Origin of the sequence: Pseudomonas sp. NCHU5216 (assembly GCF_052156495.1) — a bacterium.
Classification (GTDB): domain Bacteria; phylum Pseudomonadota; class Gammaproteobacteria; order Pseudomonadales; family Pseudomonadaceae; genus Aquipseudomonas.
In genome coordinates, this window is the sequence record NZ_JBQLIX010000013.1 from 1 (window position 1) to 57671 (window position 57671).

The 57671-nt window shown below is 63.6% G+C and carries 46 protein-coding genes and 3 pseudogenes (1 of these 49 running past the window's edge); 31 read left to right on the forward strand and 18 right to left on the reverse strand.

Going from position 1 to position 57671, the window contains the following annotated elements; translation table 11 throughout:
- Positions 1 to 529: 529 nt before the first annotated feature.
- Positions 530 to 1822 (reverse strand): OprD family porin, encoded by a 1293-nt coding sequence (locus ACSVIK_RS11470; protein WP_442444452.1) that lies wholly within the window; start codon positions 1820 to 1822, stop codon positions 530 to 532.
- A gap of 304 nt (positions 1823 to 2126) precedes the next feature.
- Here ACSVIK_RS11470 and mhpT point away from each other — a divergent pair, with 304 nt between their 5' ends.
- From mhpT to ACSVIK_RS11495, 5 genes are all read left to right on the forward strand, one after another.
- A complete protein-coding gene (gene mhpT, locus ACSVIK_RS11475; RefSeq protein ID WP_442444453.1) occupies positions 2127 to 3329 on the forward strand; it encodes a 3-(3-hydroxy-phenyl)propionate transporter MhpT in 1203 nt (400 codons plus the stop codon).
- A gap of 185 nt (positions 3330 to 3514) precedes the next feature.
- Complete coding sequence (locus ACSVIK_RS11480) at positions 3515 to 4345, forward strand: p-hydroxycinnamoyl CoA hydratase/lyase (protein ID WP_442444454.1); 831 nt, start codon at positions 3515 to 3517, stop codon at positions 4343 to 4345.
- A 59-nt stretch (positions 4346 to 4404) separates the two neighbouring features.
- Complete coding sequence (locus ACSVIK_RS11485; protein WP_442444455.1) at positions 4405 to 5847, forward strand: aldehyde dehydrogenase; 1443 nt, start codon at positions 4405 to 4407, stop codon at positions 5845 to 5847.
- 133 nt (positions 5848 to 5980) lie between these two features.
- Positions 5981 to 7849 carry a feruloyl-CoA synthase gene (locus tag ACSVIK_RS11490; protein WP_442444456.1) on the forward strand — a complete coding sequence of 623 codons (1869 nt, stop codon included), beginning with the start codon at positions 5981 to 5983 and terminating at the stop codon, positions 7847 to 7849.
- The gene (locus tag ACSVIK_RS11495) at positions 7846 to 9078 is read left to right on the forward strand and encodes a thiolase family protein (RefSeq protein WP_442444457.1); all 1233 of its coding nucleotides are present in this window, start codon (positions 7846 to 7848) and stop codon (positions 9076 to 9078) included. The genes ACSVIK_RS11490 and ACSVIK_RS11495 overlap by 4 nt, the downstream gene beginning before the upstream one ends.
- Before the next feature lie 145 nt (positions 9079 to 9223).
- On the opposite strand, the gene pobA is transcribed toward ACSVIK_RS11495, so the two are convergent.
- A complete protein-coding gene (gene pobA / locus ACSVIK_RS11500) occupies positions 9224 to 10408 on the reverse strand; it encodes a 4-hydroxybenzoate 3-monooxygenase (protein WP_442444458.1) in 1185 nt (394 codons plus the stop codon).
- A 445-nt stretch (positions 10409 to 10853) separates the two neighbouring features.
- Here pobA and ACSVIK_RS11505 point away from each other — a divergent pair.
- The 13 genes and pseudogenes from ACSVIK_RS11505 to pcaC form a co-directional block, all read left to right on the forward strand.
- Positions 10854 to 11939: pseudogene (locus ACSVIK_RS11505) on the forward strand (HAMP domain-containing protein); the annotation flags it as partial.
- Positions 11940 to 12287: 348 nt separating this feature from the next.
- Positions 12288 to 12794 (forward strand): annotated as a pseudogene (locus tag ACSVIK_RS11510) (methyl-accepting chemotaxis protein); the annotation flags it as partial.
- A gap of 190 nt (positions 12795 to 12984) precedes the next feature.
- A complete protein-coding gene (locus ACSVIK_RS11515) occupies positions 12985 to 13842 on the forward strand; it encodes a helix-turn-helix domain-containing protein (protein WP_442444459.1) in 858 nt (285 codons plus the stop codon).
- Positions 13839 to 14768, forward strand: a complete 930-nt coding sequence (pcaQ, locus tag ACSVIK_RS11520; RefSeq protein ID WP_442444460.1) for a pca operon transcription factor PcaQ — start codon at positions 13839 to 13841, stop codon at positions 14766 to 14768. The genes ACSVIK_RS11515 and pcaQ overlap by 4 nt, the downstream gene beginning before the upstream one ends.
- 92 nt (positions 14769 to 14860) lie before the next feature.
- Positions 14861 to 15580, forward strand: a complete 720-nt coding sequence (gene pcaH, locus ACSVIK_RS11525; protein ID WP_442444461.1) for a protocatechuate 3,4-dioxygenase subunit beta — start codon at positions 14861 to 14863, stop codon at positions 15578 to 15580.
- A 12-nt stretch (positions 15581 to 15592) separates the two neighbouring features.
- On the forward strand, positions 15593 to 16201 hold the full coding sequence (gene pcaG / locus ACSVIK_RS11530) for a protocatechuate 3,4-dioxygenase subunit alpha (protein WP_442444462.1): 609 nt from the start codon (positions 15593 to 15595) through the stop codon (positions 16199 to 16201).
- A gap of 154 nt (positions 16202 to 16355) precedes the next feature.
- Positions 16356 to 17201, forward strand: coding sequence for an IclR family transcriptional regulator (locus tag ACSVIK_RS11535; protein WP_442444463.1), 846 nt, complete (start codon positions 16356 to 16358; stop codon positions 17199 to 17201).
- 131 nt (positions 17202 to 17332) lie between these two features.
- A complete protein-coding gene (locus ACSVIK_RS11540; protein ID WP_442444464.1) occupies positions 17333 to 18184 on the forward strand; it encodes a CoA transferase subunit A in 852 nt (283 codons plus the stop codon).
- Positions 18184 to 18966, forward strand: a complete 783-nt coding sequence (locus ACSVIK_RS11545; RefSeq protein WP_442444465.1) for a CoA-transferase subunit beta — start codon at positions 18184 to 18186, stop codon at positions 18964 to 18966. The genes ACSVIK_RS11540 and ACSVIK_RS11545 overlap by 1 nt, the downstream gene beginning before the upstream one ends.
- Positions 18963 to 20168, forward strand: a complete 1206-nt coding sequence (gene pcaF / locus ACSVIK_RS11550; protein ID WP_442444466.1) for a 3-oxoadipyl-CoA thiolase — start codon at positions 18963 to 18965, stop codon at positions 20166 to 20168. Before ACSVIK_RS11545 ends, pcaF begins: the two co-directional genes overlap by 4 nt.
- A gap of 132 nt (positions 20169 to 20300) precedes the next feature.
- Positions 20301 to 21653: a 3-carboxy-cis,cis-muconate cycloisomerase gene (locus tag ACSVIK_RS11555; protein WP_442444467.1), complete on the forward strand. Its 1353-nt coding sequence runs from the start codon at positions 20301 to 20303 to the stop codon at positions 21651 to 21653.
- A 9-nt stretch (positions 21654 to 21662) separates the two neighbouring features.
- Positions 21663 to 22451, forward strand: a complete 789-nt coding sequence (gene pcaD, locus ACSVIK_RS11560; RefSeq protein ID WP_442444468.1) for a 3-oxoadipate enol-lactonase — start codon at positions 21663 to 21665, stop codon at positions 22449 to 22451.
- Positions 22452 to 22562: 111 nt separating this feature from the next.
- The gene (gene pcaC, locus ACSVIK_RS11565) at positions 22563 to 22958 is read left to right on the forward strand and encodes a 4-carboxymuconolactone decarboxylase (RefSeq protein WP_268182728.1); all 396 of its coding nucleotides are present in this window, start codon (positions 22563 to 22565) and stop codon (positions 22956 to 22958) included.
- Between the two features lie 222 nt (positions 22959 to 23180).
- Here pcaC and metR read toward each other — a convergent pair whose 3' ends face one another.
- Complete coding sequence (gene metR / locus ACSVIK_RS11570) at positions 23181 to 24098, reverse strand: transcriptional regulator MetR (protein ID WP_442444469.1); 918 nt, start codon at positions 24096 to 24098, stop codon at positions 23181 to 23183.
- A 168-nt stretch (positions 24099 to 24266) separates the two neighbouring features.
- On the opposite strand from metR, the gene metE reads away from it, so the two are divergent.
- Positions 24267 to 26555: a 5-methyltetrahydropteroyltriglutamate--homocysteine S-methyltransferase gene (gene metE, locus ACSVIK_RS11575; RefSeq protein WP_442444470.1), complete on the forward strand. Its 2289-nt coding sequence runs from the start codon at positions 24267 to 24269 to the stop codon at positions 26553 to 26555.
- A 177-nt stretch (positions 26556 to 26732) separates the two neighbouring features.
- Here the strand turns inward: metE and ACSVIK_RS11580 are convergent, their stop codons facing one another.
- Both ACSVIK_RS11580 and ACSVIK_RS11585 read right to left on the reverse strand, forming a co-directional pair.
- Complete coding sequence (locus tag ACSVIK_RS11580; protein ID WP_442444471.1) at positions 26733 to 27332, reverse strand: Yip1 family protein; 600 nt, start codon at positions 27330 to 27332, stop codon at positions 26733 to 26735.
- A gap of 165 nt (positions 27333 to 27497) precedes the next feature.
- On the reverse strand, positions 27498 to 28091 hold the full coding sequence (locus ACSVIK_RS11585) for a DNA-J related domain-containing protein (RefSeq protein WP_442444472.1): 594 nt from the start codon (positions 28089 to 28091) through the stop codon (positions 27498 to 27500).
- 101 nt (positions 28092 to 28192) lie between these two features.
- Between ACSVIK_RS11585 and ttcA the strand changes: the two genes are divergently transcribed.
- From ttcA to ACSVIK_RS11605, 4 genes are all read left to right on the forward strand, one after another.
- Positions 28193 to 29017 carry a tRNA 2-thiocytidine(32) synthetase TtcA gene (gene ttcA / locus ACSVIK_RS11590; RefSeq protein WP_442444473.1) on the forward strand — a complete coding sequence of 275 codons (825 nt, stop codon included), beginning with the start codon at positions 28193 to 28195 and terminating at the stop codon, positions 29015 to 29017.
- Between the two features lie 182 nt (positions 29018 to 29199).
- Positions 29200 to 29331 (forward strand): hypothetical protein, encoded by a 132-nt coding sequence (locus tag ACSVIK_RS11595; protein ID WP_442444474.1) that lies wholly within the window; start codon positions 29200 to 29202, stop codon positions 29329 to 29331.
- Between the two features lie 261 nt (positions 29332 to 29592).
- Positions 29593 to 30657: a 3-deoxy-7-phosphoheptulonate synthase gene (locus ACSVIK_RS11600; RefSeq protein ID WP_442444475.1), complete on the forward strand. Its 1065-nt coding sequence runs from the start codon at positions 29593 to 29595 to the stop codon at positions 30655 to 30657.
- A 63-nt stretch (positions 30658 to 30720) separates the two neighbouring features.
- A complete protein-coding gene (locus ACSVIK_RS11605; protein ID WP_442444476.1) occupies positions 30721 to 31392 on the forward strand; it encodes a DNA-3-methyladenine glycosylase I in 672 nt (223 codons plus the stop codon).
- Between the two features lie 69 nt (positions 31393 to 31461).
- Here the strand turns inward: ACSVIK_RS11605 and gliR are convergent, their stop codons facing one another.
- A complete protein-coding gene (gene gliR, locus ACSVIK_RS11610) occupies positions 31462 to 32499 on the reverse strand; it encodes an AraC family transcriptional regulator GliR (RefSeq protein WP_442444477.1) in 1038 nt (345 codons plus the stop codon).
- Positions 32500 to 32608: 109 nt separating this feature from the next.
- The gene (locus ACSVIK_RS11615) at positions 32609 to 33307 is read right to left on the reverse strand and encodes a pirin family protein (protein ID WP_442444478.1); all 699 of its coding nucleotides are present in this window, start codon (positions 33305 to 33307) and stop codon (positions 32609 to 32611) included.
- A 157-nt stretch (positions 33308 to 33464) separates the two neighbouring features.
- On the opposite strand from ACSVIK_RS11615, the gene yegS reads away from it, so the two are divergent.
- From yegS to ACSVIK_RS11630, 3 genes are all read left to right on the forward strand, one after another.
- Positions 33465 to 34379, forward strand: a complete 915-nt coding sequence (yegS, locus tag ACSVIK_RS11620; RefSeq protein ID WP_442444479.1) for a lipid kinase YegS — start codon at positions 33465 to 33467, stop codon at positions 34377 to 34379.
- 242 nt (positions 34380 to 34621) lie between these two features.
- A complete protein-coding gene (locus ACSVIK_RS11625; RefSeq protein ID WP_442444480.1) occupies positions 34622 to 35554 on the forward strand; it encodes a chemotaxis protein CheV in 933 nt (310 codons plus the stop codon).
- Positions 35555 to 35623: 69 nt separating this feature from the next.
- Positions 35624 to 36430 (forward strand): MOSC domain-containing protein, encoded by an 807-nt coding sequence (locus tag ACSVIK_RS11630; protein ID WP_442444481.1) that lies wholly within the window; start codon positions 35624 to 35626, stop codon positions 36428 to 36430.
- 95 nt (positions 36431 to 36525) lie between these two features.
- Here the strand turns inward: ACSVIK_RS11630 and codA are convergent, their stop codons facing one another.
- The 10 genes and pseudogenes from codA to ACSVIK_RS11680 form a co-directional block, all read right to left on the reverse strand.
- Positions 36526 to 37761 carry a cytosine deaminase gene (gene codA / locus ACSVIK_RS11635; protein ID WP_442444482.1) on the reverse strand — a complete coding sequence of 412 codons (1236 nt, stop codon included), beginning with the start codon at positions 37759 to 37761 and terminating at the stop codon, positions 36526 to 36528.
- 11 nt (positions 37762 to 37772) lie between these two features.
- Positions 37773 to 38996 (reverse strand): PucR family transcriptional regulator, encoded by a 1224-nt coding sequence (locus tag ACSVIK_RS11640; RefSeq protein WP_442444483.1) that lies wholly within the window; start codon positions 38994 to 38996, stop codon positions 37773 to 37775.
- The gene (gene codB, locus ACSVIK_RS11645) at positions 38993 to 40264 is read right to left on the reverse strand and encodes a cytosine permease (RefSeq protein WP_442444484.1); all 1272 of its coding nucleotides are present in this window, start codon (positions 40262 to 40264) and stop codon (positions 38993 to 38995) included. The genes ACSVIK_RS11640 and codB overlap by 4 nt, the downstream gene beginning before the upstream one ends.
- 503 nt (positions 40265 to 40767) lie before the next feature.
- Positions 40768 to 40995, reverse strand: a complete 228-nt coding sequence (locus ACSVIK_RS11650; RefSeq protein ID WP_442444485.1) for a hypothetical protein — start codon at positions 40993 to 40995, stop codon at positions 40768 to 40770.
- Positions 40996 to 40997: 2 nt separating this feature from the next.
- Entirely contained in the window at positions 40998 to 43577 is a 2580-nt protein-coding gene (locus ACSVIK_RS11655; protein WP_442444486.1) for an RHS repeat-associated core domain-containing protein, read from the reverse strand.
- 21 nt (positions 43578 to 43598) lie between these two features.
- Positions 43599 to 44330 carry an RHS repeat protein gene (locus ACSVIK_RS11660; RefSeq protein ID WP_442444547.1) on the reverse strand — a complete coding sequence of 244 codons (732 nt, stop codon included), beginning with the start codon at positions 44328 to 44330 and terminating at the stop codon, positions 43599 to 43601.
- Positions 44331 to 44504: 174 nt separating this feature from the next.
- A pseudogene (locus ACSVIK_RS11665) lies at positions 44505 to 45203 on the reverse strand (DUF6531 domain-containing protein); the annotation flags it as partial.
- 117 nt (positions 45204 to 45320) lie between these two features.
- Positions 45321 to 46898 (reverse strand): DUF6531 domain-containing protein, encoded by a 1578-nt coding sequence (locus tag ACSVIK_RS11670; RefSeq protein WP_442444487.1) that lies wholly within the window; start codon positions 46896 to 46898, stop codon positions 45321 to 45323.
- 54 nt (positions 46899 to 46952) lie between these two features.
- A complete protein-coding gene (locus tag ACSVIK_RS11675; protein WP_442444488.1) occupies positions 46953 to 47432 on the reverse strand; it encodes a MaoC family dehydratase in 480 nt (159 codons plus the stop codon).
- Positions 47429 to 48388: an alpha/beta hydrolase gene (locus ACSVIK_RS11680; protein WP_442444489.1), complete on the reverse strand. Its 960-nt coding sequence runs from the start codon at positions 48386 to 48388 to the stop codon at positions 47429 to 47431. The genes ACSVIK_RS11675 and ACSVIK_RS11680 overlap by 4 nt, the downstream gene beginning before the upstream one ends.
- Positions 48389 to 48604: 216 nt before the next feature.
- On the opposite strand from ACSVIK_RS11680, the gene fadD2 reads away from it, so the two are divergent.
- Both fadD2 and fadD1 read left to right on the forward strand, forming a co-directional pair.
- Entirely contained in the window at positions 48605 to 50293 is a 1689-nt protein-coding gene (gene fadD2 / locus ACSVIK_RS11685; RefSeq protein ID WP_442444490.1) for a long-chain-fatty-acid--CoA ligase FadD2, read from the forward strand.
- A gap of 388 nt (positions 50294 to 50681) precedes the next feature.
- Positions 50682 to 52370: a long-chain-fatty-acid--CoA ligase FadD1 gene (fadD1, locus tag ACSVIK_RS11690; protein ID WP_442444491.1), complete on the forward strand. Its 1689-nt coding sequence runs from the start codon at positions 50682 to 50684 to the stop codon at positions 52368 to 52370.
- Positions 52371 to 52801: 431 nt separating this feature from the next.
- Here fadD1 and pdxR read toward each other — a convergent pair whose 3' ends face one another.
- Positions 52802 to 54307 (reverse strand): MocR-like pyridoxine biosynthesis transcription factor PdxR, encoded by a 1506-nt coding sequence (pdxR, locus tag ACSVIK_RS11695; protein ID WP_442444492.1) that lies wholly within the window; start codon positions 54305 to 54307, stop codon positions 52802 to 52804.
- A gap of 240 nt (positions 54308 to 54547) precedes the next feature.
- On the opposite strand from pdxR, the gene ACSVIK_RS11700 reads away from it, so the two are divergent.
- The 3 genes in view from ACSVIK_RS11700 to glyA are tightly spaced (at most 34 nt apart) and all read left to right on the forward strand, a layout consistent with a single transcriptional unit that may run on beyond the window.
- The gene (locus ACSVIK_RS11700) at positions 54548 to 55357 is read left to right on the forward strand and encodes a YggS family pyridoxal phosphate-dependent enzyme (RefSeq protein WP_442444493.1); all 810 of its coding nucleotides are present in this window, start codon (positions 54548 to 54550) and stop codon (positions 55355 to 55357) included.
- 34 nt (positions 55358 to 55391) lie between these two features.
- Positions 55392 to 56567, forward strand: coding sequence for an aspartate aminotransferase family protein (locus tag ACSVIK_RS11705; RefSeq protein ID WP_442444494.1), 1176 nt, complete (start codon positions 55392 to 55394; stop codon positions 56565 to 56567).
- A 19-nt stretch (positions 56568 to 56586) separates the two neighbouring features.
- Positions 56587 to 57671, forward strand: the 5' portion of a protein-coding gene (glyA, locus tag ACSVIK_RS11710; protein WP_442444495.1) for a serine hydroxymethyltransferase. 190 nt of this gene lie beyond the right edge of the window; 1085 of the gene's 1275 nt are visible here — the first part of the coding sequence; the start codon lies at positions 56587 to 56589; its stop codon lies beyond the right edge, outside the window.

Genomic DNA, 57671 nt, shown 5'->3' on the forward strand with positions numbered 1-57671 from the left:
TTACCGGCGTATTCGGCGTCGGCGAAAGTCATCTGCTTCATTGAGAAACTCGGGCAACGGGATTGGCCTATTTCACCTGAAACGGGAAGTCTTCTTCAGACTTTCCCTAAGCGCGGTTACTTTGATATCCCCGACACTCACGTTGTAGCTGCCTGACTCCTGCTGTACGGCATGGCTGGGTACGGGGGGCGGCGTCTGCTGGGCGTGCGCTAAAGGGAATTGCCACAAGGTGGCTGCCAATAAGGCAGCGGCGAAGCGGCTGTTCATGTGCATGATGATGTACTCCTGAGCATGGAGGCATCAGCGTAGGACTTCGTTAGGTATCCAACCAGATAGTTGAGAGCTATGTGACCTATCCATTACGTGGATGGTTGTGAAGTAAGAGGAATGTCGGCGGAGCTGATGCTGTTCACCCCGGTCGCGCTGTAGTGCGTGCGAATGCAGCCAACCTGATAAGCGCAGCCATGCGCCATAAACAATTGGCCCGCCATTCAGCGGGCCAATTGCTGATGAGGTACTTACCTGCGCCTCACAAGATCGGCAAGGTATAGGTGGCCATCAGGCGCGTCTGGTTTTCGTCGCGGAAGGCAGCGCCGGCGGGGAAGTCGTTGCGGTAGAAGGATTGCCGCACGCGCAGGCCGACGCCGCGCAGCGGGCCGCTCTGGATCACGTAGCCCATTTCCCACTGCGCCTCGCGCTCCTTGCGTTCATCGAGGTTGAAGGCGGCCAGCTCGATGTTGTCGCCGCGCACGTAGCGCAGGCGTGCGGTCAGGCCGGGGATGCCGGCGGCGGCGAAGTCGTAGTCCCAGATGGCCTGCCACATGCGCTCCTTGGGGTTGAGGTAGTCGGAGCTCATGGTCATTTCGCTGATGCCCATGAGTTCGGTGCCGGAGATGTAGGGCGTGGCGGTGTCGCCGCTCTGGTGGGCGTAGCCGAGCGTCCAGCGGTGGCCGTTCAGGGCATAGGCGAATTGCAGCGACAGGTGGCGGTTGTCCACCTTGCCGGCATCGGCGCTGCCGTTCTCGCCGCTGAAGAAGGCGCGCAGGTCGGTGCTCAGGGTGCCGGGGCCGACCGGCATCTTGTGCAGGGCGCCGAGGTAACCCTGGTCGTAGAGGTCGGCCACTTCCAGGTAATGGGCCTTGAGGGTCAGTTCCGGGCTCAGGGCGTAGTCGCCGCCGACGAAGGCCATGTGCGAGGTGGTGGCACGGCCATTGAAACGGCCGTTGGGCGAAGCGACTGTCATGGCCTCGTAGTCGGTGGAGTTGCGCTTGGCGATGCGATCCACGTAGCCGCCGTGCAGGGTCAGGCCGTCGATCTGCGCGGAGCTCAGGTAACCGCCGCGAAAGGTCTGTGGCAGCAGGCGTGACGGACTGGACAGGGCCGAGGGCAGGGCCAGGTTGAGGTCGCCGGCTTGCAGCAGGGTCTTGTCGAACTTCATCTTGCCGGTCAGGCCCAGGCGTGAATATTCATCGGCGGCGCGGCCACTGCTGGGCGATACCGGCAGCAGTTCGGTGCCGCTGCGCGACGGCGAGGAGTCCAGCTTGAGACCCAGCAGGCCGGTGGCGTCCAGGCCGAAACCGAGCGGGCCTTCGCTGAAACCGGACTGGAACTTGAGGATGAAGCCCTGCGCCCATTCGCGGGCCTCGGACTTGGCGCCGCCATCCTGGTAGTCGCGATCCATGTAGTAGTTGCGCAGGGTCAGGCTGGCGTGGCTGTCCTCGATGAAACCTTGTGCCTGTGCGCCCGTGGCCAAGGCAGCCGTGCTCAGGGCGATGAATCTTGAGAGCGGACGTGCGGTGGCATCGATGGAAGCTTTGGACATGCTCGAGATCCTTTCTTGTTGTTGTTTTGCGGGCGCTGGAGAGGTGGCCGCTGCTCGGGAGCATGGTTTTGATTAGAGGTCTTATCAAATTGTAGTGGTCGATTACCGCCCATAAAACGTCGCTATGTTTTCTCCTTTCATGCCTTGATATGAATTTATCTATTTGTTTTATAAGAATTATATGGATTTTTCGTAAGGTTTTCGCGGAGGTGTCTTTTTAGTTTTCTTTGTTAATCTCTTTCTTGTCGAGGCTGCCAATGCCTCATTGCGACTCCCTTACAAAAACAACAAGAGCGAGGCCCTCATGACTACGTCATCGAGCCGATCCCGGCTAACCATCGTCATCTGCTTCATCGTTGCCCTGATCGAAGGGCTCGATCTGCAATCGGCTGGCATCGCGGCTGCCGGCATCCGCGCTGCCTTCGATCTGGAGCCGGGGATGATGGGCTGGATGTTCAGTGCCAGCATCATCGGCCTGCTGCCTGGCGCCTTTATTGGCGGCTATGTTGCCGACCGCATCGGGCGCAAGAAGGTGCTGGTCGCCGCTGTGGTGCTGTTCGGCATCTTCTCCCTGTGGACGGCCTATACCAGCAGCCTGTCCGGCCTGCTGACGGCACGTTTTCTCACCGGCTTGGGCCTGGGCGCGGCGTTGCCCAACCTGATCGCGCTGTGCGCGGAAGCCGTGGAGGAACGTCAACGCAGCACGGCCATCAGCATCATGTATTGCGGCGTGCCGCTGGGCGGCGCAGGTGCGGCGGTGATCGGCATGCTGGCCGGAGAAGCCTGGCAATGGGTGTTCATCGTCGGTGGCGTGGCGCCCTTGGCCATCGCACCGCTGATGCTCTGGCTGCTGCCGGAGTCCTCGGCCTTCAACCGTGAGCAGGGCAATCTCTCGCAGGCACGGCCTTCGACCCTGGAGGCCCTCTGCGGCGAAGGGCGCACGCGCATCACCCTGTCGCTGTGGATCAGTTACTTCTTCACCCTGACGGTGATGTACATGCTGCTCAACTGGCTGCCGTCGCTGCTGCTGGAGTTGGGTTTCAGCAAGCCGCAGGCTGGCCTGGTACAGATGGCCTTCAACATCGGCGGCGCGCTGGGTTCGCTGCTCGGTGGGGTGTTGCTCGATCGCTTCCAACGTACCCCGGTGGTGCTGTCGATCTACCTGGGCCTGCTATTGGCGCTGGCCGGTATCGGTTTGTCCAGCAGCCTGGCCAGCATGGCCTCGGCAGGCTTTGCCGCTGGCGTGTTCGTCATGGCGGCGCAACTGCTGCTCTACGCCCTGGCGCCGGCCTACTACCCCACTCAGGTGCGTGCCACAGGCGTTGGTGCGGCCGTCGCCATCGGCCGCCTGGGTTCGGTGAGCGGGCCGTTGGCTGCCGGGCACATTCTGGCCGCAGGCGCTGGTACGGCAGGGGTGCTGATGGCGGCTGCACCTGGCCTGCTGGTGGCGGCGCTGGTGGTGGTGGCCATGGGCAGTCGCGAGCGCCGCACCTTGGCTGCGACCTGAGCGGACGGAAGCGCGCCCGGCTTCAGATGGCTGAGCCGTTGATTTTGTTAGCTCGATAACCTTTATCCTCGTTGGCTCACCATTTATTCGGGCGATGATCGAACATTTCGCGAAAATAGTTAATTGACATAACTATATGCTCAGCCTACCTTGAGCACATCTACCCACACATGCAGGACACCCAAATGAGCAAGTACGAATCGCGCTGGCAAACCGTGAAGGTCGAAGTCGAAGAGGGCATCGGCTGGGTCATCCTCAATCGCCCGGAAAAACGCAACGCCATGAGCCCGACCCTCAACCGCGAGATGGTCGATGTGCTGGAAACCCTGGAGCAGGATGCCGACGTCGGCGTGCTGGTGCTGACTGGCGCAGGCGAGTCCTGGACGGCGGGCATGGATCTCAAGGAATACTTCCGTGAAGTCGACGCCGGCCCGGAAATCCTCCAGGAGAAGATTCGCCGCGAGGCCTCGACCTGGCAGTGGAAGCTGCTGCGCATGTACGCCAAGCCCACCATCGCCATGGTCAATGGCTGGTGCTTCGGCGGTGGCTTCAGCCCGCTGGTGGCATGCGACCTGGCCATCTGCGCCGACGAGGCCACCTTCGGCCTGTCGGAAATCAACTGGGGCATCCCGCCGGGCAACCTGGTGAGCAAGGCCATGGCCGACACCGTGGGCCACCGCCAGTCGCTGTACTACATCATGACCGGCAAGACCTTCGGTGGGCAGAAGGCCGCCGAGATGGGCCTGGTCAACGAGAGCGTGCCGCTGGCGCAACTGCGCGAGACCACCATCGAACTGGCGCGTAATCTGCTGGAGAAGAACCCGGTGGTGATGCGCGCGGCGAAGATCGGCTTCAAGCGCTGCCGCGAGCTGACCTGGGAGCAGAACGAAGACTACCTGTACGCCAAGCTCGACCAGTCGCGCCTGCTGGACAAGGAAGGTGGCCGCGAGCAGGGCATGAAGCAGTTCCTCGACGACAAGAGCATCAAGCCGGGCCTGCAAGCCTACAAGCGCTGAGCTGTGCTGGGGCGGTCGTGCCCGCCCCCTGGATAACAATCACAAGATGGAGCCAGACCATGTTCGATGTGCCTTTGCTGATCGCCGGGCAGACGCGCCCGGCCACGGGCGGCGCGGTATTCGAGCGCCGTAGCCCCTTCACCGGCGAGGTCGTCAGCCGCGTCGCCGCCGCCACCCTGGAAGACGCCGATGCCGCCGTCGCTGCCGCGCAGGCGGCCTTTCCGGCCTGGGCCGCATTGGGGCCGGGCGAGCGCCGCGCGCGCCTGCTGGAAGCCGCGCGTTTGCTCGAGGCCAACCGCGAGCGCTTCATGGCCATGGCCGTGGAAACCGGCGCCACTGCCGACTGGTATGGCTTCAACGTCAAGCTGGCGGCCAACATGCTGCGTGATGCCGCCGGCATGACCACCCAGATCAAGGGCGAGGTGATTCCTTCCGACGTGCCGGGCAGCTTCGCCATGGCGCTGCGTCAGCCCTGTGGCGTGGTGCTGGGTATCGCCCCGTGGAACGCGCCGATCATCCTCGGCACTCGCGCCCTGGCCATGCCCCTGGCCTGCGGCAACACCGTGGTGCTCAAGGCGTCGGAAAACAGCCCGGCGGTGCATGCGCTGATCGGCGAAGTACTGCAGCAGGCCGGCCTCGGCGATGGCGTGGTCAACGTCATCAGCAATGCACCGGCCGATGCCGCCGCCATCGTCGAACGGCTGGTGGGCAACCCGGCGGTGCGCCGGGTCAATTTCACCGGCTCCACCCATGTCGGGCGCATCATCGGTCAGCTCGCCGCGAAGCATCTGAAACCGGCAGTGCTGGAGCTGGGTGGCAAGGCGCCGCTGCTGGTGCTGGACGATGCCGACCTGGAGCAGGCCGTGGCCGCCTCGGCCTTCGGCGCCTACTTCAACCAGGGGCAGATCTGCATGTCCACCGAGCGCCTGGTGGTCGACGAGCGCATCGCCGACGACTTCGCCGCGCGCCTGGCCGCCAAGGTCGCCACGCTCAAGGCCGGCCTGCCGGGTGAGGCGGTGCTCGGTTCGCTGATCGACGCCGCCGCTGGCGAGCGCATCATGAGCCTGGTGCAGGATGCCGTGGACAAGGGCGCCGTGCTGCTGGCCGGCGGGCAGATCGACGGCAGCGTGATGCAGCCGGTGCTGCTCGACCGCGTCACCCCGGCCATGCGCCTGTACCGCGAGGAATCCTTCGGCCCGGTGGCAGTGATCCTGCGCGGGCAGGGCGACGAAGAACTGCTGCGCCTGGCCAACGACTCGGAGTTCGGCCTGTCCTCGGCGATCTTCAGCCGTGACGTGTCCCGTGCGTTGAATCTGGCGCAGCGGGTCGAATCGGGCATCTGCCATATCAACGGGCCGACCGTGCACGACGAGGCGCCGATGCCCTTTGGTGGGGTGAAGTCCAGCGGTTATGGCAGCTTCGGTTCCAGCGCGAGCATCGACCACTTCACCCAGTTGCGTTGGGTGACGATGCAGAACGGCCCGCGCCATTACCCGATCTGAACAATCGGAAACAGCCTTGCATAGCTCTAGCCCGTGAGTCTTTGAACGGGCTGTGAGCGCCCCGAATCGAGTTTGCCGGGAAGCCCCCGGCGTCGCGTCGTGCCCGAACCTGCACGACCGGAGGTAATAACAAGTGAACAATGCATCCTCCCAACCGCTCGCTGCCCGCTATCGCCCGGTGGCCCTGGGCACGCCGGACGTGCATATCGAGGAGCGGGCCGGCAGCGTTTATCTCAAGGCCCGCGAGCCCCTGGCCGAACTGCCGCCGCGCCTGCTCGACCGCCTGCTGCACTGGGCCGAGGTGCGTGGCGAGCACACCTTCGTCGCCCGCCGTGGCGGCGATGGCCAGTGGCAGCACATCAGCTACCGCGACATGCTGGCGCGGGTGCGCTGCATTGCCGCGCATCTGCTCGAGCATGACCTGAGCGAGCAACGCCCGCTGGTGATTCTCTCCGGCAACGACCTCGAGCACCTGCAACTGGCCTTGGCCGCCATGTACATCGGCGTGCCGTACTGCCCGGTGTCGCCGGCCTATGCCACCGTGGCCCGCGACTACGCCAAGCTGCAGCACATCTTCGACCTGCTGAATCCGGGCCTGGTGATGGCAGCCGATGGCGCCGCCTTCAGCCGCGCTATCGAAGCGGTGGTGCCGGCTGACGTGCCCTTGCTGCTGGTGCAGGGCGAGGTGGCGGGGCGTCAGGCTCTGCGCTTCGACGAGCTGCTGGCGCCGCGCGACCTGGCCGCCGCCGATGCCGCCTTCGCCCGCACCGGCCCGGATAGCATCGCCAAGTTCCTCTTCACCAGTGGCTCGACCAAGCTGCCCAAGGCGGTGGTCACCACTCAACGCATGCTCTGCGCCAACCAGCAGATGCTGCTACAGACCTTCCCGGTATTCGGTGAGGAGCCGCCGGTGCTGGTGGACTGGCTGCCGTGGAACCACACCTTCGGTGGCAGCCACAACGTTGGCATCGTGCTGTACAACGGCGGCAGCCTGTACCTCGACGACGGCCGGCCGACGCCGCAGTTGTTCGGCGAAACCCTGCGCAACCTCAAGGACATCTCGCCCACCGCCTACCTCACCGTGCCCAAGGGCTGGGAGGAGCTGGTGGCGGCGCTGGAGCAGGATGGCGAGCTGCGCGAGCGCTTCTTCGCGCGCATGAAGCTGTTCTTCTTCGCCGGCGCCGGCCTCAGTCAGCCGGTCTGGGATCGCCTGGATCGTGTGGCCGAGCAGCATTGCGGCGAGCGTATCCGCATGATGGCCGGCCTGGGCATGACCGAAACGGCGCCGTCCTGCACCTTCACCACCGGGCCGCTGTCGCTGGCCGGCTACGTCGGCCTGCCGGCGCCGGGCTGTGAGGTCAAGCTGACGCCGGTGGACGGCAAGCTGGAAGCGCGCTTCCGTGGCCCGCATGTGATGCCCGGCTACTGGCGCCAGGCCGAACTCAACAGCGAGGCCTTCGACGAGGAGGGCTACTACCGCACTGGCGATGCCCTGCGCTTTGCCGATGCGCAAAACCCGCATTGGGGGCTGATGTTCGACGGGCGTATCGCCGAGGACTTCAAGCTCAGCACCGGCGTGTTCGTCAGCGTCGGGCCGCTGCGCACCCGCGTCATCCTGCAGGGCGCGCCCTATGTGCAGGACGCGGTGGTCACCGGGCCGGATCGTCAGCGTATCGGCCTGCTGGTATTTCCCAGCGTGCCGGCCTGCCGCGCACTGGCCGGGCTGCCGAGCGATGCCAGTGTCGAAGCGGTACTGGCCGCCGAACCCGTGCGCCAATGGCTGGCCGGGCTGCTGGAGGAACTCAACCGCGAAGCCACCGGGCTGGCCTCGCATATCGCCTGGGCCTGCCTGATGAGTGAGGCGCCGAGCCTGGACGCCGGCGAGATCACCGACAAGGGCTCGCTCAACCAGCGCGCGGTGCTCAGCCGCCGCGCCGAGCTGATCGAGCGCCTCTACGCCGACCCGGCTGCGCATTGCGTGCTAGCCCAGGCGCGGCCATGAAGGGCCAGTTCGAGGCCTTCGAGCAGGTCGCGCTGCTGGCTGCCGCGCGCACGCCCTGGATCGGCTACTGCGGGCCGCTGGCCCAGGTGTCGCCCATCGATCTGGGCATCCATGTCGCCCGCGCCGTGCTGGCACGGGCCGGCATCGGTGGCGAGCAGGTCGATAGCGTACTGGCCGGCAGCATGGCCCAGGCCAGTTTCGATGCTTACATGCTGCCGCGGCATATCGGCCTGTACGCCGGTGTGCCGATCGAAGTGCCGGCGCTGGCGGTACAGCGCATCTGCGGCACTGGCCTGGAGCTGCTGCGCCAGGCCGGCACCCAGCTCGAACGCGGCAGTGCCAGCCTGGCGCTGTGCGTGGCGGCCGAATCCATGTCGCGCAATCCCATCGCCAGCTATGAGCATCGGGGTGGTTTTCGCCTCGGTGCGCCAGTGGGCTTCAAGGACTTCCTCTGGGAGGCGCTGCTCGATCCGGCCATCGCCCAGACCATGATCGACACCGCACAGAACCTGGCCCAGCGCTATGGCGTGCGCCGTGAAGAGGTGGATGCCTTCGCCCTGGGCAGCTTCGACAAGGCATTGGCTGCGCAGGCCGAAGGCTGGTTCGACGACGAGATCGCACCAGTGAGCAGTAGCCGTTTCGAGCTGGCTGGCTATCAGCCTCGCCATCTGAGCCTGCCGCGCAAGGTCACCCAGCTGGATCGTGACAGCCATCCCCGGCAGACCAGTGCCGAAGCCTTGGCGGCGCTGTCGCCGGTCAGCCCAGGCTCGGTGCAGACCGCTGGCAACAGTTGCGCGCTGGTCGATGGCGCTGCCGCCGTGCTGGTGGGCGATGCCCGAACCGCTGAGTCGCCCTTGGCCTTGCTGCGCGCCAGCGCGGTGGTCGGTGTGCCGCCGGAAATCATGGGTATCGGCCCGGCACCGGCGATCCGCCTGCTGCTCAACGGCGCCGGGCTGAGCCTGGATGTCATCGACAGCCTGGAGATCAACGAGGCCCAGGGTGCTCAAGTGCTGGCCGTGCAGCGCGAGCTGGAGCTGGATCCATCCCGGCTCAACCGTCATGGCGGCGCCATCGCCCTCGGCCACCCACTGGCCGCCACCGGCTTGCGCCTGGCACATACTGTTGCCCGCCAATTGCAGGCGCGCGGCACCCGCTACGGCATCGCCGCCGCCTGCATCGGTGGCGGGCAGGGCATGGCCTTGTTGCTGGAAAATCCGGCTGGCCGGTGAGGTATTAGTGCGCGATGAGCGCGCTAGCTTGGCGCGGCTGAAGCCGCTCCACACACAGCCCATCTTCTGTGGGGGCTTTAGCCGCGATGACCGCGATGCAGATGATGGAGGAGGGCGGCGGATCGACGATCCACCGCCTTCTTCATCATTCCACCGCTTCGTAGGGCAGGCCGACGTAGTTTTCGGCAATGGTGCGACGGCCGGCTTCTGAGCCGACGAAGTAGTCCAGCTCGGTCTGCTGCATGCGCTGGCTGAAGGCGTCGGTGTCGGGGAAGCGGTGCAGCATCGAGGTCATCCACCAGGAAAAGCGTTCGGCTTTCCAGATGCGCCGCAGGCAGATTTCCGAGTACTTCTCCAGCAGATCCGTGCGGCCTTGCTGATGCACCTTGCGCAGAATGCGGTACAGCGTACTGACGTCGCTGGCGGCCAGGTTAAGGCCCTTGGCGCCGGTGGGCGGGACGATGTGCGCAGCGTCGCCGACCAGGAACAGGTGGCCGTACTGCATGGGTTCGACCACGAAGCTGCGCAGCGGCGCGATGCTCTTCTCGATGGAGGGGCCGGTGACCAGCTTGGCGGCGGTCTGCTTGGGCAGGCGGCGCTTGAGTTCGTCCCAGAAACGCTCGTCCGACCAGTCCTCCACCTTCTCCTCGATGCTGACCTGCACGTAGTAACGGGTGCGCGTCGGCGAGCGCATGCTGCACAGGGCGAAGCCGCGTTCATGGTTGGCATAGATCAGTTCGTCATGCACCGGCGGGGTGTCGGCCAGCACGCCGAGCCAGCCGAAGGGGTACACCCGCTCGAATTCCTTGAGCACACCCTCGGGAATGGACTGGCGCGATACGCCATGGAAGCCGTCGCAGCCGGCGATTTGCTGGCAGTCCAGATGTATAAGCTGGCCTTCGTGCCTGAAGGTGACATAGGGCTGCTGGCCCTTGAGCTCATGCAACTGCACATCGCTGGCCTCGTAGAAGCTCGGCGCGCCGCAGGCGCTGCGGGCTTCCATCAGGTCGCGGGTGACTTCGGTCTGGCCGTAGACCATGACCGTCTTGCCGCCGGTCAGGCCACGCAGGTCGATGCGTTCCAGGCGGTCATCGAAGGCCAGCTCGAAGCCATCGTGCACCAGGCCTTCGCGATCCATGCGCTCGCTGACGCCGGCTTCGCGCAGCAGGTCGACCATGCCCTGTTCGAGCACGCCGGCACGGATGCGACCGAGTACGTAGTCGGGGCTCTGGCGTTCGATGATGACGTTGTCGATACCGGCCTTGTGCAGCAATTGGCCGAGCAACAGGCCGGACGGACCGGCACCGATGATTGCAACTTGGGTTTTCATTGTTGTTGTCCCTTGGGGTAACTGCCGCTTGCAAGGCAGGAATACTGGAAGCTGTATTTTTGAGGTATCCAGGCGGCTCATGAAGGCACTATTTGCATGGATACTTGGACTTTCTGATGATTTTCGTGGGGCGGGAAACTCGTATTCATGCCCCAGGCAGGGTCGATGCCTGGGTGGACAGCCGGGGTGGCGGTTCATCGGCTCATGAAGCTACTGGTAGTTGATGGCGTTCTGGTCTAAACCTTGCCTAGGGTCGCTTGAATGGCGACGATCTGGATGCCTGTCGGCGAAGGTATCCGGGGAGGGAGAATCTGCTTGCTGGCACAGGGGCCGCGTTTGTTCGCAGCTCTCAAGCGTGTCGAGAAAATGCCGATAGCCTGTTGAATCCATTCGCTAATGCCTGCGTGCAGAGGGCGGATTTCCCTTACAAGAGAGAACAATTCCAATGAACATCAAGCAGAAGCTGACCTGGGCATTTGCCGCTATCGCCTGCGTGCCCATCCTCCTGGTGGCCGCGGTGGTCATCTATAATCTGCGCGTGCAGGCACAGGCGGATTTTCTCGACGGCAGCAAGAGGGAGATTCGCCAGGTCGACAACGCCATGGCCATGTTCTTCAAGGGCGTCAGCGAGAACGTCGACTACATCGCCAGCCTGCCGCAGGTGGTGGCGGCACCGACCTTGAAGAACTACTCCTCGGCCGATGCGCCGAGCATGCCGCTGCCACAGACCAATCAGGACATGGAAAGCTTCTTCGATCGCTTCGCCAAGGCCCACCCGACCACGGCCTATCTGTCCTATGGCCGGGTCGATGGCGGCTATGCCATCTGGCCGAGTGACCCGGGCCTGAAGAGCTATGACCCGCGCGTGCGACCCTGGTACAAGACCGCCATGGCCTCTCCTGGCAAGACGCTGCGCACCGCCGCCTACTACTGGGCGCCGGACGATGCGGTGCTGATCGGCACCGTGCGCACCGTCAACGATGCTCAGGGCAATATCGCCGGGGTGGTGGGGCTGGACGTGTCGCTCAAGCAGCTCACCGACCTGGTCAAGCAGATCAAGCTCGGTGAAACCGGCTACCTGATGCTGACAGAGGCCAGTGGCAACGTGCTGGTCGATCCACGCAACGCCGAGCACAACTTCAAGTCGCTCAACGACCTGGGCGGCGACTATGCGCGCATGACCGGGGCCGATGGTCTGCTGGAGGTGGAACTCGACGGCACGCGCTACATGGCCAATATCTGGACGTCGCCGACCCTCGGCTGGCGCTTCATCGGCTTGATCGAGCGCGGCGAGGTGATGGCCAAGGCCAACGCCCTGACCTGGCAGATCGGCATCATCGTGTTGCTGCTGGCGGTGGTCTTCGCCGTGGTGGGGGCGGTGTTCGCCAAGCTCATCGTCACCCCGATCCGCAGCGTGGCCAACGGCCTGGAGAACATCGCCCAGGGCGAAGGCGATCTGACCCGCAGCCTGGCCGTACAGGGCAAGGACGAAACCGCGCTGCTGGCGCGCTGGTTCAACCAGTTCCTCGGCAGCATTCGGCAACTGGTGCAGAACGTCATCGAAGCGTCTGCAGCACTGCGCCATACCTCCGAGGGTTCGACCCGCGTCGCCCACGACATGAACGATGTGGCCGAACGGCAGCGCGGCGCCGTGGAAATGGTTTCCACCGCCTTCAACGAGATGGTCGCCACCGCCAACGAAGTGGCGCGCTCGTGCAGCGAGGCCGCCACCTCTGCCGACGATGGCCAGCGCCAGGTGCACGCCGGGCAGGCGCAGATCGAGGATGCCACCGACAGCGTCACGCGCCTGAGCGACAACCTCAAGCAGTCGGCCCAGGCCTTGCAGGCGCTGGAACAGGACAGCCAGAACATCAACGCCATCCTTGGCACCATTCGCTCTATCGCCGAGCAGACCAACCTGCTGGCGCTCAACGCCGCCATCGAGGCCGCCCGCGCCGGTGACCAGGGCCGTGGTTTCGCCGTGGTGGCCGACGAAGTACGGGCCCTGGCTCAGCGCACGGCCGACTCCACCGGCGAGATCGACAGCCTGCTGGGCGGCCTGGCACGGCGCACGCAAGAGGTGACCCGGCAGATGCAGAACAGCCTGGAAATGTCCCAGGCCAGCGTCGAGCGCATCGGCATGGCCAGCCAGAGCTTCGAGCAGATTCGTGGCGCGGTGGATCACATTCGTGACCAGAACACCCAGATCGCCACGGCGGCCGAGGAGCAGCATCAGGTGGCCGAGGACATCAACCGCCACATCGCTCAGATCCAGGAGGATGCGCTGCTGGTGGAAAACCTCGCGCAGTCGGCACACCGCGATTCGCAGGAGCTGGCGCAACTGTCCGAGCAGCTACATGGGCTGGTGGGGCGCTTCCGCACCTAGAACCTGTCGTAGCCGCATGCCTTTGGCGCCCATGAGCTGACGCCACACTGCACCGCCGAACTCTGGTTCGGCGGTGGTGTTTGCAGCCCATGCCAGACTTCCTCATCCACAGAAACTGCATTTTTCGATATATCCAGCCACTGCTTACAGGCATCATTGGCTGCGTTACTTGCACGTTTCGAGGATTGCCATGACCGGCCAGGTGCCCGTATTCAAACTCTATGGCGAAGAGCGCGCCTGGCCGACGCCGGATCTGATCCATTGCGAGTCGATCGCCGAGCGCAGCCGCCTGCATGGCTGGGAGATCCGTGCCCATCTGCACAGCGATCTGCTGCAGGTGCTGTACATCCAGAGCGGCCATGCCGAGGTGGAGATCGACGGTCAGGTGCGGGTGCTCGAGCAGGCGGCGGTGCAGGTGGTGCCGGCGCTGTGCGTGCATGCCTTTCGCTTTTCCGAGGATATCCAGGGCCATGTGCTGACCCTGGCGCAGCCGTTGGTCGAGCATATGGGGGAGGCTCTGGAGCGGCCACCGCTGAGCCAGGCCGCGTGCTATCCGGCCGAGGGGCATGAAGGTCGCCTGGACGTGCTGTTCGCCACCCTGGCACAGGAGTACGGGCGACACGAGACGGGGCGTGAGCTGATGCTGCAGTCGTTGATCAGCGCGCTGCTGGTCTGGCTGGCGCGCCAGGCCCTGGCCGACGAGCGTGCCGAGGCCTTGCCCAGCGACCGCGGGCGCAATCACCTGCGGCGTTTTCAGGCTCTGGTGGAGCAGCACTACCGCGAACATCGTCCGCTGGACTGGTATGCCTCGCAACTGGGCCTGAGCGTGGCGCACCTCAACAGCCTGTGTCGGCGCCTGGCCGGGCACTCGGGGCTGCAATTGCTGCACCAGCGCCTGTTGCTCGAAGCCAAGCGCAACCTGGTGTACACCTCCATGACCATTGCCCAGGTGGCCGACAGCCTGGGCTTTTCCGAGGCGGCCTATTTCTCGCGCTTCTTTCGCCGCGGCACGGGGTACACGCCCAAGGACTTCCGGAGCCAGCGATGAATCTCGACACCCGTATCAAGTTTCGCCATCTGCTGGGATTTCTCGAGATCGCCCGCCAGCGCAGCTTCGCCAAGGCCGCCGATGCTTTGGCCGTGAGCCAGCCGGCGATCTCCAAGACGCTCAAGGAGCTGGAAGACATCCTCGGTGCCAGCCTGTTCGAGCGTGGCCGCCAGGGCGTGACCCTGACCAGCGCCGGGATCGCCTTCATGCGCTACGCCGGGCCTTGCGTGCAGGCACTGCGCGACGGCGTGAACAGCTTGCGCGCTGGCGAACACGAGGCCGGGCAGGTGCGCGTCGGCGTGCTGTCGACGGTGGAGAGCCTGCTGATGCCGGAGGTGGTGCGACGCCTGCACGCAGGCCATGAGGCCTTGGTGGTCAGCGTTGCCACCGGGCCTGGGGCCTACCTGCTCGGGCAGTTGCGCGTCGGTGAGCTGGATCTCGTGATCGGCCGCATGACCGACAGCCCGGATATTCAGGGCCTGACCTTCGAGCACCTGTATAGCGAGTCGCTGACCCTGGTGGTGCGCCCCGGCCATCCGCTGCTGGCTATTGGCGAGACGCTGGCGCACCTCGGGGATTACCCCCTGGTTTTGCCGACGCAGGGCACCACCATCCGCAAGCATGCCGATAGCCTGTTCGTGCAATGTGGGGTTACGCCCTCGCGGCAGCGCCTGGAAACCCTGTCGCCGGCGCTGAGCCGACGCTACGTGCTGTGCAGCGATGCGCTGTGGGTGGCGCCGCAGGACGCGGTGCGCCTGGACGTGCAGCGTGGCGAACTGGCCGAGCTGCACCTGCCGGTGCGCGAGCCGGGCGGCTCGGTGGGCATATGCCGCAACGGCGCGCTGGGGCTGTCGCTGGCTGCCGAACGCTTCTGCGAGCTGTTGCGCGAGGTGGCGCAGGCCTATCGTGATGGTGATTTTCCATAACCTATCGGTTATGTAGCGGCGGCGTCTTTTCAATGTTCGTGGTGCGCGTTCTGCCAGACACTGGCGACAACAACCCATAACAGGAGCGCGCCATGCCTGCCGAGGACAATCGCCGTTTCGTCATCCGCGACCGTAACTGGCACCCGAAAGCCTTCACCCCCGACTACAAGACCTCCATCACCCGCTCTCCACGCCAGGCGCTGGTGAGCATCCCGCAGTCGATTAGTGAGATCAGCGGCCCGGACTTCTCACACCTGAAGTTCGCCGAGCACGACAACGATCTGCTGCTCAACTTCAACAACGGTGGCCTGCCCATCGGCGAGCGCATCATCGTTTCCGGCCGGGTGATGGATCAGTACGGCAAACCGATCCCGCATACCCTGGTGGAAATGTGGCAAGCCAATGCCGGTGGCCGCTACCGGCACAAGAACGACCGTTACCTGGCGCCGCTCGACCCCAACTTCGGCGGCGTTGGCCGCGCCCTGACCGACAGCGAAGGGCGCTACAGCTTCCGCACCATCAAGCCCGGCCCCTATCCGTGGCGCAACAACCCCAACGACTGGCGCCCGGCACATATCCACTTCTCCATCAGCGGCCCGTCTATCGCCACACGGTTGATCACCCAACTGTACTTCGAGGGCGACCCGCTGATTCCGCTGTGCCCCATCGTCAAGTCCATCGCCAACCCGGATGCGGTGCAGACGCTGATCGCCAAGCTGGACATGGGCACCGCCAACCCGATGGATTGCCTGGCCTATCGCTTCGATATCGTGCTGCGTGGCCAACGCCGAACCCATTTCGAGAACAAGTAAGGAGGGATGACCATGCCTGTTGAACTACTGCCGGAAACCCCCTCGCAAACCGCCGGCCCCTATGTGCATATCGGCCTGGCCCTGGCTGCGGCCGGCAACCCGACCCGCGAGCAGGAAATCTGGAACCAGATGGCGGCGCCCGATGCGCCGGGGGAGCACATCGTGCTGCTCGGCCACGTCTATGACGGCAATGGCCACCTGGTACGCGATGCCTTCCTCGAACTGTGGCAGGCCGATCATCAGGGCCAGTACCACGAGGATTACGATCAATCCAAAGCGTTCAATGGCTTCGGCCGCACCGCTACCACCTTCGATGCCGGTAGCGAATGGTTCGCCTATACGGTCAAGCCGGGCGTGGTACACAACGCCGCCGGGGTGCCGATGGCGCCGCACATCAACGTCGCGCTGTTCGCCCGTGGCATCAACATTCACCTCAATACCCGTCTGTATTTCGAGGACGAAGCCGAGGCCAACGCCAAGGATCCGGTGCTCAACCTGATCGAACAGCCCGAGCGCCGCGAGACGCTGATCGCCAGGCGCTGCGAAGTGGACGGCAAGCCGGCCTATCGCTTCGATATCCGCATCCAGGGGGAGGGCGAGACGGTCTTCTTCGACTTCTGAGTCGTGCGCCGGTGCGTGCTTCTGCGAGGTACGCGCCGGCCTCTGGATGAGAGGGTGCGCCCGGCGGCGGCCTGCTGCTTCTGGCGAGGCTTTACGATTACCGCACGCTAGTTCGATAATCGCCAGGTGCTGTCCATCCAGACTCGGAGGCCCCATGAGCGAAAATCGTCCGCCCCTTGCCAGCCTGGCGCCGCCACCCTATGTGTCGCCGGCCAAGCGCATCGAAGAGTTCGCCGGTGACCCCAACTTCATGACCTCTCTGGCCCGTGGCCTGGCGGTGATCAATGCCTTTCAGGAGCGTAAACGCCACCTGACCATCGCGCAGATCAGCCACCGCACCGAGATTCCCCGTGCCGCCGTGCGCCGCTGCCTCTATACGCTGATGAAGCTGGGCTACGTGACCACCGACGGGCGCACCTACTCGCTGCTGCCCAAGGTGCTCACCCTGGGTCATGCCTACCTGTCGTCGACACCGCTGGCGGTGTCCGCGCAGCCCTTTCTCGACCGCCTCAGCGAGCAACTGCACGAGGCCTGCAACCTGGCCACGCTGGAAGGCGAGCAGGTGCTGTACCTGGCGCGCTCGGCGATTCCGCAGCGGCTGATCTCGGTGGATCTGAGCGTCGGCAGCCGCCTGCCAGCCTACTGCACCTCCATGGGCCGCATCCTCCTGGCCGCGCTGGACGATGACCAGCTACAGGACTACCTGGCCCACGCCGAACTGCAACCCAAGACCAGCCGCACCCTGCACAGCCCCGAGGCGTTGTGGGAGTGCCTGCAGCGCGTGCGCCAGCAGGGCTGGTGCATCGTCGACCAGGAACTGGAGCAGGGCCTGCGCTCGCTGGCAGTGCCGGTGTACGACTCGGCTGGCCACGTGCTGGCCGCCATGAACATCAGCACCCACGCCAGCCGTGTGCCGGTGGCCGAGCTGGAGAAGCGCTTCCTGCCGCTGATGCTCAATGCCAGTCGTGAGCTGAGCGGGCAGCTCTTTCGTCCTGCCTGAGATAGCAGGAATTAGTTCGATAATCGCCCGGTATGGCGATTATCGGATTGTTCTCGGCAAGGCCGTTTCTTAATGTTGCAGTCATCCGCCACGCCCCTCGGTGGCATCTGCAACCTGACGAGAACACCACGATGGCCGACATCACCACCCTGCGCGAAGCCGTTTCGCGCCATGTCCACGACGGCGACTGCATCGCCCTCGAAGGCTTTACCCACCTGATTCCCACTGCCGCTGCCCACGAGTTGATTCGCCAGGGCAAGAAAGACCTGCACTTGGTGCGCATGACCCCGGATCTGGTCTACGACCTGCTGATCGGTGCCGGTTGCGCGCGCAAGCTGACCTTTTCCTGGGGCGGCAACCCCGGCGTCGGCTCGCTGCATCGCCTGCGCGACGCGGTGGAGAAGCACTGGCCGCACAAGCTAGAAATCAGCGAGCACAGCCACGCCGCCATGGCCAACGCCTACGTGGCCGGTGCCTCCAACCTGCCGTTCGCCGTGCTGCGCGGCTATCAGGGTTCCGACCTGGTCAAGGTCAACCCGGACATCAAGTTCATCGACTGCCCGTTCAGCGGCGAGAAGTTGGCGGCGATCCCCAGCGTGCGCCCGGACGTCACCGTGATCCACGCGCAGAAGGCCGACCGCAAGGGCAACGTGCTGATCCAGGGCATCCTCGGTGTGCAGAAGGAAGCCGCCCTGGCCGCCAAGCGCTGCATCGTCACGGTGGAAGAAATCGTCGACGACCTGCAGGCACCGATGAATGCCTGCGTGCTGCCGACCTGGGCCATCAGCGCCGTTTGCGTGGTGCCTGGTGGTGCTCATCCGTCCTACGCCCACGGTTACTACGAGCGCGACAACCGCTTCTATCAGGCCTGGGATCCGATTGCCCGCGACCGCGACACCTTCACCGCCTGGATCGACCGCTACATCCGTGGCACCGAGGATTTTGCGCAATACCAGGCAAAAGTGAATGGGGAGGCTAAGTGATGAGCGAGTTCAACACCAACGAAATGATGACCGTGGCCGCCGCGCGCCGCCTCGGCAATGGCAGCGTCTGCTTCGTCGGCATCGGCCTGCCATCCAAGGCCGCCAACCTAGCGCGCCTGACCCACGCCCCGGAAGTGGTGCTGATCTACGAATCCGGCCCGATTGGCGCCAAGCCGAGCGTGCTGCCGCTGTCCATCGGTGACGGCGAGCTGGCCGAAACCGCCGACACCGTGGTGCCGACCGGCGAGATCTTTCGCTACTGGCTGCAGGGCGGGCGCATCGACGTCGGCTTCCTCGGCGCCGCCCAGGTGGACAAGTACGGCAACATCAACACCACTGTGATCGGCGATTACCACGCGCCGAAAGTGCGCCTGCCGGGCGCCGGTGGCGCGCCGGAAATCGCCGGTTCGGCGAAGAAGGTGCTGATCATCCTCAAGCAGGGCCATCGCACCTTCGTCGACAAGCTGGCCTTCATCACCTCGGTCGGTCACGGCGAGGGCGGTGACCATCGCAAGCAGCTAGGCCTGCCGGGCGAAGGCCCGGTGGCGATCATCACCGACCTGTGCATCATGGAGCCGGAAGCCGGCACCAACGAATTCATCGTCACCTCGCTGCACCCGGGCGTGACCCGCGAGCAGGTGATCGAGAACACCGGCTGGCAGATTCGCTTCGCCGACAGCGTGACCACCACCGAGGCGCCGACTGCCGCCGAACTGGCCGCCCTGCGCGATCTGGAAGCGCGCACCGCCGCCGCCCACGGCCAGGCCGGAGGTGAGGAATGAGCCGCGAGGTATTTATCTGCGACGCCATCCGCACGCCGATTGGCCGCCTCAATGGCGCGCTGTCGGCGGTGCGCGCCGACGACCTGGCGGCGATACCGCTCAAGGCGCTTATCGAGCGTAACCCTCAGGTCGACTGGTCTGCCGTCGATGAAGTGTTCATGGGCTGCGCCAACCAGTCCGGCGAGGACAACCGCAACGTCGCCCGTATGGCGCTGCTGCTTGCCGGCCTGCCGGAAACGGTGCCGGGCGTGACCCTCAATCGCCTGTGCGCCTCGGGCATGGAGGCGGTGGGTGCCGCCTTCCGCGCCATCGCCACGGGCGAAATGGAGCTGGCCATCGCTGCGGGCGTCGAGTCCATGACCCGCGCGCCCTACGTGATGGGCAAGGCCGACAGCGCCTTCGGTCGCGGCCAGAAGCTGGAAGACACCACCCTGGGCTGGCGCTTCGTCAACCCGCTGATGAAAGCGCAGTACGGCGTCGACCCGATGCCGGTCACCGGTGACAACGTCGCCGAGGACTACGGCATCAGCCGCGCTGACCAGGATGCCTTCGGCCTGCGCAGCCAGCAGCGTGCGGCGGCGGCTCAGGAGAGCGGCTACTACGCCGAGGAAATCGTCCCGGTGGTGATCAAGAGCAAGAAGGGCGAGATCGTCGTCGACCGTGACGAACACCCGCGTGCCGATACCACCTCTGAAGGCTTGGCCAAGCTCAAGCCGGTCAATGGCGAAGGCAAGACCGTCACCGCAGGCAATGCCTCGGGCCTCAACGATGGTGCCTCGGCGATGATCCTGGCCTCGGCTGAAGCTGTTAAGAAATACGGCCTCAAGCCACGTGCCAAGGTGCTGGGCATGGCCAGCGGCGGCGTCGCGCCGCGCATCATGGGCGTCGGCCCGGTGCCGGCGGTGCGCAAGCTGCTGGCGCGGCTGGACCTGAGCATCGAGCAGTTCGACGTGATCGAGCTGAACGAGGCCTTCGCCGCTCAAGGCCTGGCCGTCACTCGCGACCTCGGCCTGCCGGACGACAGCGCCAAGGTCAACCCGAACGGCGGCGCCATCGCCCTCGGCCACCCGCTGGGCATGAGCGGCAACCGCCTGGTGCTGACCGCCGTGCATCATCTGGAGAAGACTGGTGGCAAGCTCGGCCTGGCGACCATGTGCGTGGGCGTCGGCCAGGGTCTGGCGCTGGCCATCGAGCGGGTTTGAGGTTTGTTGGTGCGCACAGCGCACCCTACGGTTTGGCGTATGACGCGCCTCGTAGGGTGCGCCGTGCGCACCATAGGCCGACATTGATGCCACACTAGGCCGTGCGCCCATTTCCTCAGGAACCCTCCGCTCGTGAGCAACCAACTTTTCGATGCCTACTTCACCGCGCCGGCCATGCGCGCGATTTTCTGCGACGCCGGGCGGGTGCAGGGCATGCTCGACTTCGAGGCCGCGCTGGCGCGGGCCGAGGCGCGCGTGGGGCTGATACCCGCCGAGGCCGTGGCGCCCATCGAGGCCGCCTGCAAGGCCGAACTCTACGATTACCCGGCGCTGGCTCAGGCCATTGCCACGGCGGGTAATTCCGCCATTCCGCTGGTCAAGGCTTTGGGCAAGCGCATCGCCGCGAGCTCCCCCGAGGCCGAACGCCACGTACACCTCGGTGCCACCAGCCAGGACGCCATGGACAGCGGCCTGGTACTGCAACTGCGCGCCGCCATCGGCCTGCTGGAAAGCGATCTGGCGAAGCTGGCTGGGGCCTTGGCAACGCAGGCTCAGCGCCATATCGATACACCGCTGGCCGGGCGCACCTGGCTGCAGCAGGCCACGCCGGTCACCCTCGGCATGAAGCTGGCCGGGGTGCTCGGCGCTATCACTCGCCATCGTCAGCGCCTGAGTGAACTCAAGCCGCGCCTGCTGTGCCTGCAGTTCGGTGGCGCCTCTGGCAGCCTGGCGGCGCTGGGCGAGGCCGGCTGGGCGGTCAGCGGGGCGCTGGCGCAGGAGTTGGAACTGACCCTGCCCGAGCAGCCCTGGCACACCCAGCGTGATCGCCTGGTGGAATTCGCCAGCCTGCTTGGGATGATCGCCGGCAGCCTGGGCAAGCTGGGCCGTGACCTCAGCCTGCTGATGCAGACCGAGGCCGGCGAAGTCTTCGAGCCGTCTGCACCGGGCAAGGGCGGCTCGTCCACCATGCCGCACAAACGCAACCCGGTCAGCGCCGCCGTGCTGATCGGCGCCGCCACCCGCGCGCCGGGCCTGGTGGCGACGATGCTGGCCGCCATGCCGCAAGAGCACGAGCGCAGCCTCGGCCTGTGGCACGCCGAGTGGGAGACCCTGCCGGAGCTGTGCTGCCTGGTCTCCGGCGCCCTGCAACAGGCGCTGCTGGTGGTGCCGGGGCTTGAGGTGGATGCCGCACGCATGCGCGCCAATCTGGAGCTGACCCAAGGCCTGGTGCTGGCCGAGGCGGTGAGTATCGCCCTGGCGCAGAAGATCGGCCGCGACGCCGCCCATCACCTGATCGAACAGTGCTGCAAGCAGGCCGTGCGCGAGGGCGTTCATCTACGCGCTGTACTCGGCGCCAATGCCGAGGTCAGTAGCCAACTTTCCGCTGCCGAGCTGGATCGCCTGCTCGATGCGGCGCATTACCTGGGCCAGGCCCGTCGCTGGGTCGAACGCGCCGTTGCCGAACATACGCAATTTTCTTCTTAGGAGTTGTCCATGCCTGCCGTACGTCTCGCCGATGGCGATCTGAACTACCTGCTCGAAGGCCCGACCGGTGCGCCAGTGCTGGTGCTGTCCAACTCCCTGGGCACCGACCTGCAGATGTGGGATGCGCAGATCCCGGCCTTCACCCAGCACTTCCAGGTGCTGCGCTACGACACCCGTGGCCATGGCGCCTCGCTGGTCAGCCCAGGCCCTTACAGCATCGAACAGAATGGCCGCGACGTGCTGGCTCTGCTCGATGCCCTGGCAATCGCCAGGGCGCATTTCTGCGGCCTGTCCATGGGCGGCCTGATCGGCCAGTGGCTGGGTATCAACGCCCCCGAACGTATCGAGCGCCTGGTGCTGTGCAACACCGCCGCCAAGATTGGCACGCCGGAGGTGTGGAACCCACGCATCGAGACGGTATTGGCCGGGGGCGCGCAGGCCATGCGTGACCTGCGTGATGCCTCGATCTCGCGCTGGTTCACCGCCGACTTCGCCGAGGCCAATCCGGGCAAGGTCGAGCCCATCGTCGGCATGCTGGCGCATACTTCACCGGAAGGTTACGCGGCCAACTGCGCGGCGGTGCGCGATGCCGACTACCGCGAGCAGCTTGGCAGCATAGTCGCGCCGACGCTGATCGTCTGCGGCAGTGGCGACCCGGTGACTACCACCGAGCATGGCCGCTTCATGCAGGAGCGCATCGCGGGTGCCGAGCTGGTGGAGTTCCACGCAGCGCACCTGTCCAACGTGCAGGCGGGTGATGAATTCAACCAGCGCGTGCTGGATTTTCTGCGCGGCTGAACGCTGCACCTTCCTTTTCCTGTAGGAGCGAGCTCTGCTCGCGAAGCTTTTCCGCGCGTGATGTTCGCGAGCAAGCTCGCTCCTACAAGAGCCTTTTCCACGGAGCAGAAAATGGACGAAAAACAACGCTACGAAGCCGGCATGCAGGTGCGCCGCGCGGTGCTCGGTGACGCCCACGTCGACCGCAGTCTGCAGAACCTGACGCCGTTCAACGAAGAGTTCCAGGAGATGATCACCCGGCACGCATGGGGCGATATCTGGACGCGTCCGGGCCTGCCACGCCACACCCGCAGCCTGATCACCATTGCCATGCTCATCGGCATGAATCGCGAGGGCGAGCTCAAGCTGCACCTGCGTGCGGCGAAGAACAACGGGGTGAGTCGCGAAGAGATCAAGGAAGTGATCATGCAGAGCGCCATCTACTGCGGCATCCCGGCGGCCAACGCCACCTTCCACCTGGCCGAAGCGGTGTGGGACGAGCTGGGTGTGGAGTCGCTGGAAAGCTGAGGGCATCAAGCGGCAGCAAGTGCTCAATTTCGCTGATCATGATGCCTTCGTCAGATCGTGAAATTTCTGCTTGGCAAGGCGTTGCTCGATGCACTACTCTCCGGTGACCGGGCTAACGAAGTGGAACAGGCAGGACGCCGACCCCATGCACTTCGTTAGCTCGGTTTTATTTTTCCGCTCGAAGCCCTCGTCCTGAGGGCTTCGTCGTTTCTGCTGCAGCGCTCAGCGCGCCACGCTGACCCCTTCCAGGCTGGCGAAGGAGGTGTCCTTGGCGGTGAGCAGGAAGTCACGCATGAAGGGCGCATCGAGCATGTCGGTGCGGATCGCCGCATAGAGCGTGGCGAACAGACCTTTCTCCCCCAGGCGCTTGGCGCTGACGTAGCCACGCGAGCTGTATTCATGCAGCGCCCAGTTGGGCAGGCCGCACACGCCACGGCCGCTGGCCACCAGTTGCATCATCATCACCGTCAACTCTGAGGTGCGCACCTGCGCCGGCTCGATATCGGCGGGCTCGAGAAAGCGGGTGAAGATGTCCAGGCGGTCGCGCTCCACCGGGTAGGTAATCAGGGTTTCCGTGAGCAGGTCGTGCGGCTGGATGAAGGCCTTGTGCGCCAGGCGATGCTGGTTGGCCACGGCGAGCATGGCCTCGTAGGTGAACAGCGGCACGTAGGTGATGCCGGCCAGCTCGACCGGGTCGCTGGTGACCACCAGGTCGAGGTCGCCACGGGCCAGGGCCGGCAGCGGGGCGAAGGAGAAGCCCGAGGCCAGATCCAGCTCCACCTCCGGCCAGGCGTCGCGGAACTGGTCGATGGTCGGCATCAGCCACTGGAAGCAGCTATGGCATTCGATGGCCATGTGCAGACGGCCAGCCGTGCCGCCGGCCAGGCGCGCCAGATCGCGCTCGGCGGCGCGCAGCAAGGGCAGGGTGGCGTCGGCCAGTTGCAGCAGGCGCAGCCCCGCGCTGGTGAAGCGTACCGGCTTGGTCTTGCGCACGAAGAGCTGCAGGCCGAGGCGTTCTTCCAGCTCCTTGAACTGGTGCGACAGCGCTGACTGGGTCAGGTGCAGGCGTTCGGCGGCCTCCACCAGGCTGTCGGTTTCGCGCAGGGCGTGCAGGGTTTTCAGGTGGCGTAGCTCGAGCATGGGGGTTCTCAGCAAAGGTTTCGCTCATCCACATTCAGGTCTGGATGAAAGCGGCTCATACAGCCTACATGAGTAATTTTGTAGATCAATACGAAAATCTTGAGTTTGTCTCACTCAAGGCCGCTGCCGAGAATGGCGCCATCTCGATTGATTCTGGAGTTGCACGTCATGGCCCTGACCCATTCCCTCGGTTTCCCGCGCATCGGTCGCGACCGCGAACTGAAGAAAGCCCTTGAAGCCCACTGGAAAGGTGAGCTGGACGAAGCCGGCCTACGCGCTGTCGGCCAGCGCCTGCGTGCCGAGCATTGGCAAGTGCAGAAGGATGCCGGCATCGACCTGCTGCCGGTGGGCGACTTCGCCTGGTATGACCAGGTGCTTGGTCATTCCCTGGCCTTCGGCGTGATCCCCGAGCGCTTCCGCCCGACCGCTGGCAAGCCGACGCTGGATACCCTGTTTGCCATGGCACGTGGCGTCAGCGGCCGTTGTTGTGCAGGGGCTCACGCACAAGAGATGACCAAGTGGTTCGATACCAACTACCACTATCTGGTGCCGGAATTCAGCGCCGATCAGCAATTCACCCTGAGCTGGGAGCAACTGTTCGAGGAGGTGGACGAGGCCCATGCGCTGGGGCACCGCGTCAAGCCGGTGCTGATCGGCCCGCTGACCTACCTGTGGCTGGGCAAGGCTAAGGGCGGCGACTTCGACAGGCTGGAGCTGCTCGAGCGCCTGCTGCCGGTTTATGGCGAGATCTTCCAGCGCCTGGCCGTACAAGGCGTGGAGTGGGTGCAGATCGACGAGCCGATCCTGGTGCTGGACTTGCCGCAGGACTGGAAGAACGCTTTCGAGCGCGCCTACAACCTGATCCAGCGCGAGCCTTGCAAGAAGCTGATCGCCACCTATTTCGGCGGCCTGGAGGACAATCTCGGGCTGGCCGCCAACCTGCCGGTGGATGGCCTGCATATCGACCTGGTGCGCGCCCCGGAGCAGTACCCGACCATCCTCGACCGGCTGCCGGCTTACAAGGTGCTGTCGCTGGGCCTGGTCAACGGCCGCAACGTCTGGCGCTGCGATCTGCAGAAGGCCCTCGAGGTGCTGCGTCATGCGCATGAGCGCCTGGGCGAGCGACTGTGGGTGGCGCCATCCTGTTCGCTGCTGCACAGCCCGGTGGATCTGGCCCGTGAAGACCAGCTCGATGCCGAGCTGAAAAGCTGGCTGGCCTTCGCCGTGCAGAAGTGCCAGGAGGTGGCGCTGCTGGGCAAGGCTCTGGCTACTCCCGAGGCTGCCGAGGTGCAGGCTGCGCTGCAGGCGAGCCACGCGGTGCAGGCCGCACGCAAGGCTTCGACGCGCATTCACAAGCCCGAGGTGCAGGCGCGCCTGGCGGCGATTCGTCCGCGTCATGCCCAACGCCAGTCGCCTGTTGCCGAGCGCATCGGCAAGCAGCGCGAGCGCCTGCAATTGCCCGTGCTGCCCACCACCAGCATCGGTTCTTTCCCGCAGACCTCGGCCATCCGCCTGGCACGCCAGGCATTCAGGCAAGGCAAGCTGAGCCAGGCCGACTACACCGAGGCCATGCACGCCGAAATCCGCCATGCCGTGCAGGTGCAGGAACGCCTCGGCCTGGACGTGCTGGTGCATGGCGAGGCCGAGCGCAACGACATGGTCGAGTATTTCGCCGAGCAGCTCGACGGCTACGCCTTCACCCGTTTCGGCTGGGTGCAGAGCTATGGTTCGCGCTGCGTCAAACCGGCGCTGATCGTCGGCGACCTGAGCCGACCCAAGGCCATGACGGTGGCGTGGATCCAGTACGCCCAGGGCCTGACCGACAAGGTAATGAAAGGCATGCTGACCGGCCCGGTGACCATGCTGATGTGGTCGTTCCCGCGTGAGGACGTGTCCCGCGAGGTGCAGGCCAGGCAACTGGCCCTGGCCATTCGCGACGAGGTGGTGGATCTGGAGGCCGCTGGCATCAAGATCATCCAGATCGACGAGGCGGCGTTCCGCGAAGGCCTGCCGCTGCGTCAGGCTGCCTGGCAGCCGTATCTGGACTGGGCCACCGAGGCCTTTCGCCTGGCCGCCAGCGGCGTGCGCGACGAAACGCAGATCCACACCCACATGTGCTACAGCGAGTTCAATGATGTGATCGAGTCCATCGCGGCGATGGATGCCGATGTCATCACCATCGAAACCTCGCGTTCGGACATGGAACTGCTGGAGGCCTTCGAGCGCTTCGCCTACCCCAACGAGATCGGCCCGGGCGTGTACGACATTCACTCACCGCGGGTGCCGGACAGCGCCGAGATGGCTGGGCTGCTGCGCAAGGCAGCGCGGCGTATCCCACTGGAGCGTCTGTGGGTCAATCCCGATTGCGGGCTGAAGACCCGCGCCTGGCCGGAAACCGAAGCGGCGTTGGTGAACATGGTGGCGGCGGCCAGGCAACTGCGCGCCGAACTGGCCTGATGTTGCGGCTGCGCATTGGCGCGTTTGATTGACACCGGACGGGTCGGCACCTGTGTTGGCCTGCCTGCTGTTCTGAATGCTGCTGCGGCGTTTTCAGGTACGGCGCATTTCGCTCCATGGGCGACTCAGCATGAAAAAGGCCGCCCGAGTGGGCGGCCCTGTTCGTGAGTGTCGTGGTCAGTTGGTATACACCGGGCCAACCCCCAGCCCCCAGAGGATCACCGAGCTGGCGATCATCGCCACCAGCACCACCAGACCTACCGCCAGCACCGAGCTGGAGAACATGAAGCCCTCGTCCTCGGGGATGCTCATGAAGGTGGGGATGCCGACATACAGCAGGTACACCGTGTAGCAGATCGCCACCGTGCCGACGATCATGCCCAGCCACAGGTGCGGGTACAGCGCCGCCAGGCCACCGATGAACAGCGGGGTGGCGGTGTAGGCGGCGAACACCACGCATTGCGTCAGGTTGGGATTGGCGTCGTAGGTGCGTGCCATCCAGTGGATGAAGGCACCCATCACCGCCACGCCGGCGAGCATCGCCAGGTAGGACATGAACGCCATGCTCATCGCACTGGCTTCGGTGAGCATGACGGGTGGTCGGTCGCCGATGGCCCAGCCGACCTGAGTGGTACCGATGAAGGCCGAGATGGCCGGGATGGCTGCAAGCAGCAGTACGTGGGTCAGGTACATGTGGCTGATGCTCTCTTCCTCGCCACGGATTTCCTGCCACTCCTGATCGGGATGGGTGAAGAGCCCCCAGACGTGATGGATCATGCCAAACACCTCCTCTTGTAATGACGGTCGCCCCCCGTGGCGCCCGGCGCGCATGACCAGCGCCACCGGGTACTCAGGTCGAGTCTGTGCGACCTTATGTCGCAGTATAGGATGGGTCTGCATGGGGCGTGGTGCCTGGCTTTAGAGTGAATCGCTCTCTACCGCTCAGTTGTAATAGCGGGTCAGAATTTCCATGGCCTTGTTGATCGACTGCAGGCGCTGCGTACTGCCACCTCGGTCAGGGTGATGCAGGCTGACCAGTTGCCGGTAGCGCTGCTTGATCCGGGGCAGGTCGAGCGGCTGGTTGTCATCGAGCTCGAACAGTTGCAGGGCGGCGAGCTTTTCCTCGCCACCCTGCATGCGCGTCCAGAAGCTGGTCAGCAGGCGTTCGACGTCCTGCTCGTCGGTGCTCTGCAGGTGGCTCATGTCCAGATAGTAGTCACGCAGCTCGTCGCGCTCGCTCAGGGCCGCGCTGCCCGCCTGGTAGGGCAGCAGGCGGATGCACAGCGGGCTGATCTCGAGCAGGTGGCTCTGCTGCTGCCAGAGCGTATCGCGCAGGCGGTAGAGGGCGTTGAACAGCAGGAAGTGGGTGCGAAACAGCACCAGCTTGTCGGTCAGCGGCAGATTGGGCAAATGGCCGCTGTGGCGGGCCTTGAGCTGCTGGATCAGGGCGTATTCGGCCAGCCCGTCGGGGGCGGCCTGCAGCAGTTGCAGCACCTGTTCGGCGAGATCCTGGCTGGGGTCTAGGTCGTCATTCATCGGCCCAGACTAGCATTTCATTGCTGGCGGGGTAGGGGCGCGGCGCCATTGTGCGTAAAATGTCGCGCTTTCGTTCCCACCCCCTCGGATTTCGACGCACCATGGGCACCCTTTCGGTCAACCAGAACAAACTGCAGAAGCGCATTCGCCGCCTGGCCGGCGAAGCCATCACCGACTTCAACATGATCGAGGATGGCGACAAGGTGATGGTCTGCCTGTCCGGCGGCAAGGACAGCTACACCATGCTCGACGTGCTGCTGTATCTGCAGAAGGTGGCGCCGATCAAGTTCGAGATCGTCGCGGTGAACATGGATCAGAAGCAGCCCGGCTTCCCCGAGCACGTACTGCCGGCCTACCTCGAAACCATCGGTGTGCAGTACCACATCATCGAGAAGGACACCTACTCGGTGGTGAAGGAGAAGATCCCCGAGGGCAAGACCACCTGCTCGCTGTGCTCGCGCCTGCGTCGCGGCACCCTGTACACCTACGCCGACGAGATCGGCGCGACCAAGATGGCGCTGGGGCACCACCGCGACGACATCCTGGAAACCTTCTTCCTCAACATGTTCTACGGCGGCACGCTCAAGGCCATGCCGCCCAAGCTGCTGTCGGACGACGGCCGCAACGTGGTGATCCGCCCGCTGGCCTACTGCGCCGAGGCCGATATCGAGGCCTACAGCCAGCTCAAGCAGTTCCCCATCATCCCGTGCAACCTCTGTGGCTCGCAGGAGAACCTGCAGCGCCAGGTGGTCAAGGAGATGCTGCAGGACTGGGAGCGCAAGAGCCCGGGCCGCGTCGAGATCATGTTCCGCGCCCTGCAGAACGTGCACCCCTCGCAACTTGCGGATCGCAACCTGTTCGACTTCAAGAGCCTGAAGATCGACGACAGCGCCACACCGCGCTTTCTCGACGTGATGAGCCTGTAGGGTGGATCACGCTTCATCGATCCACCGTGCGGCGTGTTGGTGGATGTAAAAGGCGACATCCACCCTACGCCCCTCTCGATCTGTGGGAGGGGCTTTAGCCGCGACGCTTGCGTTCCTTCATGCCGCGCTTGCCAGGCCGCAAAGGCCTGGAGTAAGGTTCGGCCATCGCTTTGGAGAATTCCATGTCCGCCAGCCTCAACCTCCTGTCCATGCTGCAAGCCGGTGCCACGCGCGCCGCGTTGTTGCGTGCGCAGTTGCTCGTGGCGGCGGCGTATTACTTCTTTGGGTATTGGTTTAGCCACAGGCGCGCCTGATACCCACAGGCGGCCTGAGACACCAGGGTCGCCACCAGAGACGTTTTGCAGAAAACCCCCGGTCGGCAACCCGACCGGGGGTTTTGTTTTTTTCGGCCGAAAACGGCCACAGATCGAGGACTTACAGATGAACCGTTATTACCGCAACTACCGCTACGACTGGCGATTTAGCAGCGTCACCCACGCCCTGACACCTTTGCCACGAACACACAGCTAGCGCCGCCGCGGCAACGACCGCGCCGGTCAAGGAACCGCCAGATCATGAATGCATCCGTCTCCGCTCAACTCGCTTCCAGCGTCACCCCTATCGCCCGCCGCAGCGCCCAGCCGCTGCCCAGCCCTGCCGTACTGCGCCAACGTCTGCCACTGTCCGCCGCACTGGCCGAACGCATCGCCGCTGACCGTGATGCCATCCGCGCCGTGCTCGATGGCACGGACAAGCGCCTGCTGGTGGTGGTCGGCCCCTGTTCCCTGCACGACCGCACCAGCGCCCTCGAATACGCCGAACGCCTGGCCGAACTGGCGCCGCAGGTGAGCGACCAACTGTTGCTGGTGATGCGCGCCTACGTGGAAAAACCACGCACCACCGTGGGCTGGAAGGGGCTGCTGTACGACCCGCACCTGGATGGCAGCGGCGACATGGCCGAAGGCCTGCGCCAGTCGCGGCAACTGATGCTGGATATCCTCGAGCGCGGCCTGCCGCTGGCCACCGAGTTGCTGCAACCCATGGCTGCCGGTTACTTCGATGATCTGCTGGGCTGGGCCGCCATCGGTGCGCGTACCAGCGAATCGCAGGTGCACCGCGAGATGGTCAGCGGCCTGGCTCTGCCGGTGGGTTTCAAGAACGGCACCGATGGCAGCGTCGGCATCGCCTGCGACGCCATGCGCTCGGCGGCGCACCCGCATCAGCATTTCGGCATCGACGACCTCGGCCACCCGGCCTTGCTGCACACCGCTGGCAACCCCGACACCCATCTGGTGCTGCGCGGTGGCCATGGCGCGCCGAACCATGACGCTGCCAGCGTGGCGGCTGCGCGCGAGGCGTTGCAGCGCCAGGGCATCGCGCCGCGCATCATGGTCGACTGCAGCCACGCCAACAGCGGCAAGGATCCGCTGCGTCAGCCGGCGGTGCTGGAAAGCGTGATCGACCAGCGCCTGGCCGGCGACACGAGTCTGCGCGGGGTGATGCTGGAGAGCCACCTGTTCGAGGGTTGCCAGGCGCTGTCCGGCGAGCTGCGTTACGGCGTCTCGATCACCGATGGCTGCCTGGGCTGGAGTGGCACCGAGCTGGCGCTGCGTCAGGCGGCCGAGCGTTTGCGCGCTTGAGTCTTGCGAGAGGTGGGCATCTGCGTGCAGGCTTCGTCGTCCGTTTCATGAAGGATTCGATTCATGCGTGATTACAAGTGGCTGCACGCGTTCTGCCTCAACCGCTTCGGCTCTGCCAAGGCCCTGGAAGCCATGCTGCCGCAGCCGCGCAGCGAGGCCGAGCTGCGCGCGCTGAGCGATGACCGCTACCTGTCGCTGATCAGCCTGCGCATCTTCCGCGCCGGCCTCAAGCACAGCCTGGTGGACGCCAAGTGGCCGGCCTTCGAGGAGGTGTTCTTCGGTTTCGATCCGGAAAAGGTGGTGCTGATGGGCGCCGAGCGCCTGGAGAACCTGATGCAGGATGCGCGTTTGATCCGTCATCTGGGCAAGCTCAAGAGCGTGCCGCGCAATGCCCAGTTCATCCTCGATGTGCGCCGCGAGAAAGGCAGCTTTGGCGCCCTGATCGCCGACTGGCCGGTGAGCGATATCGTCGGGCTGTGGAAGTACCTGGCCAAGCACGGCAACCAGCTCGGCGGGCTGTCGGCGCCGCGCTTTCTGCGCATGGTGGGCAAGGATACCTTCATCCCCACCGACGACATGGTCGCCGCGCTCAAGGCGCAGAACATCATCCACAAGGCGCCGACCAGCCAGAAGGATCTCGCCGCGGTGCAGGCCGCCTTCAACCAGTGGCAGGCCGAGAGTGGCCGGCCGCTGTGTCAGCTATCGGTGATGCTGGCGCATACGGTCAATCACTGAGTCGTTTGCCTGCGTAGCCCGGATGCAATCCGGGGCAGCTCGCGCAAGGGTTCCCGGATTGCATCCGGGCTACGGCAGCAGGCCTTCGCGGCCGCGGTGCGCCTCGCGAAACTCGCCCGGCGTCTGCCCGGTCCAGCCCTTGAAGCTGCGGTGGAAGGAGCGCGCCTCGGTGAAGCCCAGGTAGCTGGCGATGTCCTGCACGGCCAGGTCGCTGTGCAGCAGATAGTGCTCGGCCAGTTCCTGGCGCAACTCGTCGAGAATCTGCTGGTAGCTGGTGCCGGCCTGTTGCAGGTGGCGTTGCAGGGTGCGCACGGTCATGGCGAACCTTTCTGCTACCCGCTCCTTGCGCGGCAGGCCATCCTTGAGCAGCAGGCGCAGGGCGTTCTTCACCCGTTGTGGCAGCGGCTCGTCGTCACCCAGTTCGGCCATCAGCGCCAGGGCATGTTCCTCCAGGGTACGCAGCAGGTTGGCATCGGCCTGGCGCAGGGGCAGTTCGAGGACATCCAGCGGCACCAGCAGGGCGTTGCAGGGTTGGCCGAAGCGCACCGGGCAGCCGAACAGTTGCTGGTACTCCTCGAGTGCCGTTGATTCAGGTTGCGGGTGCTCGAACCAGACCGCGTGCGGTGTGCGTTCGCTGTTGCTGAGCCAGCGCGCGTACAGCAGCCAGGACGCCAGCACGTTTTCCACCAGGTGCCGGCGCACCTCGGCCTGGGCCTGCTGGCAGCTCCAGATCAGGCGCAGATGGTCACCGGCCATTTCCAGGCGGCTGCTACCCATCTCGCCCACCAGCTTCTCGTAAGGCACGATGCGACTCATGGCTTCGCCGAGGGTGGCGCAATTCATGGTGATGTAGCCGAGTACGCTCCATGAACCGGGCTGCACGAAGCGTGCGGCGTGAAGGCCGAACAGCGGGTCGGCGGACTGGGCGAGCAGATGCGCCAGCAGGCGTTCATGCTGGCTGCAGGGGATGCGTTGGCTGTGGTCATGGAGCAGGGCCGCGTCGAGCCCGGCCGCGTTCAGCGCCGCCTGGATGTCCAGGTCGAGATGCTGGGCCTGACGCAGGTAGGTGCTCAGGCTGGCGATGGAGGTGGAGCCTGGGGTGTGCATGGGTCTTGTCGTTGTCGGCTGCCTGCTGCCAGGCATATGCCGACGAACCCTAGCACGAATGCCTGGGCACGGGCAGCGCAGGATGGCCGGCTACCATCCTGCACTTCGCTCAGCGCAGATCCACCAGCACGATTTCGCTGTCTTCCTCGGCCTCGATGCGGATCGAGGTCTCCTCGGCAATGGCCACGCCATCACGTGCCTTGGCGACGACGCCGTTGACCGCGAAACGCCCCATGGCCCCCACCAGATAAGCCTTGTGCCCGGGCTGCAGGCTGTATTCGGCGCTTTGCCCGGCCTTGATCGTGGCAGCCACCAGGCGGGCATCGGTGCGGATGGGCAGGGCATCGGCGTCATCGGCGAAGCCGCTGGCCAGGGTGACGAAGGCGCCGGCACGATCTCCCCTGGGAAATGGCTTGGCGCCCCAGGACGGCGGCAGGCCTGTCTGGGTAGGCTGAATCCAGATCTGGAAGATCCGGGTGGTTGCGTGCTCCAGGTTGTATTCGCTGTGAGCGATGCCGCTGCCGGCGCTCATCACCTGCACGTCGCCGGCTTCGGTGCGGCCGGCGTTGCCCAGGTTGTCGCGGTGGCTGATGGCGCCTTCGCGAACATAGGTGATGATCTCCATGTCATGGTGCGGATGCGGCGGGAAGCCCGATTGCGGGGCGATTTCGTCATCGTTCCAGACGCGCAGGCGGCCCCAGTTCATGCGCTGTGGGTCGTGGTAGTCGGCGAAGGAAAAATGATGGCGGGCATTCAGCCAGCCGTGATCGGCTGCGCCGAGTTGCTCGAACGGACGTACTTCGATCATGGTCAATCCTCTTGGCTTGCCAAGGGAGGAGCCCCTTGGCAAGGGCGATGACGTCATGATGATTTCGCTTGAATCGATTTAATAGAGCAAATTCTGCACTATAAGAATCTACTGATTCGATATGTTGATAACCGCAGCGCGCTACGGGGGAATGGCGATGAGCGAACGCAAGGCCTGGTTGATCCTGCATGGCAAGCAGGCGCTGAACGAGGAGGTCAGGGCCGCCGTGCATGGCATGCGCGAGCAGGGCTGGGAGATCGCCGTGCGCCTGACCTGGGAAGCAGGCGATGCCCAGCGGCTGGTCGGCGAAGGCCTGGCGGCGGGCTACCCGACACTGATCGCCGGCGGCGGCGATGGCACCTTGCGCGATGTCACCGAGGCTTTGCTCGAGCACGGCGGCCAGGCCAGTCTGGCGCTGTTGCCGATGGGCACCGCCAACGACTTCGCCCGCTCGGCCGGGATCACCCCGACACCCGCCGCGGCACTGGCGCTGCTCGACGTGGAGCCGGTGGCGGTGGATGTCGGCCTGGCCGGGGAGCGCGTGTTCCTCAATATGGCCACCGGTGGTTTCGGCTCCAACGTCACGGCCCATACGTCGGAGGAGCTGAAGAAGGTGCTCGGTGGCGCCGCCTATCTGCTCACCGGGCTCAGCCGTTTTTCCGAGGTGCGCGCAGCGGCCGGGCATTTCCGTGGGCCGGATTTCGAGTGGCAGGGCGAGTTTCTCGCCCTGGGTATCGGCAACGGCCGTCAGGCTGGTGGCGGGCATGTGCTGTGCCCCGAAGCGGTGGTCGATGATGGCCTGCTGGATGTCTGCATCCTGCCCGCCGCGCCCGATGTGATCGGCACCTTCGGCACCCTGTTGTCCGGTGGCATTCTCGGTTTGCAGAGCGTAGCCGTCAGCGCTCGGCTACCCTGGCTGGAGGTGGACGCACCTGAGGGGCTCGATCTCAATCTCGATGGCGAGCCCATGGTCAGCCGCAAGCTGCGTTTCGCCGCCAAGCCGAGTGCACTGCGTTTGCACCTGCCATTGCAGTCGCCATTGCTGCATCGCTGGTCAGGCGCAAGGGGCTAAGGCATGATGGCTGGGCGCCAGCGATCTTCAGTCTGCCGGCAGTCTGCCGATATGCCGAAGGCGGGCTCGCAGATCGCTGAAAAACTGCCTGCGTTGGCAATACTGCGTTAAAGCCGCCCTAAAAAAATGCTCATTTACAGCAGGTAAACTGCGCTTTTTCGGTCGTCTTTGCCTTGTCTTGCCTGCCTCGCCTACGTTTTTCAACGGCCTGCTAGACTCAATAAACACCATGGGAGCGCATGATGGCCGGCATTCTTGATTCAGTGGATCAACGTACACAGCTAGTCGGTGAAAACCGTCTGGAAATCCTCATGTTCCGTCTGGCCGGGCGTCAGCTCTTCGCGATCAACGTGTTCAAGGTGCAGGAGGTGCTGCAACTGCCCAAGCTGACCTTGATGCCGCAGCGTCACCGCTTCGTCTGCGGAGTGGTCAACCTGCGCGGCCACACCCTGCCGGTGATCGACCTGTCCCAGGCCATCGGCATGCGCCCGCTGGTGCCGGACGAGCACAGCACCATCATCGTCACCGAATACAACCGCTCCGTGCAGGCCTTCCTGGTGGGCAGCGTCGACCGCATCCTCAACCTCAACTGGGAATCGATCCAGCCGCCGCCCGGTGGCGCTGGGCGTCAGCACTACCTGACCGCCATCACCAAGGTCGACGACCAGATCGTCGAGGTGATCGACGTGGAGAAGGTGCTGGCCGAGATCGTGCCGATGAGCACCAAGGTGTCCGCCGAGAAACTCGCCGACCCCTTGCTGGAGAAGGCCCGTGGTCGCGAAGTGCTGCTGGTGGACGACTCCAGCGTGGCGCTGAGCCAGTTACGCGACACCCTCACTCAGTTGGGCATGCGTCTGCACATGGCCAGCGATGGCCTCAAGGCGCTCAATATGCTCAAGGCCTGGGCCGACAGCGGTGCGGTGATGACCGACAAGCTGCTGATGGTCTTCACCGATGCCGAGATGCCGGAAATGGACGGCTATCGCCTGACCAGCGAAATCCGCAACGATTCGCGCCTCAAGGATCTTTACGTGGTGCTGCACACCTCACTGTCCGGCAGCTTCAACGAAGCCATGGTGAAGAAGGTCGGCTGTGATGGCTTTCTCTCCAAGTTCCAGCCGGACAAGCTGGTGGATGTGGTGCGCGCCCGTCTCGCCCTCGACGAGCCTGCCTGAGCGCCTCAGCGCTTGTGATGCCCGCCGGCAACTCGTATAAAAGCGTTTTGCCGGCCTAGGGATCCGATCATGTTGAGCCTCTCCGAGTTGTATCGCTATCCGCTCAAGTCCGGGCGGGGCGAAGCCTTGCAGCGCAGTGCCGTCGATGGCCTGGGGCTCAACGGTGATCGGCGCTGGATGGTGGTCGATGCCGCTACGGGTCGTTTCATCACCCAACGCCTGCTACCGCAGATGAGCCAGCTCAGCGCTCTGTACGATGCGCGCGGCGGTCTGACCCTGAGCGCCGCCGGGCATGGCGAACTCAGCGTCGCGCTGCCCGACCCCGATCAGGACTTGCGCGGCGTGACCGTCTGGCAGGACAGCCTGCGCGTCCCCGATGCCGGTGACGAGGCTGCCGCCTGGCTCAGCGACCTGCTGGGCCGCCCCTGCCGCCTGGTGCAGGTGCCCGAGGCGCGCACCCGCCAGGTGGATACGGCCTATGCCCAGCCGGGCGACCGCGTGGCCTTCGCCGATGGCTATCCCTTGCTGCTGATCGGCCAGGCCTCATTGGATGATCTGGCGCAGCGTGTTGGTCGCCCGCTGTCGATGCTGCGCTTTCGCCCCAACCTGGTGGTGACGGGCAGCGAACCTTACGCCGAGGATGGCTGGAAACGCATTCGTATTGGCGAGGTGGAGTTCGAGGTGGCCAAGGGCTGCACCCGTTGCATCCTCACCACGGTCGACCCGCAGAGCGGCGAGCGCAGCGCCGACCGCGAGCCGCTGACCACCCTCAAGACCTACCGCGAGCGTGAAGGTGACGTGTACTTCGGGCAGAACCTGCTGCCCCGTGGTGTCGGCGAGCTGCAACTGGGCATGCCGGTGGAAGTGCTCGAATAAGGCCTGGCGCCTTTTGCCGTTGACACGGCTCCGGCGCCAACCCTTTCGCGGATAAATCCGCTCCTACCCGACCGTGTGTGCTGACTCCATTGGCTTCAAGCACGCTCCACGCTGGCCGGCGTGCGGCGCATCAGCACCTTGCCGTGGCGTACCGACACCAGCGCGTGGCCCTGGCTGCGCACCATCTCGTAATCGTCCGGCGCCGAGAGGATCAGCAGGTTGGCCGGGCGACCCACCTCCAGACCGTAGCCTTCACCCAGATTCAGCGCGCGCGCCGAGTTGTCGGTGATCAGATCCAGGCTGCGCTTGAGGTCTTCGTAGCCGAGCATGTGGCAGATATGCAGGCCGGCTTCGAGGATGCGCAGGATGTTGCCGTTGCCCAGCGGATACCAGGGGTCGACGATGGAATCCTGACCGAAGCAGACGTTCATCCCGGCGCGGTCGATCTCTGCCACGCGGGTCAGGCCACGGCGTTTCGGATAAGTGTCGAAACGGCCCTGCAGGTGGATGCTCTCGGTGGGGCAGGAGATGAAGCTGATGCCGCTCATCTTCAGCAGGCGGAACAGCTTGGAGCAGTAGGCGTTGTCGTAGGAGCCCATGGCCGTAGTGTGACTGGCGGTGACCCGCGCGCCCATGCCACGCACACGGGCTTCCTCGGCCAGCACTTCGAGAAAGCGCGACTGCGGGTCGTCGGTCTCGTCGCAGTGCACGTCCACCAGGCAGCCGCTACGCTCGGCCAGATCCATGAGGAACTTGATCGACGATACGCCCTGGTCGCGGGTGTTCTCGAAGTGCGGGATGCCGCCGACCACGTCGGCGCCCATTTCGATGGCTTGCTCCATCAGCGCGCGACCATTGGCGTAGGACTCGATGCCCTCCTGCGGGAAGGCGACGATCTGCAGGTCGATCAGGTGGCGGGTTTCCTCGCGTACTTCGAGCATGGCCTTGAGCGCGGCCAGGGTCGGGTCGGTGACGTCGACATGGGTACGCACATGCTGGATGCCGTGGTCGACCAGCATGTCGATGGTCTTCTTGGCGCGGGTCTTGGTGTCTTCGTGGGTGACCAGTGCCTTGCGCTCGGCCCAGCGCTCGATGCCCTCGAACAGCGTGCCGCTCATGTTCCAGGCCGGCTCGCCAGCGGTGAGGGTGGCGTCCAGGTGGATATGCGGCTCGACGAAGGGCGGCACGACGAGATTGCCGGCAGCATCCAGGTCGCCCTCGGTGATGGGGTGCAGGGCGTGCTGGGCGTCGATGGCGGCGATACGCGCGCCGTCCAGGGTGATGCGGTGCAGGCCGTCGCGGCCACGCAGGCGGGCATTGTGGATGATCATGGAGGGTCCTCTCAGGCAGGTGCCGACAGGCGCCGGATCAACAGCGCAACGCTGATGTTCAGGCGGTCGTGCGGATTCTCGAAGGAGCATCCGGTCAGCGCTTCGATGCGCTGTAGACGGTAGCTCAGGGTATTGCGGTGAACGTTCAGGCGTTGTGCGGCCAGGGCCAGGTTGCCGTTCTCGGCGAACCAGGCTTCCAGGGTCGGCATCAGTACCGGTTGGTGGCGCGAGTCGTCGCCGATCAGTGCGCCGAGCACGCGCTCGACGAAGCGGTCGAGCAGGCTGCGGTCGCGTATGGCGCCGAGCAGTTCCAGCACGCCCAGCTCATTGAAACTGCACAGGCCCAGGCGTTCGGGGAAGCGCTGCGCCACGCTCAGCGCCTGGCGTGCTTCACCCAGGCCCTGGGCGAAACGCGGTGCATCGCAAGCGGCGCTACCCAGGCCAAGGAACAGCCGTAGCGGGCCAAGCTGCGGGCGCAGTTCGTCGAGCAGCCGGGTCATGGCCTGGCGGTTGCGCGCTTCGGCCTGGGCGTCGGCGCAGGGCAGCAGGGCGATCCAGTGGCGGCCCTGGCTGACCAGTGGCAGCGCGTCACCGAGTTCACCGAGGCTCTGTTCCAGGCGCCGTTGCAGCAGTTGCTGACGGCTCTGCAACTGGCGCTCGGCGTCTTCGTCGGCCAGGTCACCGAACAGTTGCTCGCTGCCATCGAGGCGCAGCAGTGCGATTTGACGTGGCAGGTGCAGGGCCAGGCCGAGGCTGTCGCCGCGTTGCAGCAGAATGTCCAGCGATTGGTAATCGCCGTCGAGCACCTGTTCCAGCACATGCTGGCGCGAGCGGCCGAGCTGCTGCGCATGGACCAGAGCGGTGCCGATGGCCTGGGTGACCACCACCATCTTCAGCGCGTAGGGCTGCTCGATCAGCGGCAGGCCCAGGCGCTCGGCCTCGGCGATGACGCTGGGCGGGATCGTCTGGATATATTCGGCGCCGGTGAGGATGACCATACCGGCGACCACGCGCTCATGGCCCTCGCGCACCAGGCGCAGCAGGTTGGCTTCGTCACGCGGGTGATTGATGCCGGTGACGAAGATCAGCTCGCCGCCCATTACCCAGTCGACGATGCCTTCGTTCTCGGCCACGTAGGGCCAGCGCACGGCATTGTCGCGCCCGGCCTGGCCGGCACGCAGGTGCATGCTGGCCAGATCGGGCAGGGCGAGTACGTCGGCGACGGTCAGGCTCACGCGCCGGCGACCTGCTGACGGCCGGCCAGGATCTTGTTCGCCTCGAACAGCACCACATAGGCCACCGCTGCCACGGCGATACCCACCAGCGGCGCGACCCAGGGCGAGAAATAGGCGCTCAGCGCACCGATCAGGTAGGCGCCCAGGCCGACCCAGTTGAATGCCGGTAGGCGCACCTCGGCCAGTTTCGGGTAGCGCGCGCGGTGGCCGTAGAAGTAGTCGGCCATGATCACGCCGCCAATCGGCGGGATGATCGAGCCGAGCAGGATCAGGAAGGGAATCAGCATCTCGTACATGCCGCCGATGGCCAGGAGCGTGCCGATGCCGGCACCGATCAGAGTCACGGTCTTGCGCTTGCCGGTGCGCAGCAGGTTGCAGCCGGCGGCGGCGAAGTTGTAGATGGTGTTGTCCTGGGTGGTCCACAGGTTGAGGAACAGCATGACCACGGCGGCCATGGACAGCCCCTGCAACACCAGCACCTCGACCACGTCCGGTTGCTGGTAAACGATGGCGCCATAGGCCCCAGCGATGATCATCAGACCGTTGCCGATGAAGAAGCCGAACAGGCTGGCCAGCACCGCGACGCGGCCGCTCTTGGCGAAGCGCGTCCAGTTGGTGGCCTGGGTGGCGCCGCTGACGAAGGTGCCGAACACCAGGGTGATGGCCACGCTCAGGCTCATGCTTTCCTTGGGCTCCACCGCCAGCAGGCCGGCCAGGCCGCCGATATCACGGGTGGCGATCCACAGCGACGCCACCAGCAGCACCAGCATGGCCGGCACGGCGACGCGCGAGAGCAGGTCGAGGCCCTTGTAGCCGACGAAGGCGGTAAGGCAGAAACCGAAGCCGAACAGCACCATCAGCGGGATGGTCAGGCCTTCGGGCAGGCCAAGGATCTTCACCAGCACGATGGCGACGGTCGCCGTGCCCCAGGCATACCAGCCGATCTGGGTGAAGCCGAGCAGCATGTCGGACAGCTTGCTGCCCACCTCGCCGAAGCAGAAACGGCCCATGAGAACCGAGTTCAGCCCACTGCGACAGGCGATCAGGCTCAGCACGGCGGCATACAGACCAAGCAGCAGGTTACCGATCACTGCGGCCCAGAGCAGCGTGGTGAAATCGAAGGCCATACCGATCTTGCCGCCGGCAAACATGGTGGCGGTGAAGAAGGTGAAACCGAACAGCAGAATGGCTGTGGAAAACAGCCCCTTGCGCGCGCCGTTGGGCACCTCGCTCAGGGGGTAATCGCTATCGGGGGTGGAATTGCTCATGGGCCTGGCTCCGGTGTGGGTGTTGAGGCCTTGGCGATAGCAGGGGGCGTGCCAGGTTTCTCAGGCTTTTCAACTTGGGCGAGGTGATCAAATGGTTTTGTGCAAAGCGCACAATAAAAAGCGCTCAGAGAGCGCTTGGATGGTTCAGGTTTGTGAGTGTAGAACAAAAATGGTGCGGGGCGAGGGCGCCGCGCACCAGCTTTAGGCTCTGTACGAAAGTTGTCGAGCGAAGGTCAAGCAAGGCGAAACTGCTCGAAGAAGCGCAGTTTACGTGTTGTAAATGAGCATTCTGAGAGCGATTTCAACGCAGCATCACCGAGCGCAGGCAGTTCTCGTACAAAGCCTAGGCGGTTTTCGTTGCCTGCAGGTGTTGGCCCAACCTGAGCGTCGTGCTGGGCTAACCTGACACCTTGAACCGAAAAGTCTGAACACCCTGCTGGTGAAATTGATACAGCTAACGCCCGGGACTTCATTGCCGAAGATGTTTGATATCCAAACAAGGCTTACGGTAAGTAATAGTCTTCCGGCTTGATGCTGGGGTGGGCCCTATATATTTTGTTCAAGATATCTATCCCAATGCTCCCCATAAGCTGACCAACGACCATTACATATTCTGCCACCTCCTCTTCAGAGCAGTTTGTGGCTACAAGGTTAATAGATTCGTTCAGTTTTCCTGATGCATCCAGTACAAGCTGGCTTACTTTCTCTGCGATAGCTTTGTCTTGAATCATATTTACAGGCACCCGTGATCTTCTAGGCAGCGGTTAACGCAATTAAAAAATGGCATTCCCTGATTAGAGGGGGATCCGCCAAGCGGCGGAACAGTTGAGCATCTCAGGATGCAAGAGTGACGTGCGCGTCGGCAATCTTCAGTCTCGCACGAACTGACATTACCTTCAGCACCTGGAGCCCCCTTGGAGCCACTATTGTCCGAGTCTCCAAGAATTTCTTCAAGGTTACTTCCTCCTTGAGCTGGTGAAAGTCCTCGTGGGTCAGCCTTACTAACAGGGTTCCCCATAACATACCCGTAGGTATTTAGCCCACCTTTAAGCCCAATCGGATCACTCTCCACATACCGCCCGGTCTGCGGGTCGTAATCACGGAAGTAGTTGTAATACAGCCCGCTTTCCTGATCGTAATACTGCCCCGGAAAGCGCAGGTTGAGGGTGAGGCTGCCGGTGGCCTGGCCTACGCCGAAGGCATCGGAGACCCAGCTCCAGATAGGCTGCTGGTTGTGGTTCGTCGCGACGCGCGGTGTGCCGAGGTGATCGGTATGCAGGTAGAACGGGGTACTCGACGCCACGCTGCCGTCAGGGCCGTAGCTGACGTTGATGCCCGCTATCGGCATTTCGTCCAGCCAGATATAGAACTGGCTGCCTTGCCGTTGTCCAGCCGCGCTGAGCAAGCGTTCTTCCAACAACTGGCCATCCGGGCCATAGAGGAAGAGGGTCATACCACTTGCGGTGAGTTTGTGCGTGCGTTGGCCCAAGGCGTTGTAGCGGTATTCGGCCACCGGGGTGCCGCCGATCTTGACCCGTACGAGCCGATTCTGCTGATCGTATTCCAGTTGCCGATCCGGGCGATCCTGAGTCAGGTTGCCAGTTGCATCGCTGGTGACCGAGGTGCCGCCCATTGTTGTGAGTCGGTTGCTGTTGGCCGCATAGCTCAGTTCAGTGGTGGCGCTCGCTTGCGGGCTCCCATCGACGATGGGCGTGGACGTTTTACTGGTGCGGTTGCCGACCGCGTCGTAGGCATAGCTCTGCTGCAGGTCGGCGCGTTGTTCCGAGGTGAGGCGGTCGAGGGCGTCGTAGCCGTAGCTGAGGTTGCCGAGCAGGCTGCTCTGCAGGGTTTCGATATTGCTGTTGGCGTCGTAGCCGTAGGCGCTTGTCCAGGTGGCGACCTGCTGTTGAGTCAGGCGGTAATCCTGGTCATAGCTTCTCGACAGGCTCAGGCCGTTGGCCCAGGTGAGGCTTTTCAAGGGGCCGAAGGGCAGGTACTGGATCTGGCTGGCCAGGGCTGTGGGCGTGCCTTCACCGACTTGCAGTTGCACCTGGCTGACTTGCCCGGCGCCATTGCGGGTGTAGTGGATGCTGAAACCCAGCGGGTAGTCGATCCGCGTGAGCTGATTGGCGCCGTCATAGGCGTAGCCCAGGCTGTCGTACTGATCGCCGCCCGCGACAGCGATCGAGCGCAACTGGCCGGTGAGGTTGCCACGGGCATCGTAGTGGTAACCGATGACGCCGCTGGCATCCTGAATGGCCGTCAGCCGGCCCACGCCATGATTGCCGTCGGCTGTCATGTCGTAATGGTACTGGACGTTAAGAGCCGGATTGGCGGGGTACTGACGACCCGTCAGGCGGTTGAGCGCATCGTAGGTGTAGGTGGTGACCACACCACGCGCATCGGTCTTGCTGATGACATTGCCAGCGGCATCGTGACTGTAGCCGGTGGTGCCGCTGTCGGGGCTGATCAGTTGGGTCAGGTTGCCCAGGCCGTCATAGACGTACTGCGTGGTGACACCACGCGGATCCTGCACCTGGGTCAGGTTGTCCTGCGCGTCATAGCCGAGTTGCGTCACCCCATTGAGTGGGTCGGTGCTGGCGACCAGGCGGTCGAGGGCATCGAAGCTGCTGGTGGTGCTGTGCTGCTTGGGCGTCTGGCTCAGGGTCGGGTTGTCATTGAGGTCATAGCCGTAGCGATGGACTTGCCCGCCTGCCCCGACGCTGCGCAGCAAACGCCCCAGCTCATCGTAGACCCAGCTTTGCTGCTGGGTGAGGTTGTTGCTGGCATCGCGCAGGCGCTGGGCCGTGCGATTGCCCATGGCGTCGTAGTCGTACTCGACCTTTTCCCCGAGGTTATTGCTTATCGCGACCAGACGCCGGGCGGCACTCCAGGTGTAGGCCTGCCAACTGCCATCGCCACGGGTGACCTGGGTGATCTGGCCGATGGCATCGTGCTCGAAGCTGGTGGTGCTGCCAGCGGTGCTGATGGAGGCCAGCCAACCCTGCGGGGTATAGCTCAGTGTGGTGGTGACGCCATTGGCGTCCACCAGGGTTTGGGGGTTGCCGTAGGCGTCGAAATTCGAGAGCTGGGTGACATGACCGAGGGCATTGGTCACCGTGGTCAGATGGCCCTGGGCATCATAGGCGTAGGTGGTGATGTCCGAAGCATCGGTGCGCGGGCCGTCGGCGCTTTCCACCAGGCCCAGGCTGTTGTAGGTGTAGCTCCAGCTGCGCTCGGCGGCTTGAGCTGGCAGCCCCAGCGCAGAGGCTAGGGCCAGTGCCAACAAGCTGGCGCGATGTAAGGTCTTCATCGTTTCAGTTCCTTCTAAAAGTCAGCGTGCTTCAACGGTGCGGCTGAGCCGCCGTCCCTGGTCGTCGTACTGGTAGCGGGTGATCTGATTGGGTTCTGTGACCACTGCAGGCAGGAAAAGCGTTGGGTGCCAGTCGGTGGTGATGGTGCGCGCTTGTGCTGTGCCAGCGGCTTCGGTACGGGAAATCTCCAGACCACGGGCGTTGTAGGTGTAGGTGGTGAGATTGCCCTTGTTGTCGGTCTTGGTCTTGAGCAGGCCGCGATCATCGTAGGTGAAGGTGGAGTTGCTGTTGGGGCAGTTGGGCGAGGGCTCGCCGTCGATGGTAGTGATGCGTTTTACACCCAGGATGGTCTGGAAGCTGTACTTGGCCACTTTGCCCAGTTCGTTGGTCACCGAAACCGTGCCGTCGCTGTTGTAGGCCACTGTCACCTTGTCTGCACCATCGGCATGCTCGCTGGAGATGGCGCGGCCCTGGTCATCGTAAGCCCAAGTGGCATAGCGGATACCGCGCTCGTCGGTGATGCCGGTGAGCAGATCCGGTTTGCCAGCGACTTCGTAGTGGTACTGGCGTTGGGTGGTTTGGCCGTCCATTGTGCGATTGACTGAGGTCAGGCGGTTATTGGCGTTGTAGCTATAGGTAATCTGCACGCCAGGTGCGATCAGGCTCAGCGGTTGGTGGTCGGTGTCTTCGGTAAGTGTCAGGTTGTTGCCGAGGTTGTCGGTGACGATGATCTGGCTGCCGGAATAAGCCAACTGGTAACTCTGGCCCTGAGCGTTCGACCAATGGGTTAACTTGCCCGTGAGATCGAAAATGAATCGCTCGTTATCGGCGGAGACAAACATCCAACCCGTACTGTTCTTACTCAGGTTCCCCATGTCGGTAGAGAGCGGAGTTACAAGGCTGTCGTCAACAGAGAAAAATAGCTCGCGGCCATGGGGCATGATTAAGGCAGCAGATTGGGTGTCAATCTGTAGGTGTGTTGAATAAGTGTGGCGCCAGAGTCCGTCAAGGCTATTGTAGTAGCGAATGAACTTTAGTGGAATTCTTTCGCTGTAGCGATAGTCGCTCTCTGTTTGAAATTTATTACCCGTGGAAAAATTAATAGGATTTCCTGCGCTTGAGCTGGGGCAGAAATTAGATGGGCCTTTTTGGTTGTTGTATCGAACGCATTTGTTATCGATTAACTTGTACTCGCCGGAACACTGAGCAGTCCCATAAACGGCGTCACCTCCACTGCAACCATTGGCGAGCTTCATGCCTGCTCGCAGGTGAGATGTCTCTGGGTAATTTGTAAGCTGATAACTGCAGCTTGAAACTCTCCAGTATGCCTTGTAATTGGCCCACCATTCGGCAATGGCTGCTTCAATAGATGGGGAATTATTTACTCTATAAGGGTAAGTGGTGGGGATAGAGTAGGGCGGGCCATAAATGACTGGTACGCTTTCCTCCAATGATCCAGCATCAGCGCTGGCTTCTTGAGGCAGAGATGCAATGTTGATCAGAACTATCAGTGTCAGCGAGAAAAAGGTTTGCTTATGTGTGACGATGGATGTAGAGCTCTTGAGAGCGGAAGAGCTTATTTTCTTCTTCAGGTCTCTAGTCTTTGGAGGTGAATAAAGGCGCATAACAATTCCTTTGTCAGATACAGGCTTCAATTGGTTGTGTTCTGGGTATTTAGTTGTTAGGTGTCTTGACTGTTTTTGGTTTTTGGGGTGTTTCCAAGGAGATCAGAGTATGGGACGCTACGGGGTGACCTGAATAATGGATAAGCCCGTTTGTCGTCCTTGATCATTATAGGAGTACTGGATAATGCGACCGGGTTCTGTGACCGTTGTCGGTAAAAACCAATCTGGGTGCCACTGAGTCGTAATCGTGCGCGCCTGCGGCGTGCCGCTGGCTTCGGTGCGAGAAATCTCCAGACCACGGTCGTTGTAGGTGTAGGTGGTGAGATTGCCCTTGTTGTCGGTCTTGGTCTTGAGCAGACCACGATCGTCGTAGGTGAAGGTGGAGTTGCTGTTGGGGCAGTTGGGCGATGGTTCGCCTTCAACTGACGTGATGCGTCGTACGCCTCGGATGATCTGGAAGCTGTACTTGGCCACTTTGCCTAGTTCATTGGTCACCGAAACCGTGCCATCGCTGTTGTAAGCCACTGTCACCTTGTCTGCGCCATCGGCATGTTCGCTGGAGATGGCACGGCCCTGGTCATCGTAGGCCCAGGTGGCATAGCGGATACCACGTTCGTCGGTGATGCCGGTGAGCAGATCCGGTTTGCCAGCGGCTTCATAGTGGTACTGGCGTTGAGTGGTTTGGCCACCCACTGTTCGGTTTACCGAAGTCAGACGGTTATTAGCGTTGTAGCTGTAAGTGATCTGCACGCCGGGTGCGCTCAGGCTCAGTGGCTGGTGATTGGTGTCTTCGGTAAGGGTCAGGCTGTTGCCTAGGTTATCGGTGACGGTGATCTGGCTACCGGAATAAGCTAACTGGTAACTCTGGCCCTGAGTGTTCGTCCAGTGGGTGAGCTTGCCGGCTGTATCGAAGGTGGAGCGCTCGTTATTGGTAGAGATAAATAGCCACCCTGTGCTGGTCTTGCTTAGTGCGCCTAGGTCAACTGAGGTCGGTGTTGCGATATTGCCATTGACTGTGAAAAACGATTCACGCCCATGGGCCATAACTAAGGCTATGGATTGGGTGTCTTGATAAAATTTCAGATGGGTCGAATAAGAATGAAGCCAGAGACCGTCTAGGCTATTGTAGTTGCGGAAAAAATGCAGTGATGAACGAGCACTGCTTTGATAGTCCGACTCCGCTTGAAATTTGTTGCCGCTAGAGAAGTTAATGGGGTTTCCTGCATAAGGGCTTGGGCAGAAATTGGACGGGCCTTTTCCAGTTGCTGTAGTGCAGTTTATATCTTGATTTGGACAGCTTTCTTGGTCGGGAAGAGAACACTTTCCCGTCGCGCTATCAATGGCTGAGGGTGATTGGCAGGGGGTGTGTAAAGTGTAGGCGGCTATCCATTTGGAAATATATTGGTAGTTCCGAAATTCACATACTGCACCTCTATATTTTTTAGGGTTAGTCGTGTAGTGTCCCTGTGAATCAATAAACCCTAAAAACAATACATCTGTATATGTTCGGCCGTTGCCGCCAGGAACCAGCATTGAGGAAATGGAGGCGCAGTGGGATACCGGAGATTCAACAAAAGCCCAAGTGCCAGGCTGTTGGCCAAAAAACGTGATTTGCCAGTTATAGTTTTCTGTGCTGGCCTGTGAGCCACAGGCCCATACACATAGCAGTGAGAGTAGGATAGATCTTACTTCCATGTTTTTACGATCCATTTGCTAGGGCATTAATTTCCGCCTTATTTACTGTTTGAGTTATAGCTTGGTTTGCACAGTAACTTGCGGCATCGGCGGCATGGTCACGGTCTGCTCAGCGCTTGGGGCGAGCACTTCGGCTTCGCCGTCCACTACCTGCTTGCCGTCCTGGTTGAACACGCGGGTGGCGATGCGCACGCGGTTCTTCGGCAGTTTTTCCAACACTTCCAGCTTCACGGTGAGGGTGTCGCCGAGCTTCACCGGGCGGGTGAACTTGAGCTGCTGGCCGAGGTAGATGGTGCCCGGGCCAGGCAGGTTGCAGGCGATGGCGGCGCTGATCAGGGCGCCGGTGAACATGCCGTGGGCGATGCGCTCCTTGAACATGGTCTCGGCGGCGAAGGCGGCGTCCAGGTGCACCGGGTTGTTGTCACCGGACACGGCGGCGAACAGTTGCACGTCGCGTTCCTCCACCTGCTTCTCGAAACTGGCCTGCTGGCCGACTTCGAGAGCCTCGTAGGGGATGTTGGTTACCTGGGTCATGTTTCGCTCCTTTCATCGCTAATAGGGTGCCGGTCGTGGCCCAGTACCTGCTCGAGCCAGGCGACCAAGTGTTCGCTGACCTCGTCACGGTTGATCTCGTTGAGCAGCTCGTGACGGGCCTCGGGGTAGATCTTCAACTGTACGTCGCGTACACCGGCGGCGTTCAGGGCCTCGGCCAGGTGCTGCAGGCGCCGGCCATCGCTGACCGGGTCGCGGCTGCCGCCGATCACCAGCAGCGGCAGGTCGGTGTCGATCTGCGCCAGGTTCTCCAGCGGGGTGATCTGTTGCAGGCCCTCGAGCAGGTCGCACCACAGTTGCGTGGTGCAGACGAAGCCGCACAGTGGGTCGGTCACGTATTTGTCCACTTCTGCCGCATCGCGGCTGAGCCAGTCGAAGGCGGTGCGGTTGGGCTTGAAGGCCTTGTTGAAGGAGCCGAAGGAGAGAAAGTCGATGACCTTGCTGCGCCCCTTCGGCCCCAGGCGCCAGCGCTCGAAGCGGGCGATCAGCCTGGCGACCTTGTACAGCGCCACCGGCTGGTAGTTGGAGCCGGAGAGGATGGCGCCCTGCAGGCTGCTGCTATGGGCCATCAGGTAGGCCATGCCGATGTAGCTGCCCATGCTGTGGCCGAGCAGGATGATCGGCGTCTGCGGGTGCTGCTGGCGGATATGGTGGTTGAGGCTGGCTAGGTCGTCGACCACCTTGTGCCAGCCATCCTCGTCGGCATAGTGGCCCAGGGTGCCCTGTTCGGCGCTGCGGCCATGGCCGCGCTGGTCATGGGCATAGAGGTCGAAACCGGCGGCCACCAGGCGCTCGGCCAGGCGTTCATAGCGCAGGCTGTGCTCGGCCATGCCGTGAGCGAGCATGACGATGGCGCGCGGCGGCGTGTCGCCGTGCCAGTGGTTGACGTGCAGGTGCAGGCCGTCGCGAGTGGCCATGGGGAAGGCATTGTGGCGCATGGCTAATCCTTGTGCCGGGGACTGGCGGCATTGTGCACGCTGCAATCGATCCGGCATAGCATCAGAACATCGCTCATCCGGTAAAGATCGGTAACGAATCGCTGCATTTATATCGAGATTCAGGCCATCAATGACGCTTTCGAGCTATAGGCGCGGGGGCTCTGAACTGCTACTTTCCGGGCAGTCAGATCATTTCAGGGGAAGAGGACAACAACAATGCAACCTGATTTCTGGAACGACAAACGCGCCGCAGGGGTACCCAACGATATCGACTTGGCCAGCTACAAGTCGGTGATCGAGGTGTTCGAGCGTTCCTGCAAGCGCTTCGCCGATCGACCGGCCTTCAGCAACCTGGGGGTCACGCTGAGCTACGCCGAGCTGGATCGCCTGTCGGCGGCCTTCGCCGGTTATCTGCAGAAGCACACCGACCTCAAGCCGGGCGACCGCATCGCCGTGCAGATGCCCAACGTGCTGCAGTATCCCATCGCCGTGTTCGGCGCCATGCGTGCCGGGCTGATCGTGGTCAACACCAACCCGCTGTACACCGCGCGTGAGATGCGTCACCAGTTCAAGGACGCCGGCGTGCGTGCGCTGGTGTACCTGAACATGTTCGGCAAGCTGGTGCAGGACGTGCTGCCGGACACCGAGCTCGAGTACCTGATCGAAGCCAGGATGGGTGACCTGCTGCCGAGCCTCAAGGGCTGGCTGGTCAACACCGTGGTGAAGAAGGTCAAGAAGATGGTGCCGGATTACCACCTGCCGCAGGCCATTTCCTTCAAGCAGGTGCTCAAGCAGGGCCAGGGCCAGGCGCTGACGCCGGTCAAGTCCTGCCATGACGACATCGCCGTGCTGCAGTACACCGGCGGCACCACCGGGGTGGCCAAGGGCGCCATGCTCACCCACGGCAACCTGGTGGCCAACATGCTGCAGGTCGATGCCTGCCTGTCGCAGCTCGGCGAGGACGGCACGCCGCTGATGAAGCCGGGCCAGGAAATCATGATCGCGCCGCTGCCGCTGTACCACATCTATGCCTTCACCGTGTGCTGCATGTGCATGATGGTCAACGGCAACCACAACGTGCTGATCACCAACCCGCGCGACATTCCCGGTTTCGTCAAGGAGCTGGGCAAGTGGAAGTTCTCCGCGCTGCTGGGGCTCAACACCCTGTTCGTCGCACTGATGGACAACCCCGAGTTCAAGAACCTCGACTTCTCCGCCCTCAAGGTCACCAACTCCGGCGGTACCGCGCTGGTCAAGGCCACCGCCGAGCGCTGGAAGCAGATGACCGGCTGCACAGTGGTGGAAGGCTATGGCCTCACCGAGACTTCCCCTGTGGCCAGCACCAACCCCTACGGCGACAAGGCGCGCCTGGGTACTGTGGGTATTCCCATCCCTGGCACTGCGTTCAAGGTGATCGACGACGATGGCAACGAGCTGCCGTTGGGCGAGCGCGGCGAGCTGTGCATCAAGGGGCCGCAGGTGATGAAGGGCTATTGGCAGCGCGAGGAGGCCACGGCCGAGGTGCTCGACGCCGAAGGCTGGTTCAAGACCGGCGATATCGCGGTGATCGACCCGGACGGCTACGTGCGCATCGTTGACCGCAAGAAGGACATGATCATCGTCTCCGGCTTCAACGTGTATCCCAACGAGATCGAGGACGTGGTCATGGCCCACCCCAAGGTGGCCAGTTGCGCGGCCATCGGCGTGCCGGACGAGAAGTCCGGCGAGGTGGTCAAGCTGTTCGTGGTGCCGCGCGAAGGGGGCGTGACCGTGGAAGAGCTCAAGGCCTACTGCAAGGAAAACTTCACCGGCTACAAGGTGCCCAAGCACATCGTGCTGCGCGATTCCCTGCCGATGACGCCGGTCGGCAAGATCCTGCGTCGCGAGCTGCGCGACATCGCCTGATCGCCAAGCCCCTCCGGGCAATTCGGAGGGGCTTGCCTCACTTGCTGGTCATTTGTTGTGTTTTGGTAACGGCCAACCGGCCGTGCCAAGCGTCATTCCCGCCTCGATCCCCTCGTCCTATCCATCATTCATCTGCTCGTCTGCGTTGTAATACGCAGGCTAGAGAGCTCTGTCAGGGTTTTAGGTGGATGTGCAGTATGTGACTATTATTTCTATTCTGGTCATTTTATTGACCGGGTAGGCCATGCTTGGTGCTGGTGAGCCTCTGGTAAAGCTGCTACTCTCGGCGCGCTTCCGGCCCTTGGGGCAGTGGGCTGGTACGCCAAATACACAACAAATAGCCGCCTGTGCGCGGTGAAGATCAGCTGTTGCTTAGGAGTGGGCTTCCATGACCGAAAATTTCTGGAAGGACAAGTATCCCGTTGGGGTGGCTGCCGAAATCGATCCCGACCAGTACCCGAACATCCTCGCGGTGCTGAAGGAGTCCTGCCAACGCTTCGCCGACAAGCCTGCTTTCAGCAACCTGGGCAAGACCCTCACCTACGGCGAGATCTACAAGCTCTCCGGTGACTTCGCCGCCTACCTGCAGAAGCACACCGACCTCAAGCCCGGCGACCGCATCGCCGTGCAACTGCCCAACGTGCTGCAGTACCCCATCGTGGTGTTCGGCGCCATGCGTGCCGGCCTGGTGGTGGTCAACACCAACCCGCTGTACACCGCGCGGGAAATGGAGCACCAGTTCAACGACTCCGGCGCCAAGGCGCTGGTGTGCCTGGCCAACATGGCCCATCTGGCCGAGCAGGTGGTGCCCAAGACTGGCGTGAAGACGGTGATCGTCACCGAAGTCGGCGACATGCTGCCGACCCTCAAGCGCCTGCTGGTCAACTTCGTGATCAAGCACGTGAAGAAAATGGTGCCGGCCTACAACCTGCCGCAGGCCGTCAAACTCAACGATGTTCTGGCCAAGGGCCGTGGTCAGAGCTTCAGTGAAGCCAACCCGAGCAACGCCGATGTTGCCGTGCTGCAATACACCGGCGGCACCACCGGGGTGGCCAAGGGCGCCATGCTCACCCATCGCAACCTGGTGGCCAACATGCTGCAGGTCAAGGAACTGATGGGCGCCAACCTCGATGAAGGTTGCGAGGTGTTGATCGCGCCGCTGCCGCTGTACCACATTTACGCCTTCACCTTCCATTGCATGGCGATGATGCTGATTGGCGGCCACAACATCCTGCTGACCAACCCGCGCGACCTGCCGGCAGTTGTCAAGGATCTAGCCAAGTACCGCTTCACCGGCTTCGTTGGCCTCAACACCCTGTTCGTCGCCCTGTGCAACAACGAGGACTTCCGCAAGCTGGACTTCTCCGCACTGAAGCTCACCGTCTCCGGCGGCATGGCCCTGCAACTGGCCACCGCCGAGCGCTGGAAGCAAGTCACCGGCTGCGCCATCTGCGAAGGTTTCGGCATGACCGAGACCAGCCCGGTGGCCTCGGTCAACCCGTTCAGCGCCATCCAGCTTGGCACCATCGGTATTCCGGTGCCCTCGACCCAGTGTAAGGTCATCAGTGACGAGGGCCAGGAACTGCCCATCGGCGAGATCGGTGAGCTGTGCGTGAAGGGGCCACAGGTGATGAAGGGTTACTGGCAGCGCCAGGAGGCTACCGATGAAATCCTCGATGCCGATGGCTGGCTGAAGACCGGCGATATCGGTCTGATCCAGGAAGACGGCTACATGCGCATCGTCGACCGCAAGAAGGACATGATTCTGGTGTCCGGTTTCAACGTTTACCCGAACGAGCTGGAAGACGTGCTGGCGACCCTGCCGGGCGTGCTGCAATGCGCCGCCATCGGCGTGCCGGACGAGAAATCCGGCGAGGCGATCAAGGTGTTCGTGGTGGTCAAGCCGGGCGAGAGCCTGACCAAGGAACAGGTGATGGAGCACATGCGCGCCAACCTCACCGGCTACAAGGTGCCCAAGGCCGTGGAGTTCCGCGACGTGCTGCCGACTACCAACGTCGGCAAGATCCTGCGCCGCGAACTGCGCGACGAAGAGCTGAAGAAGCTGGGTAAGAAGTGATTCGGGCCTGCTGATAAAAGCGCCACCTCCGGGTGGCGTTTTCATGGGTGCCATCTTTCCCGTAGGGTGCGCTGTGCGCACCGCGCTCTTGCTGGGGCGAATCGGTGCGCACGGCGCACCCTACGACTGCGCGACGAAGAGTTGAAGAAGCCGGGCAAGAAGTGATCCGAGTCTGCTGAAACGAGGATCCCTCTCCCCCAGCCCCTCTCCCGCAAGCGGGAGAGGGGAGCCAATAGCACTGCCTATCGACTGAAATTACCCGCTGCCAGACTGTGTGAAAACTACTGCGCTTGCTCATGCTGCGTTAAAAAACGGCTCAAAATGCTCATTTACAGCGCGTAAACTGCGCTTTTTCGCCGTTTTTTGCCTTGCCTGACCTGCGCTCGCTACGTTTTCACACGGTCTGCTGCGGCGGGTTTTTTATTGTCTGGCTACCTGGACGGCAGCGCCTTGTCACTGCACCTGGCGCGCAGCAGGCTGGCCAGCTTCTTCACCGCAGGCTCCAGCTCGTGCGGCGCGTGCGCGGCGAAGCCCATCAGGAAGCCGGCCGTGCGTCGCTCGCTGGCGTGCAGGGCGCTCAGCCCGAGCAGGTCGATGCCGACCTGCCGAGCCGCTGCCACCAGTTCCTCTTCGTCGATATCGCGGATGAACGAGCAGGGCATCTGCATGCCGCCGCTCGGCACCCGAGGCTCGACGAATTCACTCAGATGCTCGCGCACCAGCCGCGCCAGCACGTCGCGGCGTTCGGCATAGACGGCGCGCATGGTGCGGATATGCGCGCCGAAGTGGCCGCCTTCGATGAAGCGGGCCAGGGTGAGTTGTGGGATCGGTGCGCTGTGCCCGTCGAGCAGGGTACGGGCCACGGTCATCGGCGCTACCAGCGCGGGTGGCAGCACCATGTAACCGATGCGCAGGCCGGGAAACAGCGACTTGGTGAAGGTGCCGATGTAGATCGTGCGCTCGTGCGGGTCGAGCCCCTGCACGCAGGCCGTGGGTTTGCCGTCGTAGTGGAATTCGCTGTCGTAGTCGTCCTCGATGATCCAGCCCTGCTGACGCTGCGCCCATTCGATGATGGCCAGGCGGCGATCCAGCGCCAGCGTCGCCCCCGTCGGGAACTGGTGCGATGGCGTGAGGAACACGGCCCTGGCGGACTCGCCTTCCTGGCTCAGCCGCTGCACCTGCATGCCATGCTCGTCCAGTGGTATGGGAACGCAGTGCAGGCCAGCGGCCTCGAAGGCCTTGCGCGCACCATGGTAGGCCGGGTCTTCGGTGAGGATGCGCTCACCCGCATCGAGCAGCACCGTGGCGCACAGGGTCAGCGCCTGTTGCGAGCTGGTTAGGATCAACACCCGGTCCGCCGTGGCGTTGGCTCCTCGCTCCAGGTTGATGTAGTCGGCGATGGCGCGGCGCAGCGCCTCCATGCCCTGTGGCGGGCTGTGCAGCAGGGCACGCTGGCCATGCTCCTTGAGCACCTGGCGTTGCAGGCGCTCCCAGGTTTGCAGCGGAAAGCTGCGGGTTTCCGGTACGCCGGGGGCGAAGGGGCGCGGCATGAAGAAATCGCGCACGCCGCCGTTGTGGAACATCGCCTGGCCGCGCTGGCTGAGGCGCGGGGCCGCCCGCTGTGGCGCCTTGGCCCTGGCCTTGCCGCGCACGGGGAGGCGCTGCGTGCGCTCCGAGACGAAGCTGCCGCTGCCGACGCGACGCTCGATGAAACCTTCGGCCTGCAACTGGCCATAGGCTGCCTCCACCGTATCGCGCGATACCTCCAGCGACCTGGCCAGCGCACGTGAGGCCGGCAAGGGTTTGCCCGCAGCGAGCACCCCATCGAGGATCAACTGACGAATCGCCCGCTGCACGCGCAGGTGCAGGGGCTGGGCGCCATGGGCTGGGTCGCCGAGCCAGGCCTTTACGGATTCGAGCTGGGCATGCTTGAACAATTGGCCGGTATTCCTTGCTGAAAGTGGCTGGTCAAATCAGGCCATTCTAGGCCTATAACGATGCCTCGCAAGTCTTCTCCCATTCCCTCAGGAGCCCTTCTCCATGTCCCTAGCGTTCAGGTTCCGTCACCCGTGTCGTTTCGATGCGTGTGCTCTTGAAAACCGGATCGAGCGCGCCTCGAGCGTCCCTTTCGGGCCGAGATCGGCAGCGAGCCTGCTGTTGAATAAGAGGATGAACTGATGCCGGCCTCCAGCACGACCGCCACCCGTCACGACAAGCATGGTCGTTATCCCCAGGCCACCTCGGTGGAGGATTTTCGCCACAACCTGGCCGAGGTGCAGCGGCGTATCGAGGCGGCCTGCCAGCGTGTCGGCCGTGACCCACGCACGGTGCGTTTGCTGCCGGTGAGCAAGACCAAGCCCGAGGCCAGTTTGCGCCTGGCCTATGCCGCCGGTTGCCGGATGCTTGGTGAGAACAAGGTGCAGGAGGCCCACAGCAAGTGGCAGGCGATGCAGGATCTGGATGACCTGCAGTGGTCGGTGATTGGCCACCTACAGACCAACAAGGCCAAGCTGGTGGCGCGCTTCGCCACGGAATTCCAGGCCCTGGACAGCCTGCGCCTGGCCGAGGCGCTGGATCGCCGCCTGCAGGCCGAAGGCCGTGCGCTGGACGTGTTCGTGCAGGTCAACACCTCCGGCGAAGCCAGCAAGTACGGCCTGGCGCCAGAGCATGTGGCGGCGTTCGTCCAGGCGCTGCCGGCATTTTCCGCCCTGCGTGTACGCGGGCTGATGACCCTGGCGCTGTTCTCCAGCGAGGCCGAGCGGGTGCGCCAGTGCTTCATTCGCCTGCGCACCCTGCGTGACCAGTTGCGCCAGGACGCACCGCCTGGCGTCGAGCTGGATGGCCTGTCCATGGGCATGTCCGGTGACTTCGAGATCGCCATCGAGGAGGGCGCCACGGTGGTGCGCGTCGGCCAGGCGATCTTCGGTGCGCGGCCATTGCCGGACAGCCACTACTGGCCAGGCGCTGCATCCGATGAGCCGGCATAACCCTTCTTCGTCTTTTTCTCCTGAGGTTCGCTGCATGTCCAATTCCCATCTGATGCACGCATACGCACGCCAGCCGGTGTCCTTCGTTCGTGGTAGCGGTGCGTTGCTATGGGACGAGCAGGGCGTCGAGTACCTCGATGCCATTGCCGGCGTGGCGGTCACCAGTCTCGGCCACGCACACCCGCAGATCACCGCGGTCATCACCGAGCAGGCCGGGATACTGCTGCACACCTCCAACGTCTTTCGCATCGACTGGCAGGAACGCTTGGGCGAGCGCCTCTGCGCACTCACCGGGATGCAGCGAGCGTTCTTCTGCAACTCGGGCGCCGAGGCCAACGAGGCGGCCCTCAAGCTGGCGCGTCTGCATGGCCAGCGCCAGGGCGTCGCCAGGCCGACCGTGCTGGTGATGAGCAACGGCTTCCATGGGCGCACCATCGGCACCTTGTCCGCTTCGGGCAACCCGGCCAAGCAGGCAGGCTTCGAGCCACTGCTGGAAGGCTTTGTGCACCTGCCTTACGACGACATCGAGGCCGTGCGTCAGGCGGCCGAGCAATACTCGAACATCGTCGCGGTGTTGCTCGAACCGGTGCAGGGCGAGGGCGGCATCCATGCTGCCAGTACCGCCTATCTGCGCGAGTTGCGAGCCCTGTGCGACCGGCATGGCTGGTTGCTGATGCTCGACGAGATCCAGGCCGGCATGGGCCGCACTGGCGCCTGGTTCGGCCATCAGCATGCCGGCATCACGGCCGATGTGATGACCCTGGCCAAGGCCCTGGGCAATGGCCTGCCCATCGGTGCCTGTGTGGCCCGTGGCGCCGCTGCCGAGCTGTTCTCGCCCGGTCTGCATGGTTCTACCTTCGGCGGTAATCCGCTGGCCTGTCGGGTGGCCTGCGAGGTCATCGAGATCATGCAGCGCGAGCAACTGCCGCTGCGCGCCGTCGCACTGGGTGAACGCCTGCTCGGGCGTTTGCAGCAGGCGCTGGGGGATCACCCCGAGGTCATCGCCATTCGTGGTCGAGGCCTGATGCTCGGCATCGAGCTGAGCCGCCCCTGCACGGAACTGGTGGGCCGGGCGTTGAGCGAACAACGCCTGCTGATCACCGTGACCCGTGACAGCACCATCCGCCTGCTACCGGCGCTGATCTGCAGCGAAGCGCAGATCGACGACATCGCCCAGTGCATTACCCAGCTACTGAAACCTGCTAACTGACCCACGAGGAAATGCCCCCATGTATGACGCCGCCCTGAGCCTGGCCGATTTCGACCCCGAACTGGCCGAGGCCGTGCGCCTGGAAGAAGGCCGCCAGGAAGATCACGTCGAACTGATCGCCTCCGAGAACTACGCCAGCCCGCTGGTGATGGCGCTGCAGAACTCGGTGCTGACCAACAAGTACGCCGAAGGCTACCCCGGCAAGCGCTACTACAGCGGCTGCGAGCATGTGGACGTGGCCGAGCGCCTGGCCATCGAGCGGCTCAAGGCGTTGTTCGATTGCGACTACGCCAACGTCCAGCCGCACGCCGGGGCTCAGGCCAATGCTGCGGTATTCCTGGCGCTGACCAACCCGGGCGACACCGTGATGGGCATGAACCTGGCGCAGGGTGGCCACCTTACCCACGGCAACCCGGCCAACTTCTCGGGGCGGCATTACCGCATCGTGCCCTATGGCCTCGACGCCGAAACCGGACTGATCGACTACGACGAGATGGAGCGCATCGCCCTGGAGACCCGGCCGAAAATGCTCATCGGTGGCTTCTCCGCCTATTCGCGGCACAAGGACTGGGCGCGCATGCGTGCCATCGCCGACAGGGTAGGGGCCATCTTCTGGGTGGACATGGCGCATGTCGCCGGCCTGGTGGCGGCGGGCGAATACCCCAGTCCGCTGCCCCATGCCCATGTGGTCACCAGCACCACCCACAAGACCCTGCGCGGCCCGCGTGGCGGCATCATCCTCGCCAGCGGGCAGGGTGAGGACTTCTACAAACGGCTCGACTCGGCCGTCTTCCCCGGCATCCAGGGCGGCCCGCTGATGCATGTGATCGCCGCCAAGGCCGTGGCCTTCAAGGAGGCGTTGCAGCCCGAGTTCAAGACCTATCAACGTCAGCTATTGAGTAATGCCCGGGCCATGGCTGCGGTGCTGCAGCAGCGTGGGTATCGCATCGTCTCGGGCGGCACCGATAACCACCTGATGCTGATCGACCTGTCCGACCGGCCCTATACCGGCAAGGAGGCGGACGCGGCGCTGAGCGACGCCCACATCACCGCGAACAAGAACTCGGTGCCCAACGACCCGCGTTCGCCATTCGTGACCTCGGG

What these genes read in the sequence shown, in the direction of transcription:
- ACSVIK_RS11470 (WP_442444452.1), bottom strand. Translation starts at nt 1,822, where the DNA reads ATGTCCAAAGCTTCCATCGATGCCACCGCACGTCCGCTCTCAAGATTC.
- mhpT (WP_442444453.1), top strand. Translation starts at nt 2,127, where the DNA reads ATGACTACGTCATCGAGCCGATCCCGGCTAACCATCGTCATCTGCTTC.
- ACSVIK_RS11480 (WP_442444454.1), top strand. Translation starts at nt 3,515, where the DNA reads ATGAGCAAGTACGAATCGCGCTGGCAAACCGTGAAGGTCGAAGTCGAA.
- ACSVIK_RS11485 (WP_442444455.1), top strand. Translation starts at nt 4,405, where the DNA reads ATGTTCGATGTGCCTTTGCTGATCGCCGGGCAGACGCGCCCGGCCACG.
- ACSVIK_RS11495 (WP_442444457.1), top strand. Translation starts at nt 7,846, where the DNA reads ATGAAGGGCCAGTTCGAGGCCTTCGAGCAGGTCGCGCTGCTGGCTGCC.
- pobA (WP_442444458.1), bottom strand. Translation starts at nt 10,408, where the DNA reads ATGAAAACCCAAGTTGCAATCATCGGTGCCGGTCCGTCCGGCCTGTTG.
- ACSVIK_RS11515 (WP_442444459.1), top strand. Translation starts at nt 12,985, where the DNA reads ATGACCGGCCAGGTGCCCGTATTCAAACTCTATGGCGAAGAGCGCGCC.
- pcaQ (WP_442444460.1), top strand. Translation starts at nt 13,839, where the DNA reads ATGAATCTCGACACCCGTATCAAGTTTCGCCATCTGCTGGGATTTCTC.
- pcaH (WP_442444461.1), top strand. Translation starts at nt 14,861, where the DNA reads ATGCCTGCCGAGGACAATCGCCGTTTCGTCATCCGCGACCGTAACTGG.
- pcaG (WP_442444462.1), top strand. Translation starts at nt 15,593, where the DNA reads ATGCCTGTTGAACTACTGCCGGAAACCCCCTCGCAAACCGCCGGCCCC.
- ACSVIK_RS11535 (WP_442444463.1), top strand. Translation starts at nt 16,356, where the DNA reads ATGAGCGAAAATCGTCCGCCCCTTGCCAGCCTGGCGCCGCCACCCTAT.
- ACSVIK_RS11540 (WP_442444464.1), top strand. Translation starts at nt 17,333, where the DNA reads ATGGCCGACATCACCACCCTGCGCGAAGCCGTTTCGCGCCATGTCCAC.
- ACSVIK_RS11545 (WP_442444465.1), top strand. Translation starts at nt 18,184, where the DNA reads ATGAGCGAGTTCAACACCAACGAAATGATGACCGTGGCCGCCGCGCGC.
- pcaF (WP_442444466.1), top strand. Translation starts at nt 18,963, where the DNA reads ATGAGCCGCGAGGTATTTATCTGCGACGCCATCCGCACGCCGATTGGC.
- pcaD (WP_442444468.1), top strand. Translation starts at nt 21,663, where the DNA reads ATGCCTGCCGTACGTCTCGCCGATGGCGATCTGAACTACCTGCTCGAA.
- pcaC (WP_268182728.1), top strand. Translation starts at nt 22,563, where the DNA reads ATGGACGAAAAACAACGCTACGAAGCCGGCATGCAGGTGCGCCGCGCG.
- metR (WP_442444469.1), bottom strand. Translation starts at nt 24,098, where the DNA reads ATGCTCGAGCTACGCCACCTGAAAACCCTGCACGCCCTGCGCGAAACC.
- metE (WP_442444470.1), top strand. Translation starts at nt 24,267, where the DNA reads ATGGCCCTGACCCATTCCCTCGGTTTCCCGCGCATCGGTCGCGACCGC.
- ACSVIK_RS11580 (WP_442444471.1), bottom strand. Translation starts at nt 27,332, where the DNA reads ATGATCCATCACGTCTGGGGGCTCTTCACCCATCCCGATCAGGAGTGG.
- ACSVIK_RS11585 (WP_442444472.1), bottom strand. Translation starts at nt 28,091, where the DNA reads ATGAATGACGACCTAGACCCCAGCCAGGATCTCGCCGAACAGGTGCTG.
- ttcA (WP_442444473.1), top strand. Translation starts at nt 28,193, where the DNA reads ATGGGCACCCTTTCGGTCAACCAGAACAAACTGCAGAAGCGCATTCGC.
- ACSVIK_RS11595 (WP_442444474.1), top strand. Translation starts at nt 29,200, where the DNA reads ATGTCCGCCAGCCTCAACCTCCTGTCCATGCTGCAAGCCGGTGCCACG.
- ACSVIK_RS11600 (WP_442444475.1), top strand. Translation starts at nt 29,593, where the DNA reads ATGAATGCATCCGTCTCCGCTCAACTCGCTTCCAGCGTCACCCCTATC.
- ACSVIK_RS11605 (WP_442444476.1), top strand. Translation starts at nt 30,721, where the DNA reads ATGCGTGATTACAAGTGGCTGCACGCGTTCTGCCTCAACCGCTTCGGC.
- gliR (WP_442444477.1), bottom strand. Translation starts at nt 32,499, where the DNA reads ATGCACACCCCAGGCTCCACCTCCATCGCCAGCCTGAGCACCTACCTG.
- ACSVIK_RS11615 (WP_442444478.1), bottom strand. Translation starts at nt 33,307, where the DNA reads ATGATCGAAGTACGTCCGTTCGAGCAACTCGGCGCAGCCGATCACGGC.
- yegS (WP_442444479.1), top strand. Translation starts at nt 33,465, where the DNA reads ATGAGCGAACGCAAGGCCTGGTTGATCCTGCATGGCAAGCAGGCGCTG.
- ACSVIK_RS11625 (WP_442444480.1), top strand. Translation starts at nt 34,622, where the DNA reads ATGGCCGGCATTCTTGATTCAGTGGATCAACGTACACAGCTAGTCGGT.
- ACSVIK_RS11630 (WP_442444481.1), top strand. Translation starts at nt 35,624, where the DNA reads ATGTTGAGCCTCTCCGAGTTGTATCGCTATCCGCTCAAGTCCGGGCGG.
- codA (WP_442444482.1), bottom strand. Translation starts at nt 37,761, where the DNA reads ATGATCATCCACAATGCCCGCCTGCGTGGCCGCGACGGCCTGCACCGC.
- codB (WP_442444484.1), bottom strand. Translation starts at nt 40,264, where the DNA reads ATGAGCAATTCCACCCCCGATAGCGATTACCCCCTGAGCGAGGTGCCC.
- ACSVIK_RS11650 (WP_442444485.1), bottom strand. Translation starts at nt 40,995, where the DNA reads ATGATTCAAGACAAAGCTATCGCAGAGAAAGTAAGCCAGCTTGTACTG.
- ACSVIK_RS11655 (WP_442444486.1), bottom strand. Translation starts at nt 43,577, where the DNA reads ATGAAGACCTTACATCGCGCCAGCTTGTTGGCACTGGCCCTAGCCTCT.
- ACSVIK_RS11670 (WP_442444487.1), bottom strand. Translation starts at nt 46,898, where the DNA reads ATGGAAGTAAGATCTATCCTACTCTCACTGCTATGTGTATGGGCCTGT.
- ACSVIK_RS11675 (WP_442444488.1), bottom strand. Translation starts at nt 47,432, where the DNA reads ATGACCCAGGTAACCAACATCCCCTACGAGGCTCTCGAAGTCGGCCAG.
- ACSVIK_RS11680 (WP_442444489.1), bottom strand. Translation starts at nt 48,388, where the DNA reads ATGCGCCACAATGCCTTCCCCATGGCCACTCGCGACGGCCTGCACCTG.
- fadD2 (WP_442444490.1), top strand. Translation starts at nt 48,605, where the DNA reads ATGCAACCTGATTTCTGGAACGACAAACGCGCCGCAGGGGTACCCAAC.
- fadD1 (WP_442444491.1), top strand. Translation starts at nt 50,682, where the DNA reads ATGACCGAAAATTTCTGGAAGGACAAGTATCCCGTTGGGGTGGCTGCC.
- ACSVIK_RS11700 (WP_442444493.1), top strand. Translation starts at nt 54,548, where the DNA reads ATGCCGGCCTCCAGCACGACCGCCACCCGTCACGACAAGCATGGTCGT.
- ACSVIK_RS11705 (WP_442444494.1), top strand. Translation starts at nt 55,392, where the DNA reads ATGTCCAATTCCCATCTGATGCACGCATACGCACGCCAGCCGGTGTCC.